Here is a 55411-nt window from a genome sequence, read left to right as displayed (position 1 = left end):
TCGTGCGCACCTTCACCCCGATCGTCGCCGGGGTGAGCAGGATGAACTACCGCACCTTCGTGGTCTTCAACCTCGTCGGCGGCGTGCTGTGGGGCGCCGGCGTCACCGTGCTCGGCTACTTCCTGGGCCAGATCCCGTTCGTCCGGGAGAACATCGAGGCGATCCTGGTCGGCATCGTGCTGGTCTCGGTGGTCCCGGTGGCGGTCGAACTGCTGCGGGCCCGCCGTTCCGGCGCGGCGTCCGCCGACCGCCACCGCGCCGGGTAGGCGTCCGCGGCCCCCTCCGGGGTACGCCGCGTACATGTGCGTCCGGCAGTTCGATCAGGCAAGGTGTAACCCGAGATCGAACGGTGGCCGACGGCCACCAGGGGCGGCAAGGAGCGGAAGTGCCTAAGCGGGGCCGACCGGGCGCAGGCAAGCGGGCGAGGGGAGGCCGGGCGGTCCGTCAGACCCGGCGGACGCCGCCGGTGCGGCCGGTGGACCCCGCCGAGGCGCCGCCCACCGAGGGCCTGCTGGGCCATCCGGCCCCGACCGTCGAGCCCGCCACCGTCGTCCCCTTCGTCCCGCCGATCACGGAGACCAGGGGCCTGCTGTCCCCGGAGCCGGAGCCGGAAAGGGCGCCGTCCCCCGAGCCCGGGGCGCCCGCCGGGTCCGGGCCGCACCCCGCGCTCGGGCCGCACCCCGCGCCCGGGCAGGCACCCGGCCCGGAGGACGCGCGCCCCACCCGCCGCCGATCGGTCGCCGAGGACACCCTCACCCCCGAGGAGTGGCGGGCCGCCGGCTACACCCCGCCGATGGGCATCCCGGTCGTCCCGGAGCTGACCGCCGGCGCCCCTGGCGAGGCGCCCTGGCCGGACCGGATGCGCACCCTGCTGCGCATGCCGATGTCCGAGCGCCCCGCCTTCGAGCGGACCGCCCGCGAGCTGCACCCCTCCGCGGGCGCGACCCGCAACGTCCCCCGCATCCTCGACCTGACGCTGCGCATCGGCGAGCTGCTGCTCGCCAGCGGCGAGGCCGCCGAGGACGTCGAGGCGGCGATGCTCGGCATCGCGCACGCCTACCGGCTGGACCGCTGCGAGCCGCAGGTGACCTTCACCCTGATCGGCATCTCGCACCAGCCCTCGCTGGTCGAGCCGCCGATCACCGCCGACCGGGTGGTGCGCCGCCGCACCTCCGACTACACCCGGCTGAACGCGGTCTACGAGCTGGTCGCGGACATCACCGCGGAGAAGGTCACGGTCAACGACGCCTACCGCCGGCTCGCCCTGATCCGCCGCAACCGGCACCCGTACCCGGGCTGGATGCTCGCGCTGACCACCGGTCTGCTGGCCGGCGCGGCCACCTTCCTGGTCGGTGGGCGGATCGACGACAAGGCCTGGCTGGTGTTCGCCAGCGCCTTCGTCGCGGCCGTCCTCGGCGACCGGCTGGCCTCCACGCTGGCCCGGCGCCGGCTGCCGGAGTTCTACCAGTTCGTGGCGGCCGCGATGCCGGCCGCCGCCTCCGGGATCATCCTGTCCTTCAACGACTGGGGCCTGCGCGGCTCGGTGGTGATCACCGGTGGCCTGTTCGCGCTGCTGCCCGGCCGGGCGCTGGTCGCCGCCGTCCAGGACGGCCTGACCGGCTTCTACATCACCGCCGCGGCCCGCCTGCTGGAGGTGATCTACCTGGTCGCGGGCATCGTGATCGGCGTGATGCTGATCCTCTACCTGGGGGTCGGCTTCGAGGCGAAGCTGCGGCCGGACGAGAGCCTGGCGGGCGTCACCTACCCGCCGGTCCAGATGATCGCCGCGATGCTGCTGACCCTGGCCTTCGCCACGCTGCTGCAGACCGACCGCCGCTCGCTCGCGCTGGTCACCCTGAACAGCGGCATCGGCTGGGCCAGCTACGGCGTGCTGGCGTACAACGCGGGCATCTCCCCGATCGTGGCGACGGGGGTGGCGGCCGGCCTGGTCGGCCTGTTCGGCCAGCTGATGGCGCGCTACCGCAACGGCTCCGCGCTGCCGTACGTGACCGCCGCGATCGGTCCGCTGATGCCCGGTTCGGCGCTCTACCTGGGGATGCTGTCCTTCGCCCAGGGCCACGCCAGTGCGGGCCTGGTGTCCGTCTCCCGGGCGGCGGCGATCGCGATGGCGCTGGCGATCGGGGTGAACCTCGGTGGTGAGATCGCCCGGATGTTCATGAAGCTGCCGGTCGGCGGCGAGCGCCCGTCGCTGTACCCGGTCGTGCCGCGCCGGGCGGCCAAACGCACCCGCGGGTTCTGACCGCGCGTTGGACCGGTGTTGGGCTCCGGGCCATGTCACGGCAGGCCGCACGCAGGACCAGGAACGAAGGTAAGACGCATGACCACACTGCTGGACGGCTACCGCGAGCACATCGTCGCCGCGCACAAACAGCCGTTGTTCCTGCTGCTGGTCGGCTTCATCACCTCCTTCGTGTGCATCCGGTTCAGCGTCCGGATGATCCGCGCCGAGGTGCGGTGGTGGTTCGGCAACGTCACTCCGGGTGGCCTGCACATCCATCACATGGTGTTCGGCCTGGGCTTCCTGCTGGTCGGCGGCGTCGGGGTGTTCGCCACGTACGGCGGGCACCCGTGGATCGACTGGTTCGGGCTGGTCTTCGGCATCGGCTGCGGCCTGGTGCTGGACGAGTTCGCGCTGATCCTGCACCTGGACGACGTGTACTGGAGCGAGCAGGGCCGCAAGTCGGTGGACGCGGTGATCTTCGGGATCCTGTTCACCGCCCTGCTGCTGGTCGGGTACGTGCCGCTCGGCGTGGTGCCCAGCCAGGAGACCAGGTGGGGCCTGATCACGGTGATCTCGGTGAACGCCCTGGCCTCGGTGATCACCCTGATCAAGGGCAAGATGTGGACCGGCCTGCTCGGCATCATGGTCCCCGGCCTGTCCTGGATCGGGGCGATCCGGCTGGCCCGCCCGAGCAGCCCGTGGGCCCGCTGGCGGTACGCCACGCGCCCGCGTCGCCGGGCGCGTGCGCTCCGGCGTGAGCGCCTGCTGCACCGGCGTGCGGACCGGGCCCGCACCTGGCTTTTCGACCTGATCGCCGGTGCCCCCGACAAGGTGCCGGCGAACCACCCCGCCGCCCACCGGGTGGCCGAGCGGATGTCGGCCCGGGCCACCGCCCACCTCGACGCGCACGCGGCCCGGGCGCTGGCCCGGCGTCAGGCGCGGCTGGCGGACCGCCGCTCGGCGGCCGCCGCCGCCGGGGCCGCCCCGGTGGCAGTGGGCGGGGCGTACGGCGCGGGCGGCAGCGTCGCGGGCCCGTCCCTCGGGGCGCAGCAGCGCCGTCGCGCGATCCGGGCGGGGCGCAATCGGACGTACGCGGTTCGTCCGACCGGGGTGGAGCACCGTTCCGGGCGACACCCCCACCTGCGGCCGCACACCCGCCGGATCCACCGGTAGTTCGCATACCCTGTGCACCTGGCTGAAGGTGACTGGCGGTCAGATCATCTGATGGTCACCCGCCCGGCGGAGTGCGTTCGAGGTGTGAAAAGCGCCGGAGTTGAGAACATGATCGGCGAGTGACCGTTCTGTCATGTGATGGGATGATTCGTCGGACCTGCTCCGCCCGGCCGCCCCGCCCGAGCGCCGCGGACAGTCCGCCGCCGTCCCCTCCGGACCCGTGAGAAGGGGATGTCTCGTGGCGCGCAGGCTCCTGCCGACCCTCCTGTTGTCCCTCACCGCCCTGCTCGGGCTGCTCCCCGCAGCCCAGGCCGCCCCGGCGGACCCCGAACCGGCCGCCGGCCCCGCCCGGACGGAGGACCCGTACCCCACCACCGGGGAGATCGACCGGGCCCGCGCCGAGGCCGACCGCACCGCCGCCTCCGTCACCGCCATCGAAGCCGGCCTCGCCGCCGCCCGGACCGAACTCGACCGGGCCGGCCGCAGCGCCGAACAGGCCGTCGAGGCCTACAACGGCGCCCAGCTCGCCCTCGTCCGGGCCCGAGCCGACGAGACCGCCGCCGCCCGGAGCGCCACCGCCGCCGAGGCCGACCGCACCGCGGCCGCCGAGGACGCCGCCCAGCTCGCCGCCGAAACGTACCGCCAGGGCGCGGGCGCCGCACTCTCCGCCCTCAACGCCCTGCTCGGCGCCCACGGCCCGCGCGAAGCCGGCGACCGCGCCGCCGTGATCGGCGTCGCCAGCGAGCGCACCCGGCAGATCCTCGACGCCGCCACCTCCACCGCCGCCGCCGCGACCCGCGCCTCCGCCGCCGCCCGCGCCGCCACCGAGACCGCCGAGAAGGCCGCCGCCGAGGTCGGTGCCGCCAGGGCCAGGGCCGAGGCCCGGCTCGCGGCCCAGCAGGAGGCGGTCACCGCCGCCGACCGCCGCCGCGAACAACTGCTCACCGACCTGGCCGCCGCCCGGCACACCACCGTCGACCTGGAACGCCGGCGCAGCGAGGCACTGGAGGCGATCGCCGTCCGCGAGGCGGAGGCCGCCGCCCGCGCCGCCGCCGAGAAGGCCGCCGCCGAAGCGGCCGCCGCGGCCGAGGCCGCCGCCGAGGCCACCCCGGCCGCACCCCCCGCCGCCGGCCGCCCGTGGTCCGCCGAGGGCGCCGCCGCCGCCATCGCCTTCGCCCGCTCCAAGATCGGCCTGCCCTACATCTGGGGCGGCGAAGGCCCGGCCGGCTACGACTGCTCCGGGCTCACCATGATGGCCTGGCGTGAGGGCGGCAAACAGCTCAACCACTTCGCCGCCGACCAGTACGCCGAGAGCACTCCGATCAGCTACCGCCAGCTGCGCCCCGGCGACCTCGTGTTCTGGACGGACACCGGCCGCGCCGTCGACATCCACCACGTCGGCCTCTACATCGGCGACGACCAGATGATCGAGGCCCCCCGCGTCGGCAGGCCGGTCAAACAGGCCAGCCTCTGGATCATGGGCACCCCCGACTTCTACGCCCGCCCCTAGGGCCCGGCCCTGTGCGCGCGCCCGCTCGCGCCGGGTTGTCGGCGGCGGCCGCTAGCGTGGCCGCGTCGATCACTCGGGAGGAGACGCGATGAGGCTGCGGGACGTCGAGGCGGGGGACGTCGGGGCGTACGTCCGGATGCGGTGCGACGCGGTGATGATGGCCGAGCTGGGCGGGCCGCTGCCGGAGGAGCGGGTGCGGGAGCGGCTGCGCAAGGACGTCGTGGAGGTCGCCGAGGACCGTTCGTGGATCAAGGTGATCGTCCCGGACGGCGCCGGGCCGGAGGTGGCGGCCGGCTCCGTCACGCTCTGGTCGCACGAGGAGGACGGCGCCGCCGTGGCCGAGATCGGCTGGATGGTGCTGCCCGAGTTCCAGGGGCGCGGCCTCGCCAAGGCGGCCGTCCGGGAGCTGCTGGACGCGGCCGCCCGGGACGGCCGGTGGGGCCCGGTGCACGCCTTCCCGGCGACGGCCAACGGCCCGTCCAACGGGATCTGCCGGGCGCTCGGCTTCCGGCTGCTCGGCGAGCTGGACGTCGACTTCGCCGACCGCGTCCTGCACTGCAACCACTGGGTGGTGATGCCCGGGGAGCACCTCGCATCGGGCACGAAATAAATGGGATGCCGCCCGAGAGCGACGCCCGTACGGTGGCCCGATGGGCAACACAACCGATGACGGGGCCGTCGACATCGTGAACGGCCTCCAGATCCGCGCGATCGCCGAGAGCGAGGTGGCCGCGTGGGACCGGGCGCTCGCTCTGGGCTTCCTGCGCTCGCACGCGGAGAGCACGGCCGACTTCTGCCGCCTGCTGTGGGAGCCGGGCCGGATGCTGGCCGGCTTCGACGGCGACCGCTGCATCGCCACCTTCCGCAGCTTCGACGTCGAGCTGACCGTCCCGGGCGGGGCCACCGTCCAGGCCGACGCCGTCACCGGCGTGACGGTCAGCGCCACCCACCGCCGCCGCGGCCTGCTCGGTACGTTGATGCGCCGCGACCTCGCGGCCGCCGCCGAGCGGGGTTCGGCGGTCGCCATCCTGATCGCCGCCGAGTACAACATCTACGGCCGCTACGGCTTCGGCCCGGCCACCCGCGGCCACGGCTGGAACATCGACCTGCACCGCACCCGCGGCCTGCGCGACGGCCTGCCCACCGTGCCCGGCGGGCGGATCGACTTCGTGACCATGGCGCAGGCCCGCGAGCTGGGCCCCGACCTGCACGAGCGCTGGCGGCGCACCCAGCCGGGCGCGATCGCCCGCGACGAGCTGTGGTGGAAGCGGAACACCGGCGAACTCAAGGTGCCGGGGAAGGAGTTCAAGGAGCCGTTCGCGGCCGTCCACCGGGACGCCGACGGTACGGTCACCGGCCTGGTGGCCTACCGGGTCGACGACACCTGGGACGGCAGCTACCCGAACTGCACCCTGACCGTGGCCGACTTCCTCGCCCTCGACCGGGCGACCGCCGCCGAGCTGTGGCGCTTCGTCCTCTCCGTCGACTGGGTGCGCAAGGTCGTCGCGGAGAACATCGGCCCGGACGACCCGCTGCCGCTGCTGCTCCAGGACCCGCGCGCCGCCACCCCGTACGTGGACAACGCCGACTTCACCTGGCTACGGGTGCTGGACGTGGCGGCCGCGTTCGACGCCCGGACGTACGGCGCGCCCGGCCGGGTCGTCCTGGAGGTCGAGGACCGGCTCGGCTACGCCTCCGGTCGCTGGGCGATCGAGGTCGCCGCGGACGGCACCGGCCGCTGCACCCGGACCACGGACGACGCCGACCTCGCCCTGGACGCCTCCGAGCTGGCATCGCTCTACCTGGGCGGCGAGACAGCGCCCCGGCTGCTCGCGGCCGGCCTGCTCACCGAACTGCGCCCCGGCGCGGCGGCCGCCGCCGACCTGCTGCTGCGCACGCCGCTGCAGCCCTGGAACCCGGACGGCTTCTGAGCGGCCGTCACGCCGGGGGCCGGACCGCACCACTGCGGTCCGGCCCCCGGCGCGTCCGAGCTTTCCTCGGGAGAGCTACTCGGGCTACTTGACGGCGGTCTTCCCGATGGTGGGCAGGATGAAGTCCTGAATGAGGCCCTTGGCATCGCGGACGATCGGTCGGAATACCCGATAACGCGAGAGGTTGATCACCCGGGCCGCCATGGGGGTGGACCGGCGGACGAATTCCCGCGTCCGCTCGGTGTCCTCGGTCCGGTCGAAGACCCAGTAGAGCACCACGACCATCAGGTGCAGCCAGAGCACGTCGGGCAGCAGCTCGCCCAGCTCGGCGTCCAGCTTGGGTGCCAGCTCCGAGCCCTGCAACACGTCGCGGAACAGTTCCACGGCGGTCGCTCGCGCCGGGTGGGACTCGTTGGAGAACGGGCTCAACGAGCTGGTGGGGTCGGCGGCCGTGCGGAAGAACTGCGCGGCGAACTCGTGGTACGGCGCGGCCGTGTCGAGCCAGGAGGTCAGCGCGATTTCCAGGCGCTCGGCGAAATTGCGCGTATTGGCCATGCGATTCCTGGCATCCGCCGCATGGTCGTACGTCATCCGGTCGTAGAACCCCTGAATCAGGAATTCCTTCGCCGAAAAGTAGTAGTAAGCATTGCCGACCGAGACGCCCGCCTCGGTGGCGATCGCGCGCATGGTGGTCTTCTCGTAGCCGCGCTCCTGGAAGAGCCGCATCGCGGTCTCCAGGATCAGTGCCCGGGTCTGCTCGCTCTTGTCGGTCTTCGGCTGCGCCCGGCCGCCGGGCATGGGCCCGCTGTCGGTGCCGGGTGCGGTCGCGGGGTCGGCCGCAGGTTCGGTCGGGGCGTCGGCCGGGGTCGCGGCCGCACCGCTCGTGCCGTCCGTTCGGTTCGTCGCTGCCAGGTCGTCCACGAGCACGAGCCTAACCGGAGACGAAGCTCCGACCCGTGTCGGTGGACGCGGCACCGGGCATCCCCTCCGCGCTCGGTGCCACATCCACCACCCCCACCATTTCGAACGCGTTCAAAATGATGTGAGCACTGTAGAGGCTTCGCTTGAACATGTTCAACTCCAATCTGTGGGAGGCTCGTCACATGATCAGTCCCGTGCAGACCACCATCCGGCGCGGCGCAGCGCAGGACGCCGCGGCCGTCGCCGACCTGCACGCCCACAGCTGGAGCACCGCCTACCGCGGGATCGTCCCCGCGGACGCACTCGGCGACGGGCTGCCCGCCCAGCGGCGCGAGCTGTGGGAGCTGCGGCTGACCGTCGACTACGGCGATCCGGCCGCCGAGCCCGAACTGCTGATCGCCGAACAGGCCGGGGAGACGGTCGGGTTCATCTACCTCGTCCCGCAGCCGGACGGCCGGGTACTGGTCGACAACCTGCACGTCCGCCCCGGGCGGACCGGTGGCGGCATCGGCCGCGCGCTGTTCGCCGCAGCCCGCGCCCACGTCGCCGAACGGCACCCCGGGGCCGAGCTGTACCTGGAGGTGCTGCGCGACAACCTCCGCGCGATCGCCTTCTACGAGCGCGAGGGCGGCGTGCGGACGCGGGTGCAGGAGGGCGTGTTCCCGGGCGGGTACGTGCTGCCCGAGTGCGTGTACAGCTGGCCCGCCCAGAGCCTCGCGGCGCGGGCGGTGCCGGCTCAGCCGACGTCGTAGACCGTCACCGGCACCCCCCGCTCCACCAGCCGCGCGGACACCAGCGGTTCGACCCGCTCCCAGCGCCCGCCGGCCAGCCCGCAGCCGATCCGCGGCATGTGGGCGGAGGCGCCGAGCTCCCGCGCGTGGTCGCCCAGCGCGGCCAGCGCGGTGTCGATCGCCTCGTACCGGACCGGTACCCCGGTGGAGCGCCCCGTCCGGATGCCGCGCTGGCCGACCAGGTTGGCCACCCAGACGTACGGCTCGACCTGCACCAGCTGTACGGCGCCGAGCCCGAAGTCGTTCCCCGCCCGCTCCCGCTCCCGGTGCCAGCGCCGGAACGCGGCCTCGGGCTCGGGCCAGCGTCTGGACAGCGCGAGCACGAAGCCCTTGCCCCAGCCGCCGAGGTCGTTGCAGACGTGCGCGATCACCTTCACGCCCTTGCCCTGCGGCGCGGTGGCATCGCCTCGGACATAGGTGATTTCCGCCATGCCCCGAACGCTAGACCGAGGTACTGACAGTTCGCTCGGCGTTATCCGCGGGGGCCCCGGCGGAGGGTGCCGTCCCGACCCCGTCGGCGCGCAGGTGCCGCCGCCCGGCCAGGGCGATCAGCAGGGCGAGCGCGGCGGCGCAGGCCGGCAGCGCGTAGCCGGTGCCGGGGGCGGCGTGCTCGGCGACCGCGCCGGCGAGCGCCGCGCCGCCCGAGATGCCGACCACGATGCCGGACACCGCGACCGCCATCCCCTCGTTGAACTGCCGCCCCGGCAGCAGTTCCTGGACCAGCGTCATCCCGGTCACCATGGTCGGCGCGGTGGCCGTGCCGGCCGCGAACAGCGCGACCCCGAGCAGGCCGAGCCCGGCCCCGCCCAGTCCGGCGGCGAGCGGCAGCAGTAGTACCCCGGCCATCGCCGCGGCCCCGGACAGGAAGCGCACCCCGGTCGACCGACGTGGCGTCAGCAGCCCGAACAGCAGCCCGGCCAGGCAGGATCCGCCCGCGACCAGGGCCAGCAGCGCGCCCGCCGCCGCCTTGTGCCCGAGCGCGTCGGCGTACGCCACGGTGGTGATCTCGGTCGAGCCGAAGACGACGCCGGTGGCGAGGAAGGCGAGCAGCAGCACCCGCAGCCCGGGCACCCGCAGTGGCGAGCCGTGGCGGTCGCCCTCCGAGCGGGCGGGCAACGGCGGTTCGGTGCGTCGCTGGGCCGCGAACAGCAGGGCGCCGGTGGTGCCGAGCGCCCCGGCGGCGAGCAGCCCGGCCTCCGGGGCGACCGCCGTGCAGAGCGTCATGGCGAGGACGGGCCCTGCCATGAAGCAGAGTTCGTCCAGGGACTGTTCGAGGGAGTTGGCCAGGTGCCGGGCGGCCGGGTCGGCCCGGTACAGGTGCGCCCAGCGGGCCCGGGCCATGCCGCCGAGGTTGGGCGCGGCCGCGCCGGCCGCCCAGCAGGCGTAGAGCGTCCAGCCGGGTGCGCCGAGCCGGAGGCAGAGCAGCAGGGCGACGAGCGGGGCGGCGTTGTAGAGCGCGGCCGGTACGGTCACCCGCGCCTGCCCGTACCGGTCCACCAGCCGCCCGAGCAGCGGCATCCCGATCGCGCCGGTGACCAGCCCGGCCGCCGAGACGGTGCCGGCCAGCGCGTAGGAGCCGCGCCGTTCGGCGAGCAGCACGACCAGCGAGACGCCGTTCATCGACAGCGCGAGCCGGCCGAGCAGCCCGGCGAGGGTGAAGGCGGCGGTGCCGGGGGCCGCGAACAGCCGCCGGTAGGAGGTGAGGAGGGCGCGCGAGGGCATCGGGCTCCAGGGGAGAGTGAGGGGGACGCCCAGCAGCCTCCCGTCGGTGCCCGGTGGCGGTCCAACACCTGTTCCGTCGCATTCACAGCAGGCTGTTGTTAATCTGCCGCCCATGCCCCGCGACCTGCACCCCCGTCTGCTCCGCGGCTTCGTCGCGACCGCCGAGAGCCTGCACTTCGGCCGGGCCGCCGGGCGGCTGCACATCGCCCAGCAGGCGCTCAGCCGGGACATCCGGACTCTGGAGGGACTGCTCGGCGACGCGCTGTTCACCCGTACCACCCGCAGCGTCGAACTCACCCCGGCCGGGCAGCGGTTGCTGCCCCGGGCGCGCCGGCTCCTCGCCCTGCACGACGAGATCCTGACGGGCGCCGCGGCCCGGCCGCTGCTGCTGGACCTCAACAGCGACGTCACCGGCCCGGACCTCACCGCCGACCGGGTGCTCGAACGCGCCCGCGCCGCCTGGCCGGAGGGCGAACTGCTGGCCCGCTTCCACGGCGGCCTCGCCGCGGCCGCCGCCGAACTGCTGGCCCACCGGCTGGACGTGTCCTTCGGCCGGTTCGCCGGACTGCCCGCCCCGCTGCGCGACCAACTCGCCCAGCGGCCGGTCCGGTTGGAGCGGATCTCGGTGATGATGGCGGACACCCACCCGCTGGCCGGCCGTCCGGTGCTGCGGGTCGCCGAGCTGACCGGGCACCCCGTCGACGTCTGCGCCGGGAACCCGGCCACCACCGAGTGGGCCGATCTCGGCGTCCGCCTGCTGCGCGAGCACGGCCTGACGCCGGCCGCGCCGTACGTGCCGCCGGTGGGCGTGGACGAGACGGCCCGCTACCTGGCCCGGCACGGCGATCCGATGCTGACCACCGTCGGCGGGCCGAGGATTCCGGGGGCGGTGAACGTGCCGCTGGTGGAGCCGGTGCCGCTGAGCCTGGTCAGCCTGGTGCACCGGCCCGGCGAGCGCCACCCGGGGCTGGCCGCCCTGGGCGCCGCGGCCGCCGGGCTCGGTGCGGCCGAGGGCTGGCTGCGGCGGCCGGCGGGCGGCTGGCTTCCGGGGGCGGACGCGGCGCTGCTCGGGTGACCGGGCCAGGTGCCGGGGCCGGGCGAGGGCCGGGTGCCGGGGCCGGGCGAGGGCCGGGTGCCGGGGCCGCCGGAAACCGTGGGGACGCGACAAACCGTGGGGACGCGACACCGCCCCTGCCGTCGGGGGGCCGGCAGGGGCGGTGGGTGGGCGGACCGGGCCGCGTGGCGGGTCCGGTGGCCCGGGTGGCAGTCGTGGACGGCCGGGTCAGGCCGCCTTGACGGCGGAGATGTCGAAGCTCAGCTTGACCTTCTCGCTGATCAGCACGCCGCCGGTCTCCAGGGCCGCGTTGTAGGTCAGGCCGAACTCGGTGCGGTCGAGGACGGCGCTGCCCTCGAAGCCGACCCGCTCGGCGCCGTAGGCGTCGGTGGCGCTGCCGGTGTACTCCAGGTCCAGGACCACCGGGCGGGTGGTGTCCTTGATGGTCAGCTCGCCGCTCATCCGGTACGTGTCGCCGCGCAGCCGCTCGGCCGAGGTGCTGCGGAAGCGGATCTCCGGGTAGGTGTCGGCAGCGAAGAAGTCGCCGGTGCGCAGGTGCTCGTCGCGCTGGGCCTGGTTGGTGTCGATGCTGGCGACCTTGATCACCAGGTCGGCGGAGGAGTTGCCCGGGGCGTTGCCGTCCAGGTGCAGCTTGCCGTCGTACTCGGTGAAGCGGCCCTTGACGTTCGTCACCATGGCGTGGCGCACCGAGAAGGCGACCTCGCTGTGCGTGGTGTCGATGGTCCAGTCGCCGGTCAGGTGGGCGAGGTCCGGGCCGGTCGGGGTCTCGGCGACGGCGGTGGGGGTGGCGGTCTTGGTGCGGTTGAACAGGCCCATGGCTCCTCCTCGGGTCCGAAGCCATTTGTTTAGGCTTCAACTTGTTGGCTTCAGCGTAGGCCGCTTTCGTTCAAATTTCAACCACAGTCCTCGGCGTTTCGCGAAAGACTTGGCGGAGCGGCACTGTCGGACCGCCCGGTTAGGCTGCGAAGGACGGTTCCGCCGACCGGAAGGCCTCCCGCATGTTCGTCCTGCACGCGCTCTGGCGGGCGGGCGGACGGCTGGCCCTGTGGGCCGAGGACGCCCGCGCCCATCCGGGCACCGCCGCGCCCCGCCCCGGCCGGGCGGCCCCGCGCGCCCACCCCTACGCCTGCCCGGCCGGCGAACTCGCCGCCGTCCTCGGCGGCATCGGGCCCGGCCTCGGCTGGCTCGCCGGCCAGGCCCCCGAGCGCTGGGCCACCCTGCTGCTGCCCACCACCGGCGCCCTGCCCGCGCCCTCGCCCGACCTGCCGGTCACCCCGGTCCGGGGCGCGGCGGTCCTGGCGCCCTGGCGCGTCCCCGCGCTGCTCTTCGACACCGGGGCGGCCGCCCAACTGCTCGGCGAGGTCTTCGACCCGCACTGGGCCGTCACCAGCACCGATCTGCCCGGCACCGGGCGCGTCGAGGTCGTCCAGGGCCCCTCGCTGCGCTGGCTGACCGGCGTGCACGACCTCGCCTGGCGAACGGTCGGCCGGGGCCGGGTGCTGCCGCTGCCCGTCCTGGCGGACGCCCGCCCGCAGGCCCGCTGGCGGCCCGACCCCACCCCGGCGGGCCGCCGGGAGGCCGCCGCACTGGCGGACGGCTGCCCGCCCGTCCTGCTGGGGGAGTGGCCGGGCGGCGGCGCCGGCACCGGCGAGGCCCTGCTGGACGCCGCGCTGGGCGCGCTGGTGGACGCCGAGGCCCGGGCCGCCCTGGCCGGCACGCCCCCGTTGGGCCCGGGCGGCGCCCGGACCGGCGACGCCCGAACCGGTGGCGCGCCGGCCGACACCACGCCGGCCGACACCACGCCGGCCCCCACCACGACGGCCGCCGCGGTGGGGGCCGCCGCCGAACGCTGGCTGCACGCCCTGACCACCCCGGACGGCGGCCTCACGGACGTCCGGTCCGAGGGCTTCGCCGAACTGCGCCGCCGACTCGCCGCCTGGTACGCCGCCGCCGAGCCCACCGCGCCCGCGCTCCGGCTCTGCTTCCGCCTGCTGGAGCCGCTCGGGCCCGACCCGGACGACCCCGAGGGCCGCCCCTCCGACGACGCCTGGCAGCTGGAGTTCCTGCTCCAGGCCGTCGACGAGCCCTCCCTGCTGGTCCGCGCCGCCGACCTGTACGAAGGCGGCGCCGCCCACGCCGCGCTGGCCCGCAAGGCGCCGGACCCGGCCGACGTCCTGGTCACCGAGCTCGCCCGCGCCGCCCACCGCTGGCCGGCCCTGGACGGTCTGCGGCACCGCTCCCGCCCGGCCGCCCTGCCGCTCGACCGGGCCGGCGCGCTGGACTTCCTGCGTACCGCCGCGCCCGCCCTCGCCGAGGGCGGCTTCGGTGTGCTGCTGCCCGCCTGGTGGCGCCGCCGGCCCCGGCTCGGGCTCGCCCTGCGGGCCACCACCCCGCCCGCGCCGGGTTCGCTCGCCGTCGCCTCCCAGGTGGACCGGGACGCCGTGGTCGCCTTCCGCTGGCAGGCCGCGCTCGGCCCGGAGGGGGCGCCGCTCACCGAGCAGGAACTGGCCGAACTCGCCGCCGCCAAACAGGGGTTGGTCCGGGTCCGCGGCACCTGGCTGGAGGCCGACCCGGAGCAGATCGCCGCCGCGCTCGCCTTCCTCGCCGACCGGCGCGACGGCGTACTGGCCACCGCCGACCTGCTGCGGCTGGCCCTCGACCCGGAGGCGACCGTCGCCGGGCTGCCCGTCACCGCCGTCCGCGCGGACGGCCCGCTCGGCGACCTGCTCGCCGGGCGCGCCGCCCCGGCCCCCGCCCCCGCGCTGCCGCCCGACTTCCGGGCCACCCTGCGCCCCTACCAGGAGCGCGGCCTGGCCTGGCTGCGGGCGATGGCCGGGCTCGGCCTCGGGGCCGTGCTGGCCGACGACATGGGCCTCGGCAAGACCGTCCAGACGCTCGCCCTGCTGGCCGCCGAGCAGGCCGAGGGGGCGGCCGGCCCCACCCTGCTGGTCTGCCCGATGTCCCTGGTCGGCAACTGGCAGCGTGAGGCCGAGCGCTTCGCCCCCGCGCTGCGGCGCCACGTCCACCACGGCTCCGGCCGCCTCGGCGCCGACCGACTCGCCGACGCCGTCAAGGGTGTGGACCTCGTCATCACCACCTACGGGCTGGTCCAGCGCGACCTCGCCGCGCTGCGGGCGATCCGCTGGCGCCGGGTGGTCGCCGACGAGGCGCAGTACGTCAAGAACGCCGGCACCGCCCAGTCCCGGGCCGTCCGCGCGCTGCCCGTCACCCGCCACCGGATCGCCCTGACCGGCACCCCGGTGGAGAACCGGCTCGCCGAACTGCACGCCGTCCTGGACTTCGCCAACCCCGGGCTGCTCGGCCCGGCCGAGCGCTTCAAGGAGCGCTACGCGATCCCGGTCGAACTGCACCGCAGCCCCGAGCGCACCGCCGAACTCCAGCGCCGTACCGCCCCGTTCGTGCTGCGCCGGCTCAAGTCCGACCCGGCGGTGGCCGCCGAGCTGCCGGCCAAGCAGGAGATGACCGTCTGGTGCAGCCTCACCGCCGAGCAGGCGGGCCTCTACCAGGCCGTGGTGGCCGACCTGCTGCAGCGGGTCGAGGGGATCCGGGGCGTGGAGCGGCGCGGTACCGTGCTGGCCGCGATCGGCAAGCTCAAGCAGGTGTGCAACCACCCGGCCCAACTGCTGCACGACGGCTCGGCGTTGGGTGAGCGATCGGGCAAGGTGGCCCGGCTGGCGGAGCTGCTGGAGGAGGCACTGGCCGAGGGCGACCGGACGCTGGTCTTCACCCAGTACGCCGAGTTCGGCACGATGCTGCGCCCGTACCTGGCCCGCCGGCTCGGCGAGGAGGTGCTCTACCTGCACGGCGGCGTCCCCCGGGCCCGCCGCGAGGAGATGGTCGAGCGCTTCCAGTCCCCGGACGGGCCGCGGGTGTTCCTGCTCTCGCTGCGGGCCGGCGGCACCGGTCTCAACCTGACCGCCGCCAATCAGGTGATCCACCTGGACCGCTGGTGGAACCCGGCGGTCGAGGAGCAGGCTACGGACCGCGCGTTCCGGATCGGCCAGCGCCGGGACGTCCAGGTCCGCCGGCTGGTCTGCGTCGGCACCGTCGAGGAGCGGATCGACGAACTCCTCGCCGCCAAGCGCTCGTTGGCCGCGGCGGTGGTGGGGGAGGGGGAGCGCTGGCTCACCGATCTGCCGGTCGAGGCGCTGCGCGAACTGGTCGCGCTCACCCGTGAGGACGCCGTCGCCGAGGAGGACGCATGACACCCGACCACTCCGCCCCCGCCCCACCCGGGAACGCCCCCGCCGTAGACGCCGAACCCGGGAACACCCCCGCCGGGAACGCCCGCGCCGTGAACGTCGCCGCCTACTGGGGCGGCGGCTTCACCCTGCGCCCGGCCCCGCCCGGGCCCGAGGAGGAGCCCGACGAGCCCTCGCTGCGCCGTCTCGGCCGCTCCGGCGTCACCGTGCGCGGCCGCGACCTCGCCACCCTGCTCGCCCCCGCGTACGAGGCGTTCCGCGGCTGACGAGGCCTCGGCCCGCCGCCGCCCGTGCGGTAGCGTCGGAGCGGTGACCGACACCCTCACCGACCCCGCCCTCGACGACTTCGAGCGGCACCGCCGGATGATCTTCGGTATCGCCTACCGGATGCTCGGCAGCGTCGCCGACGCCGAGGACCTCGTCCAGGACACCTGGCTGCGCTGGAGCGGGGTCACCGGCCCGGTCGCCAACCCGGGCGGCTACCTGGCCCGGACGGTCACCAACCTCGCGCTCAACCGGCTCGACTCGGCCGCCGTCCGCCGCGAGGCCTACGTCGGCCCCTGGCTGCCCGAGCCGCTGGTCGCCGAGCCGGACGCGACCGCCGACGTCGAGCGCGCCGAGACGGTCTCGTTCGCCCTGCTGGTGGTGCTGGAGAGCCTGTCCCCGCTGGAGCGGGCCGTCTTCGTCCTCAACGAGGCCTTCGGCTTCTCCTACCGGGAGATCGCCGAGGCGCTGGAGCGCACCGAGGCCGCCTGCCGACAGGTCGGCAGCCGGGCCAAGGCGCACGTCCGGGCCCGCCGGCCGCGCTACGACGCCCCGCCGGAGCTGCGCCGCCGCGCCACCGACGAGTTCCTCGCGGCCTGCGTCGGCGGCGACCTCAACCGGATGCTGGACCTGCTCGCCCCCGACGTCACCTCCTGGACCGACGGCGGCGGCGTGGTCCGCGCCGCGCTGCGCCCGGTCACCGGCGCCGACAACGTCGCCCGCTTCCTGCTCGGGGTGCTCGGCCAGTTGGGCGAGGGCGCCGAGCTCCGGCCGGTCCTGGTCAACGGCCAGCCGGGGCTGCTGGTCACCCAGGACGGCGCGATCGACGCCGTCTCGGTGTTCGACTTCGTCGAGGGGGCCGACGGCCGGCCCCGGATCGCCGAGCTGCGCATCGTCCGCAACCCGTCGAAGCTCGCCCACCTCGCCGGCCGGGCTTGACCCTCGACCTGGTCGAGCCCGCAGAGTCACCGGCATGGAGAGCGAGCTGCACAGCATCGGCGAGCTGGCCCGCGCCAGCGGCCTGGGCGTCGGCACCCTGCGCTACTACGACGGCGCCGAGGTGCTCACCCCCGCCTGGGTCGACCCGCAGACGGGCTACCGCTGGTACCGGCCCGGGCAACTCGCCGACGCCCGCCTGCTGGCCCGGCTGCGCCGGGTCGGTCTGCCGCTGGCCGGCATCCGCGCCGTGCTCGGCGCGGCGCCCGGCTCCGGCGCGGCCGCGCGGGTGCTCGACGCGCACCTGCGCCGGCTGGAGGACGGTCTCGCCGACGCCCGCCGCGAGCTCTCCCTGATCCGCGTGACGATCGACCAGAGGGAGCAACCGATGACCACCACCCCCGCCGAAGTCCGCTTCACCGTCCCCGCCGGGGAGCTGGCCGCCGCACTGGACGCGGTCCGCTTCGCCGTCGGCGGCGACCCCGAAACGCCGGCGCTCGCCGGAGTGCTGTTCGAACCGGACGGCCCGGTGCTGCGCCTGGTCGCCACCGACCGCTACCGGATGGCGCTCGCCGAGGTGCCCGCCACCACGGCACCCGACCGGTCGGACGGCGGCACGATCGTCCCCACCGCCCTGGTCGACGCCCTGCGCGCGCTGCTCGGCGCGGTCGCGGGCGCGGCCGAGGTCGCGGTGACCCTCGGCGGCGGCCTGGTCCGGGCCGAGACCGGCGGCCACCGGATCGAGGGCGCGGCCCTGGACTTCGACTACCCCGACCACCGGGTGCTGACCCGGCTCGAACCGGAGCACCGGATCGACCTGTCCGCCGCCGAACTGCGCGGCGCCGTCGAGACCGGCGCCACCCGCACCCTGCCCTCCGGCCCGAACGGCGCGGACTGCGCGGTCACCGTCCTCACCCTCACGGCGGACGGCCGCCTGGCGGTGGCCGGTGCCGAGCCCGGCCCCGAATCCGCGTCCGGAGACCTGAGGGTGGCGGTCAACCGCGACTTCCTGCTGGACGCCCTGCGGGTCGGCCGCCCCGAGCAGCTGGTGCTCGAACTCGGCGGCCCGATCGCCCCCTTGGCGATCCGCACGCCGGGCCGGGAGGGCACTTTCTCGCTCCTGATGCCGGTCCGCGTCCCCGACCTCGGCTGAGCCCGCCCGCCGTTTGCTGTTGTTAGCATCCTGCTTGCATCTGCAAGCAGGATGTTGCAGTCTGCTGGTATGGCCTCACTGAACGTCGGCTCGCTGGGCGAGTACATCCGCGAGCAGCGCCGGAACGCGCAGTACTCACTGCGCCAGCTGGCGGAGGCCGCAGGCGTGTCGAACCCGTACCTCAGCCAGATCGAGCGCGGGTTGCGCAAGCCGAGCGCGGAGATCCTGCAGCAGATCGCGAAGGCGCTGCGGATCTCGGCGGAGACGCTGTACGTCCAGGCCGGGATCCTGGAGGAGCGGCGAGGTGAGGGCCTGGAGCTGCGGGCCTCGATCCTGGCCGATCCGCTGATCAACGAGCAGCAGAAGCAGGCGTTGCTCGCGGTCTACGACGCCTTCCTGAAGGAGAACGCCGTCCAGCGGGGCGCGGTGGCCGAGCGGTCGCCCGCGGCCGGCACCGGCGTTCCACCAGCCTCCGGCCCGACGACCGACGGCTCAGCCACCCAGAACACCCACCGGGAGGACCGGTAAGCATGCCGATCACCGACGAGATCAAGAAGACCCTCAGCGACCCGACCCCGCTGTACGCCATCGCCGGCGCCGGGGATCTCGCGTACGAGAAGCTGCGCGAGGTGCCGGGCCGGGTGGAGGCGCTCACCGCGGACCGCAAGGGCGCGCAGGAGAAGGCCACCGCCCGGTTCCAGGAGGCGCAGACGAAGCTGGCCGAGGCGCAGGCCAAGGTCACCGAGACCGTCACGACGCTCCCCGTCGACCTGCGGACCTTGCAGGAGCGGGCGCAGGGCTTCGCCCTCCAGCAGGTCGGCCGCGCGGTCGAGCTGGCGGTGAAGGCCAAGGAGACGTACGACGAGCTGGCCGAGCGCGGCAAGGTCGTGGTGGACCGGGCCCGCCCGGGCGCGCCCGCCGAGCCGGGGCGGCCGGCCGGGGAACCGGAGCCCGCCTGGGCGTCCGAGCCGGTCGAGGCCGAGCTGGTCGAGGACGACACCGACACCCCGGCCACCGACACCCCGGCCACCGACACCCCGGCCACCGACACCCCGGCCACCGACACCCGGCCCGCTCCGAAGAAGGCCGCCCGCACCCGGAAGGCCGCCGACCGCACGGAGTGAGGGAAGGGCCGCCGGACGGGGCACATCCGGTGACCGCAGGACGTTGACAGGAGAGCGGACGGTCGACCGTGCCAGGATGGGCGGTGGCCGGAGCGCCGGAGGCGAGAGACAGAGGAGAGCGCGATGGGCGGAGTGGCCCAGATTCTGGACTTGGCCTACCTGAACCCGATCTGGTGGCTGTCCGTCGCCATCCTGGGCTTCAAGCTGTTCGCCCTGGGCGACGCGATCACCCGCCGTGAGGACGCCTACCGGGCGGCGGACAAGAAGACCAAGCCGTTCTGGCTGGCGATCCTGGCGATCGCCTTCGGCTGGGACCTGCTGTTCGGGGTGAACTTCTTCACCGGCATCGGGACGCTCGCCGGGCTGGTCGCGTCGATCGTCTACATGGTGGACGTGCGCCCGGCGATCCGGGAGCTGACCGGTGGTGGCGGCCGTGGCGGCCGCAGCAACACCGGTCCGTACGGCCCCTGGTAGGCCGAGCGATCGGGCGACGATCAGGCGACGGCGAGGCCCGGGCGGGTGAACTCCCCGCCCGGGCCTCGCCGTTGCCTGCCCGGCAGGCTCAGCCGAGAATCAGCTGCACCGGGTTGCGTTCCAGCAGCAGCACCGCGACGTCGTCCGTCAGCGCGCCGCCGTTCAGCTCCTCGACCTCGGCGATGGCGCTGTCGACGAGCCGGCCCCGGGTGAGCCCGGCGGACTGGTGGTCGCCGATGAGCTCGGCCAGCCCGTCCTGGCCGAGGCGGCGGGAGCCGGCCCCGACCCGGCCCTCGATCAGCCCGTCGGTGTAGAGCAACAACCGCCAGCCGGGCTGGAGTTCGAGCTGGTGGGCGGGCCACGCGGCCTGCCCGTCGTGGCACGGCAGCAGGCCGAGCGCCGGACCGGCGAGGTCGGCGGGCAGGGTGACCGGCTGGTGGTCGCGGCCGAGCAGCAGCGGCGCCGGGTGCCCGGCGAGGTACAGCCGGGCGGGCTCGCCGGCGCCGAGCGAGTCGAGGCCGCCGCTGGCGCCGTCCGGCTCGATGACGAGCATGCAGAGCGTCGCGAAGATCTCGTCGCTGCGCCGCTCGTGTTCCAGCACGTGCTGGAGGGTGGTCAGCAGGGCCTCGCCGGTGAGGCCCGCGAAGACGAGGGTGCGCCACGCTATCCGGAGGGCGACGCCGAGCGCGGCCTCGTCCGGGCCGTGGCCGCAGACGTCGCCGATCACGACGTGGACGGTGCCGTCGTCGGTGCGGACGGCGTCGTAGAAGTCGCCGCCGAGCAGGGCGCGGCGGCGGCCCGGGCGGTAGCGCCGGGTGAAGGAGAGGCCCGCGCCGTCGAGCAGCGGGGTGGGCAGCAGGTGGCGTTGGAGGCGGGCGTTCTCCTGGCCGCGCAGTTCGGCCTCGACGAGGCGGCGCTGCGACTCGTCGGCGCGCTTGCGCTCGACGGCGTAGCGCAGGGCGCGGCCCAGCAGCGGGCCGTCCGTCGCGTGCTTGATCAGGAAGTCCTGGGCGCCCGCGGCGACGGCGGCCGCGCCCAGTTCGGCGCCGGCCGCGTCGGTGAGCACCACGACCGCGGTGTGCGGGGCACGGCGGAGCAGTTCGTGCAGGCCCTCGAGGCCGTCGGAGTCGTCGGACGGGTGCGGCAGGTCGGCGGGGGCGGCGAGGTCGAGCAGCACGCAGCTGAAATCGCTGCCGCGGGAGCGCCCGCGCCGGGTGCCGGACGGGGACACGGCGAGCAGTTCGGTGGCCTGTTCCAGCCCGCGGGCCCAGTGGATCTCGATCGAGGTGCCGCTGTCGGCGACCGCCGCCTTGATCAGCTGGGCGTCGGAGGCGTCGTCCTCGATCACCAGCAGTTTGAGCGGCGCGGTGCTGCCGGCGGCGGGGGTCGTGGCGGGGGCCGGGGCGTGTCCGCTCTGGGGTCGGGGGTGCGGTATCGGGGGAGCGGCCGTCACCGGGCCGGCCGGCGTCGGGCCGGTCGGGGACGGGCGGTTGCGGGCATGGTCAACGGGGGCGCCGGCCTGGGCGCCCGACAGGCTCGTGGCACCAGGTGCCCGCCCGTCTCCCGTTGCGGGCATCGGTGGTTCCTCCCTTTCCCCGAGTGCGTAACGGTCAGCGCCCGTCCGCAGTGCCCGCCTGGCACCGTGCGCCGGGGAACTTCTCGCGACCATAACGTGATCTCCGGGGATTTCTCTGGCCGACCGGCGCTGTTGTGGTTTTTGCCACGCCGGTGGCGGTGCGGTGATCTGACTCGGACGACGGCTGGGATCCCCGCGTTGGCGGGGAAGGAAAGGGGACGGGCGAGGGTGACGCGGATCACCCTGGTCGAGGGTGACGTCGGGGGCCGCAGGTGGACGCCGTGGCGCCGGGCGGCGACGGCGCACGGGCGGGTCGTCCGGCGGCGTCCATGGTGACGTGATGGGGCGTCAACACGCCAGTGGTATTCGATAACTCGTTCGAGTGAATGCGGTGAGTCGCTCACCCGCACCGGGCCCCGGTCCGTTCCGGGCCGGCGGCCCCGGCCGCGCGACCCGCTACGGCGCGAGCGCGCTCCAGGGCACCGTGACCTCGCCCTGCCGCCACCGCCCGCGCGCGTCCACCAGCGGCCAGTCGCCCGCCAGCGCCGTGCAGGCCGCCACCCAGCGCTGCCGCGCCCCGAACGCCCCGTAGGGCGCGGCTGCCGCCCAGGCCCGGTCGAAGTCGGCCAGGAAGCCGTGCACCGGCCGACCCGGCACGTTGTGGTGGATCAGCGCCTTCGGCAGCCGTTCCGCCAGGTCGGAGGGCTGGCCGAGGCCGCCCAGCCGGGCCGCGAAGGTCACCGTCCGGGGCCCCTCCGGGCCGAGCGCGACCCAGACGTGCCGCCGCCCGATCTCGTCGCAGGTGCCCTCCACCAGCAGCCCGTCCGGGGCCAGCCGGGCGCAGAGCCGCTCCCAGACCCCGGCCACCGCCGACTCGTCGTACTGCCGCAGCACGTTGGCGGCCCGGATCAGCTGGGCCGGCGCGCCGCCGTCCAGCGGGACCTCGAAGCCGCCGCGCCGGAAGGTGAGCAGCGGCGGTTCGGCGTACGGCAGCGCGGCCGCGACCCGCTCCGGCTCGATCTCGATCCCGACCACCCGGACGTCCGGGCGCACCGTGCGCAGCCGCCCGGCCAGTTCGACGGCCGTCCACGGCGCGGCGCCGTAGCCGAGGTCGACCGCCACCGGCGGGCGTCCACCGGCGCGCAGTGTGCGGCCGAGGGTGTGGGCGATCCAGCGGTCCATCCGCCGCAGCCGATTGGTGTTGGTGGTGCCCCGGGTGACCGTCCCCACCGGCCGTCCGGTCCGCCCACGGGCGGGTGCGGTCGCGGAGTCGAAGGAGGCAGCCATGCCTGGAAGGGTAGTCGGGTCCGCGTCGGCACCGCTGTGACCTGGGACGTCACCCCGTCCGGCATCTCGTCCGCCGGACCGGGAATGCCGGACGCGGGCCGGGTGGTTGGCTGTCTGGTGGTGATGTGTGCCCGGGACGGGGCAGCGCACACCGGACAGCGGGCGGCCCGTGCGCGGGCCGCCGAGACGGGCCGCACAGAGGAGGCTTCAGCCAGGTGATCCAGCACCCCGTCCGTTCGGTACGCCGTGCCCAGCCCGCCGCGCCCGCGCGGGGCCGGCTCCAGTCGCTCGTCCCGGGCCGCCGCCGCCCGCGCCGGATAGCGATGCTGAGCGTCCACACCTCGCCGCTGCACCAGCCCGGCACGGGGGACGCCGGCGGGATGAACGTCTACATCGTCGAGCTGGCCAAGCGCCTGGCCGCGCTCAACATCGAGGTCGAGGTGTTCACCCGGGCGATCTGCTCGGACGACGCCCCCACCGTCGAGCTGGCCCCCGGCGTGCTGGTCCGGCACGTCACCGCCGGCCCGTACGAGGGCCTGCTGAAGGAGGACCTGCCCGCCCAGCTGTGCGCCTTCACCCACGGGGTGCTGCGGACGGAGGCCGGCCACCGCCCCGGCCACTACGACCTGGTGCACTCGCACTACTGGCTCTCCGGGCAGGTCGGCTGGCTGGCCGCGCAGCGCTGGGGGGTGCCGCTGGTGCACACCATGCACACCATGGCGAAGGTCAAGAACGCCGCGCTGGCCGAGGGCGACACGCCCGAGCCCGCGGCCCGGGTGATCGGCGAGACCCAGGTGGTCGAGGCGGCCGACCGGCTGATCGCCAACACGACCGAGGAGGCCGCCGAGCTGGCGCTGCACTACGCCGCCCGGCCGGACCAGCTGGCCGTCGTCCACCCCGGCGTCAACCTGGACGTCTTCCGCCCCGGCGGGGCGTCGGAGCGGGCCGCCGCCCGGGCCCGGCTGGGCCTGCCGCAGGACGCCGCGGTGCTGCTCTTCGCGGGCCGGATCCAGCCGCTGAAGGCCCCTGACGTGCTGCTGCGGGCGGTCGCCGAGCTGCTGGCGCGCCGCCCGGGGCTGCGCGAGCACCTGCTGGTGCCGGTGGTCGGCGGTCCGTCCGGCACCGGACTGGCCCGGCCGGAGAGCCTGCACAAGCTCGCCGCCCAGCTGGGTATCAGCGATGTCGTGCGGTTCCACCCGCCGGTCGGCCAGGCCGAGCTCGCGCAGTGGTACCACGCGGCGACGGCGCTGGTGATGCCCTCGTACAGCGAGTCCTTCGGGCTGGTCGCGCTGGAGGCGCAGGCCTGCGGCACCCCGGTCGTGGCGGCCTCGGTCGGCGGCCTGCCGGTCGCGGTGCGGGACGGCGAGACGGGCACGCTGGTGCACGGCCACGACCCGGCGGCCTGGGCGCACGCGCTGGAGCCGTACGTCACCGACCGGGGCCTGGTCGCCCGGCGCGGCGCGGCGGCGGCCCGGCACGCGGCCGGCTTCGGCTGGGACACCGCCGCGGCCGGCACCGCCGAGGTGTACGCCGGCAGCCTGGCCCGCCCGGCCGGTCGCCTGGCCGCCGCCCGGCGGCGGCTGGCCTGACCGCGGCCGGACTACGACCTGACCACGAGTCGGCCGCCGTCCGACTGCGGTCCGACTACGGCGGCCGGGGGCACGCACCGCTGGTGCGCGCCCCCGGTACCGCCGAGTAACGTCACCCCCATGGCAATCCGCACCAAGGACGAGGCCCTGACCCTCCTGCGCACCGCCCTGGACGACGCCGGAGCGGCCTGGGAACCCGCCGCCACCGACCCGTACACGCTGGTGGTGACGCTCCCGGGCACCCGCAAGCTGAGCACCGCCTGCGCGCTGCGGGTCGGCGACCACACCCTGTCGGTGAACGCCTTCGTGATCCGCCGACCGGACGAGAACCACGAGGCCGTCTACCGCTGGCTGCTGGAGCGCAACACCCGGCTGTACGGCGTCGCGTACGCGATCGACCCGCTCGGCGACGTCTACCTGGCCGGCCGCCTGCCCCTGGAGGCGCTCACCCCGGACGCCGTGGACCGGCTGCTCGGGACGGTGCTGGAGAACGCCGACGAGCCGTTCAACACCCTGCTGGAGCTGGGCTTCGCCTCGGCGATCCGACGCGAGTGGGAGTGGCGGACCAAGCGCGGGGAGTCCACCCGCAACCTGGCCGCCTTCGCCCACCTGGCCGCCCCGGCGGCCGACTGACCCGGCCGCGGGGCGGCGCGCTCAGATGCCCGCCGGAGCCTTCTTCTCCGCGGCGGGCTCCGGCACCTCGGTCGCCGTCACCTCCGCTACCGGCTCCTCGGCCACCGGCACCACCGGCACCTCCGTCACCGCGGCCTCCGGCACCGCCCCGGCGAGGCCCGCCGTCGCGTCCGTGCGCCGTCCGAGCACCACGTGCCCGGCCGCGGCGACCGTGCCGCAGACCCCGCACACGATCCAGAGCACCGCGGAGCCGGCGTGCTGCAGCAGCAGACCGCCGATCGCCGGGCCGAGGAACGAGGCGAGCGACCAGGAGAGCGAGTAGACGCCCTGGTAGCGGCCGCGTGCGTGGGTCGGCGCCAGTTCGGCGACCAGGCCCATGATGGTCGGCGCGTTCAGGACCTCGCCGACCGTCCAGACCGCCACCGAGAGGGCGAACAGCCACGCGGACGACCCGGCCAGCGCCGCCAGCCCGAAGCCCCAGCCCGTGATCAGGCAGCTGGCTATCAGCATGGCGGTCCGGGAGCGGGCCTCCATCCACCGGGTGAGCGGGATCTGGAGCACCACGATCAGCAGCCCGTTCAGGCCGATGACCAGCCCGTACTCGGTGGAGCTGATGCCCGCGGCGCCCATGTCGACGGCCAGGGTGGTGCTGCCCTGCTGGAGGATCAGGGCGAGTAGCAGGTTGAGCCCGACGACGGCCATGAACCGCCCGTCCCGGAACACCGCGCCGAGGCCGACCGCCGGCTCGTCCGTCCCCTTCCCATGCCGGGGCGAGTCCTGCGGCTTGGTCTCGGGGATCCGGATGAAGATCACCACCGCGCACACCAGGGTGGAGAGCGCGTCGAGCAGGAAGAGCGTGAGGTAGCCGTGGGTGGCGATCAGGCCGGCCACGGCGGCGGAGAGGCCGAAGCCGATGTTGATCGCCCAGTAGTTGAGCGAGTACGCGCGGACCCGGTCCTCGGCCGGGACGATGTCGGCGATGATCGCCGAGGTCGCGGGCCGGGTGGCGTTGTTGCAGAGGCCGACCAGGAAGGCCACCGTGGCGATCGCCACCTGGCCGTCCGTGAAGCCGAGCACGGCGGTGAACAGTGCGGTGCCGAGCTGCGCGGCGACCAGGGTCGGGCGCCGGCCGATCCGGTCGGTCAGCACGCCGGCGCCGATCGCGGCGACCGCCGAACCGAGGCCGTAGAGGGAGGCCACCAGGCCCGCGTAGGAGGCCGAGTAGCCCCGGTTGGTGGTCAGGTAGAGCGCGAGGAAGGTGAGCACGAAAGCGCCCAGCTTGTTCACCAGCGTGCTCACCCAGAGCCACCAGAACTGCCGTGGTAGCCCGCCCACCGTCTCCTGTATCAGCCTTCGTATCCGGGGGTTGGTGATCAGGGCGACGGGCATGTGGGGGGCTCCCGGGGCAGGCGTCCGCCGAGCGGCACGGGCAGGTCCGGTCAGCCGACGTATGTAAGTGTCAGATAGGCGGTGCACACATTACACATCTGCCGTAGGTCCGGACCAGCGCTTTCCCTGCCTCCACTAAGCTGGGGGCCATGGCTGACACGACGTACCGACTCATCCTGCTCCGCCACGGCGAGAGCCAGTGGAACCAGAAGAACCTGTTCACCGGTTGGGTCGACGTCGACCTCAACGAGAAGGGCGAGAAGGAGGCCGCGCGCGGTGGCGAGCTCCTGGCCGCCGAGGGCCTGTTCCCGGACGTGCTGCACACCTCGCTGCTCCGCCGCGCGATCCGCACCTCGCAGATCGCTCTGGACAAGGCCGACCGCCACTGGATCCCGGTCAGCCGCAGCTGGCGCCTGAACGAGCGACACTACGGTGCGCTGCAGGGCAAGGACAAGGCCCAGACCCTGGCCGAGTTCGGCGAGGAGCAGTTCCAGCTGTGGCGCCGCTCGTACGACACCCCGCCGCCGGTGCTGGCCGATGACGCCGAGTACTCGCAGGCCGGTGACGCCCGCTACGCGGACATCCCGAGCGAGCTGCGTCCGCGCACCGAGTGCCTGAAGGACGTCGTCGACCGGATGCTCCCGTACTGGTACGACGCCATCGTCCCGGACCTCGCCGCCGGCAAGACCGTCCTGGTCACCGCCCACGGCAACAGCCTGCGCGCGCTGGTCAAGCACCTCGACGGCATCTCCGACGAGGACATCGCGGGCCTGAACATCCCGACCGGCATTCCGCTCGTGTACGAGCTCGACGCCGACTTCAAGCCCGTCACCAAGGGCGGCCGCTACCTCGACGCCGACGCCGCCGCCGCGGCCATCGAGGCGGTCAAGAACCAGGGCAAGAAGTAGCCCCAACAGCCATATGGCCCCTCACCTGCGCTTTTGGCACTGGTGAGGGGCCATCGGCGTTCCCGGACCGTCTGTGGGCCGTCAGCCCTCGTGATCTTGGACTCCGAAGACACCTTCCATGGCCGTCCGGGCCCGGTGCCAGCTGTCCGGCATCAGGTGGGCGTACACCCGCAGCGTCAGCCCCGGATCGGCGTGGCCCAGGTACTCACTGACGGCCTTGATGCTGGCCGGGGATGTCGGCTACCTTGCTCGGCTCCCTCTCCTTGACGGCAAGGGGACCTTCCTCTACGTCGCGGGTATCCACGCGATCGGCGCGAACGGCGTCGTGCACTACCTGGAGAACCACTTGGGCGAGCTGTACCACGAGGTTCGGACGAAGCGGTTCTCCACGCTCATCTCCTGCCATTACGACCCGCAGACCCTGGAAGTTCTGGAGAGCAGCAGGGTTACCCCGATCTACCGACACGAGGGCTGACAGATGCGCGTCTCCATCGCCACCGCTCCGGGCGGCGCGAACCCCAACGAAGACTGGGTGGCAGCCACGCCCACGCTCGCCGTCGTCCTGGACGGCCTGAGCACGGCCGGGCTCGACACCGGCTGTCGGCACGGCGTCCCGTGGTACGTCGCCCAGCTGGGCGGCCACCTGGTGGCCGCGCTGGCGGAGCCCGGCCAGCCGCTGGATGACGGGCTGGAGCAGGCTCTCGACCAGGTCGCCGAGCTCCACCCCGGTTGCGATCTCGGCAACCCCGGTACGCCATCGGCCACGGTCTCGATCCTGCGGGCCGGAGTCGACCGGTTCGACTACCTGGTTCTCGCCGATTCGCCGATCGTCTTCGAGAGGGCCGACGACTACCAGGTGGTCACCGACCTTCGGGTGGACACCATGGTGCCCGAACTCCGCGCCGAAACGGAGCGGTTCGCCACCGGAACGCCCGAGCATGCAGAGGCCGTCCGCCGGATGGTCGAGGCCCAGCGGCTCACCCGGAACACCGTGGACGGCTACTGGGTGGCCGCCTCCAGCGGCCAAGCGGCGCACAACGCGCTCACAGGTTCAGTGCCGCTCGCTGGCGTCCGCTCGGCGGCCGTCCTGTCGGACGGGGTCTCCCGCCTTGTGACGGAGTACCGCACCGCATCCTGGGCGGACGCGTTCGCAACGCTCCGCCAGGCTGGCGCGGACGGCCTGATCTCGGAGGTTCGGAAGGTTGAGGCCACAGATCCGGACGGACGCCGTTGGCCGCGCTTCAAGTCGGGCGACGACGCAACCGTGGCGTTCTGCCAGCTGTCCTGACGGCACCTGGCTCAGGTGCGCGGATGCTGGATTGGGCAGCGGCCCGTGCGGCGGCTGCGGGGAAGCCCAGGCTTCGGCTCGACGGGTGGAAGACGAACCCGGGGCTGCATCGGTACTACCCGGGGCAGGGCTTCATCCTGGTGCGGACCGTGGACCTACCTAACAGGCAGTCGGGTGCGCTTTTCGAGCGGACGGCAGGGAGAGCCCTGGCCATTCGGTCCGAGATGGCCGGAAGCTAGGCTCCTCCCTCGATTGGCCGGATGTCGGCTGGCGGAGTAACAGGAGGGGACCATGCGCAGGCGGATGGGAGTCGTCAGAGTTCTCGCGGCAGCGGCGGTAGCTGCAGGGCTGCTGACTGGGGTGGGGGCCACACCGGCGAGCGCCCTGCAGGCGCACCCACTGCGGAACCACAACAGTGGGAAGTGCCTTGAGATCGCCGATTGGCGCATGGACCTTGGCGCCCCTGCCCGGCAATGGGATTGCACCGGTGGAGACAACCAGCTGTGGTTGGCCGTCCAGGGCTCCAACGGGACGCAGTTCGTCAACCTGCACAGCGGTCAGTGCCTGGAAATTGCGGACTGGCGCACCGACGCCGGCGCCCCTGCCCGTCAGTGGTACTGCACTGGCGGCGCGAACCAGGCATGGAGCTACCGCGAGGTCGGCCCTGGGATTCCGTCCGACCCGAACATCGCCGAGTACCTGGTGAACCAGAATAGTGCGAAGTTTCTGGAGGTTGCGGACTGGCGTACCGACAACGGAGCTCCCGTTCGTCAGTGGCCCGCTGGGGGTCGGCAGGCGAACATGGAGTGGGACTACTGCTACCCCTGGATCAGCTGCGCTGGGTAGCCGCGCGCCATAAGCCAGTCGGGCCGTCTGCGGGCCGTCCGGCGTCGATCAAGGGTGGCCAACGATGACAACTGTCGACGGCTCAGCCCCAGGTCAGGGCCCCTTGATCAGGTCCGCAAAACCGACAGGCCAGACCCAGGGCAAGAGGTAAGCCACTTGCCGAAACGGCCCCGCCTCCCCTTGGGTTCTAACGGTCCTCGCAACACCTGCGAGCTGTGGGAGTTGCGAGGACCGTGGGCGTTGGGCGTAGTGATCTTGCCGGGTTGCGGGAGCGTTTCCTTGAGCGGCTGGATGTCGTAGGCAGCGTGACCGTGGCGGCGCGTGAGTTGGGGCTGAACCGGAACACCGCCTTCACCTGGGCCCGGAAGGCCGGACGGAGATCGGTGGGCCCGCCGCGTCGGCATTCCGGGCGGGACGAGTACGAGCGGCTCCGGGCCGCCGGTATAGCCCGCCGGGTGGCAGCCCGGCAGGTCGGCGTGAACGAGCGCACGGCCAGGGACTGGGACCGGGGCGTCAAGAAGTCCCGCCATGCGCGCACCTATCCCGGAGGGCGCCGCGTCGACTACCGGGCGGGAACCGTCACCATGGCCGGTGTGACAACAGCACCGGTCGGCTTGAGGGCCCTGGAAAAGCAGCTCCACCCGCGGTTCCTGACACTGGCCGAGCGCGAACAGATCCGCGATCTTCGCGAGGCGGGTCAGTCGCTGCGGGCGATCGGACGGGCCCTGGGGCGGCCCGCGAGCACGGTCAAGCGGGAGATCGACGCGAACTCGGGCAGCGAGGGCTACCGGCCCTACCAAGCCCACCGGGCGGCGGCAGCGCGCCGGCCCCGGCCCAAGGACCGCAAGCTGCTGCGCGAGGGACGACTGCGCCGCTTCGTCGCGGACAGGCTGCGCAGGCGGTGGTCACCGGAACAGATCTGCCACGCTCTGCGGAGGGAACATCCCGGCGACGAGAGCATGCGGGTGAGTGTGGAAACGATCTACCAGGCGCTGTATTTCCAGGCCCGCGGCGGCCTGAAGCGGGAAGTGCAGGCAGCCGTCCGCCCCGGGCGGACCCGCCGCAAGCCACGTCGCAACCCTGAGCGGCGCACTTCCCGGTTCATCGACCCGATGGTGATGATCAGCGACCGCCCCGCCGGCATCGAGGACCGGGCCGTGCCCGGTCACTGGGAAGGCGACCTGATCCTCGGTGCGGGCGGGCGCTCCGCGATCGCCACCCTGGTCGAGCGAAGCACCCGTTACACCATGCTGGTTCACCTGCCGGGCGGAGCCCACGACGCCGGGACCGTCCGCGACGGGCTCGTCCGCACCGTTCAGACCCTGCCCGCTCACCTGCGTGGTTCTCTCACCTGGGACCAGGGCGCCGAGATGGCAGGTCACAAGCAGTTCAGCATGGCCACCGACATGCCCGTCTACTTCTGCGACCCGGCCTCGCCCTGGCAACGCGGCTCGAACGAGAACACGAACGGGCTGCTGCGGCAGTACTTCCCGAAAGACACCGACCTGAGCCTGCACGGTCCCGAAGACCTCGAGCACGTCGCCCAGGAGCTCAACGGCCGCCCACGCAAGACGCTCGGCTGGGATACCCCAGCCGAGCGTCTACGTGATCTACTCACCGTCTGAAATCAAGCGGTGTTGCGAGGACCCCTTGAACCCAAGCACGGTTCGCCGGGGGCGGGGCCTTCGTCGTTCAACCGGCCTGTGCGGAGGTCGAGTTGATGTCGGTGTCGGCGGCCGGATCCGGGCTCGTCCCAATAGTGGTTCAGACCATTGACGGGTGGCGGAGTCCGCTCCTACGGTGAGGGCGCCGGACTGCCGCAGGCATGCCAAGGATCTCCCCGTCCCGGCCGCCGCGCCCCCACGCGCGCGCGTCTGCGTCCCGGCGCACTCTCCATCCACCCCCACGGAGGAGCATCATGCGCACACGTCACATCGTCGGGGCGGTGGTCGCCGCCCTCGCGGTGCCGCTCAGCCTCGCCGTCCCGGCGCAGTCCCACGGGTACATCTCGACGCCGCCCAGCAGGGCCGCGCTCTGCGGAGCGGGCGGGGTGTCGTGGGACTGCGGCGACATCCAGTGGGAGCCGCAGAGCGTCGAGGGCCCCAAGGGCTTCCCGGACGCCGGGCCCGCCGACGGCACCATCTGCGCCGGCGGCAACTCCCGCTTCGCCGAGCTGGACGACCCGCACGGCGGCGCCTGGCCGACCACCGCGGTGACGGCGGGGCAGCAGCTCACCTTCACCTGGACGTTCACCGCCCGGCACGCGACCACCGACTTCCGGTACTACCTGACCAAGCCGGGCTACGACGCGAGCCAGCCGGTCACCCGGGACAGTCTGGACCTGACGCCCTTCCTGATCGCCCCGTACGGCGGGAAGCAGGTGCCCAGCACGCTCAGCCACACCGCGACCGTCCCGAGCGGGCGCACCGGCCACCAGGTCGTGGTCTCGGTCTGGACGATCGCCGACACCGGGAACGCCTTCTACTCCTGCACCGACGTCCAGTTCTGACGCCCGGGGCGGCACGGCGGACGCCGGGCCGCGGACGCGCGGCACACCAGGACGCGCAACGAGGTGCACGGCCGACGGACGGCCGTGCACCTCGGGAACTCCTCGGCGGCGGACCGGCTCAGTGGCCGCCGCAGCAGCCGCCGTCCGCGCCGCCGCACTGGCAGGGCGCGCCGGACTGGCAGCCGCAGCCGCAGCCGGGGCCGCAGCCGCAGCCGGCCGCGAGGACGGGCAGGAGCTTCGGGGCGGGCGGCTCGACGGTTTCGTGGGCGCGTGCCGGTCGGGTGGGGTTGGCCTTCATCGAGCTGTTCCCTCCTAGTGACGGGCACAGTCCTGTGCCCCCAACGTCGAGTGAAGCCGCCGATCGGAGGGAGCGTCAACAGGCGTGCAGTGGTGGGATGTACGGGCGTCGTGCGCCCCCACCACCCCTGTCGCAGGTTTACTCACCACGCGGGGGGAACGGCCGCCTCTCGAAGCCCCGAGCCCGAGCTCCGAACCCCGAGCTCCGAGCTCCGAACCCCGAGCCCCGAGGCGGCCGCACCCCACCCACCCGAGGTCACTCCGCCGCCGCGGCCTCCGAGGCGGCCACGAACTCGGCCACGTGCTCGCCCGTCACCAGGTACACCACGCGCTTGGCGACCGACACCGCGTGGTCCGCGAAGCGCTCGTAGTAGCGGCCGACCAGGGTGATGTCGACGGCGGTCTCGATGCCGTGGTGCCAGCGGTCGTCGATCAGGTGCGACAGCAGCTCGCGGTGCAGGGAGTCGATCGCGTCGTCGTCCTGCTCCAGCTCCAGGGCCTTGTCGACGTCCTTGGTGGCGATCACCAGGCCGGTCTTGGCCACCAGGCGCTGGGCGAGCTGGCCCATCTCCAGGACGGTGGAGTGCAGGTCGCCGGGCACGGCGGAGTCGGGGTAGCGCATCCGCGCGACCTTGGCGACGTGCCGGGCGAGGTCGCCGCAGCGCTCCAGGTCGGAGCTCATCCGCAGCGAGGTGACGACGATGCGCAGGTCGGTGGCGACCGGCTGCTGGCGGGCGAGCAGGTCGATCGCGCGGTTCTCCAGCTCGTGGTGGAGGTCGTTGATCTTCTCGTCGGCGGCGATCACGCTCTCCGCCAGCGCCAGGTCCGCGTCCAGGAGTGCGGTGGTGGCCCGGCCCAGGGCCGAGCCGACCAGTCGGGCCATCTCGACCAGGCTGTCGCCGATCGCATCGAGTTCCTCGTGGTACGCGTCGCGCATGCTCTCTCCTCAGTAGCTGTGTCGGTGGCGGTGCCGACCGGCCGGCCCGTCCGACGATCGTCTTGTCGTCCGGGTGACCGCTGCTGGTGGCGCGAATCGTACGCGCACACCTGAGACGGCGGCCGGTGGTTCTGCCCGCCGCCCACTCCCACACGGGCTGCATGGCCAACTCTGGGCCGTCCGGGCGACGATGCACGGCCGGTGTGGTGAATCAGCGGCCACGTGGAGGTGAATTCTCGGCAACGCGTGGCCGATGCCTTGATCGGGCCCTTGGGGAGTGGCCTGGCCGTGCGCTTACGCTGGCCACATGGACGTGAACGTGGCCGCCGCCGCTGCCTGCGCCATAGCCGGGCTCGGCGTCGGCCTCACGGCCTCCATCGCCTTCCGTTGGAGCGAGCGCGAGCAGGCCAGGGGCAGGTACGGCGGCAGCAGCAGCAGACACCACGGTCGGCACCAGGGCCTGGGCACCGGAACCCCGGAGCCCCCGCTGCCGCCGGGGGTGGACACCGTCCTCTCCGTCCTCCGCTCCTGCGCGATCGTGCTGGGCGAGGGCGACGAGGTGGTCAAGGCCAGCTCCGCGGCGTACGCGATGGGACTGGTGCGCGGCGGCGCGGTCGCCGTGGACCAGATGCTCTCGCTGGCGCGCGCCACCCGCCGGGACGGCGAGATCCGCCAGGTCGAACTGGAGGTGCCCCGCCCCGGCGTGGCCCGTGCGGGCGAGCCGCTCGCGGTCTCCGTCCGGGTCGCCCCGCTGGGCTCCCGGCTGGTGCTGGTGCTGGTCGAGGACCAGACCGAGCGCCGCCGGGTGGAGGCGGTCCGCCGGGACTTCGTGGCCAACGTCAGCCACGAGCTGAAGACCCCGGTGGGCGCCCTGTCGCTGCTCTCCGAGGCGGTCGCCGACGCGTCCGACGACCCGGAGGCGGTGCAGCGCTTCGCCGGCCGGATGCAGATCGAGGCGACCAGGCTGGCCAGCCTGGTCCAGGAGATCATCGACCTCTCCCGGGTGCAGGACGACCGGCTGATGGTGGATCCGGAGCCCGTCGCGGTGGACGAGCTGATCGCCGAGGCGATCGACCGCTGCCGCCAGCAGGCCGCCGCCAAGCAGATCCTGATCACGGCCGGCGGCATCGCCGGGCTCTACCTGCACGGCAACCGCGGCCAGCTCGCCGCGGCGCTCGGCAACCTGGTCGAGAACGCCGTCAACTACAGTCCTCCCCGTACCCGGGTGGCGATCGCCACCCGCCGGATCTCCAGCGCCGCGGCGCTCGGGGAGGCGGACGGCGAACTGATCGAGATCTCGGTCACCGACCAGGGCATCGGCATCTCGGAGAAGGACCGCGAGCGCGTCTTCGAGCGCTTCTACCGGGTCGATCCGGCCCGCTCCCGGGCGACCGGCGGGACCGGCCTCGGCCTGTCCATCGTCAAGCACGTCGCCGCCTCGCACGGCGGCACGGTCTCGGTGTGGAGCGTCGAGGGCCAGGGTTCGACCTTCACCATCCGCCTGCCCGCCGGGCAGGCGCCCGAGGCCGAGGACGGCGACGACCTCGACGACACCGGCGCCCGTGGTGCCACCGGCGGCCGTGGCGCCGCCGCAGCGCCCACCAGAACCCTCACCACGGACCGGACGGCCAGCACAGGCCGCACGGACCGTCCGCTCCCCACGGGGGAGCGGGAACACCCCCTGTCAGACGCAACCCCCCAGCTTGCCCCGGAGGCCTGATCGTGACCCGAGTACTGGTGGTCGAGGACGAGGAGTCGTTCAGCGACGCCCTGTCGTACATGCTCCGCAAGGAGGGCTTCGAGGTGGCCGTCGCCGCCACCGGCCCCGACGCCCTGGAGCAGTTCGAGCGCAACGGCGCCGACCTCGTCCTGCTCGACCTGATGCTGCCGGGCCTGCCGGGCACCGAGGTCTGCCGTCAGCTGCGGGTGCGCTCCAACGTGCCGGTGATCATGGTCACCGCCAAGGACAGCGAGATCGACAAGGTGGTCGGTCTGGAAATAGGTGCGGACGACTACGTCACCAAGCCCTACTCCACCCGTGAGCTGGTCGCCCGGATCCGGGCGGTGCTGCGTCGTCGCGGTGAGGACGGCGGTGCCGGCGAGAACGGCGGCGGCCCGGGTGCCCTGGAGGCGGGCCCGGTCCGGATGGACGTCGACCGGCACGTGGTGACCGTGGACGGCGCCAAGGTCGACCTCCCGCTGAAGGAGTTCGACCTGCTGGAGATGCTGCTGCGCAACGCGGGCCGGGTGCTCACCCGCATGCAGCTGATCGACCGGGTCTGGGGCGCGGACTACGTCGGCGACACCAAGACCCTGGACGTCCACGTGAAGCGCCTTCGGGCCAAGATCGAGCCGGACCCGGGCGCCCCGCGCTACCTGGTCACGGTCCGCGGCCTGGGCTACAAGTTCGAGCCGTAAACCGCGGGCGCGGACAGACGCGGAAGGCCCCCGCCGGCATTCGCCGGAGGGGGCCTTCGCGTTGGTGTCCGGCAGGCCCGGGAGGGCCCGCCGGACGCCGGGTGGTGCGTCAGTGGGCGCCGGCGGACTGGGTGGCGCCCGGGGTGGTGGAACCGGACGGCGCGGGCGCACCGGTGGTGGCCGGGGCACCGGGGGTGGTGCCGGCGGCCGGGGTGGTCGCGGCGGTGGCGCCCTTGGTGGGCACGGCCGCCGGGGACGACGTCGGGCCGAAGCCCTTGTAGAGGCCCGTGTTCGGGCTCACGCCGGCCTGGGCGTCGACCTTCTGGCCGTCCTTGAAGGTGAACGAGATGGGGGTGAAGCCGCCGACCTGGACGCCGACCGAGGCGACCTTGGCGGACGGGTTGCCGTTGCCACCGATCGCCACGGCGCCGCCGGCCGGGACGACGATGCTGGACAGCGGGGCGCCCGCGGCGTCGGAGAACGCGGCGGTGGCACCGTTGCCGACGGTGATGGACTGCAGCTCCGCCGGGGTGCTGCCCGTGTTGGCGATGTTGACGGTCACGTTGGCGGGACCGTTGTGCTCGCCCGAGGACTCGTCCCCGGTGACGACCACGATGTTGTTCAGCCGAAGGTTCGTTCCGAGGGTTGCCGCCGCGTTGTCGGGCTTGACCTGCAGCGTGTCCGGCGTGTTGCCGGCGGCGCAGGACGACAGCGAGGCGATGGCGATGGCGGCGATGGCGGCGATGCTGCCGCGTCGAAGGCTCCGGCTCACGGCGGCGGCTTCTCCTAAGTCAACGTGTCGATAGGTCAGGTCTCAGATTATCGACCTCACTTATGCGCTCCTCACGGGGTGGTCCCCGTGTCGCACTCCCGGGGTGCGCGGGGCGGCCGTCCGGCCGCACTTGTGGCGTGTCCGGGTCACTCTCGGGACAAGCTTCGACCAAGATCGAATAACGATGTGGATACGGCCGGATAAACGGTGAAAACCCAAGATCCAATCATGGTTTCCAGGGTGTTGCGCAGGGTTTCACCGAACGCCGGAACGGCCTCCGACCTGCGGGAAGCCTCCCTCGAACACCGGTCGCAGCACGTCATGGGGGTCCTTGTCAAGCCCCGAGACCGGCCCTGACCTGCGAAAACGCCCTTCGGGTGCGCTGAAAAGCGTGTTATTCTGGAAAGCCACGGAAGGGGTCCTGTCACATGACGTTCAAGGTTGGCGACACGGTGGTCTACCCCCATCACGGGGCCGCGCTGATCGAGGCCATCGAAATTCGCCAGATCAAAGGTGTGGACAAGACCTACCTGGTGCTCAAGGTGCAGCAGGGAGACCTGACGCTCCGCGTGCCCGCTGAGAACGCGGAGTTCGTCGGCGTGCGCGATGTAGTCGGCCAGGAGGGTCTGGACCGGGTCTTCGAGGTGCTGCGCGCACCGTACACCGAAGAGCCGACCAACTGGTCCCGTCGCTACAAGGCGAACCTGGAGAAGCTCGCCTCGGGCGACGTTATCAAGGTCGCCGAGGTTGTGCGCGACCTCTGGCGCCGTGAGCGCGAGCGCGGTCTCTCGGCCGGCGAGAAGCGGATGCTCGCGAAGGCGCGCCAGATCCTCGTCAGCGAGCTCGCGCTGGCGGAGAACACCAACGAGGACAAGGCGGAGACGCTGCTCGACGAGGTGCTGGCCTCGTAGCGCAGTCGGGCTGCCGCCCACCGCTCACAGCGCCCGGTGTCGGCGCGCCGCTCCCAGGACGAAGCGTCCGGGGGTGGTGCAGTGGCACTTCGGGCGCTGAGGCGTGTCCGGACGACGCCCCCGCCCTGAGCCGGTCCAGGCCCGGCAAGACCGTTTTCCGTCCTGCAAGACCGATTCTGCGGGATTGTGCGGCGGACGGTTGGACCGTAATTCTTCGGAAGGGGCCCGTAGCGCCCGCCGGGCACGCCAAGGCCATACCCACTTCTCCGAAGGAGTGAAACCTGAACGCCTCAGCAGCAGTCGCAGCAGCAGTGGTGCCCGCAGCCGGACGCGGTGAGCGGCTGGGGCCCGGGGCCCCGAAGGCCCTGCGGGAACTGGGCGGCGTGCCCCTCCTGGTGCACGCCGTGCGGGCGCTGGCCCGCAGCCGGGCGGTCGGCCTGGTCGTGGTCGCCGCGCCCGCCGACGGGGTGGCCGAGGTGGTCGCCCTGCTGGACAGCCACGGGCTGGACGGCAAGGACATCCGGGTGGTCGCCGGTGGCGCCACCCGCCAGGAGTCGGTCCGGCTCGGCCTGGCCGCGATCCCGGCCGAGGTGGAGATCGTCCTGGTGCACGACGCGGCCCGCCCGCTCGTCCCGGTCGAGGTGGTGGACGCGGTGGCGGCCGCCGTCCGGGCCGGGGCCGGTGCGGTGGTGCCCGCGGTGCCGCTGGCCGACACGGTGAAGCGGGTCGAGCCGAGCCCGGGCCGCCCCGAGCCGGTGCTCGACACGCCCGACCGGGCCACCCTGCGCGCGGTCCAGACCCCGCAGGGCTTCGACCGGGCCACCCTGGTCGGGGTGCACGCCAAGGCGCTGGCCGAGGAGGCCGCGGGCGCCGTCGACGCGCCGCCGGTCACCGACGACGCGGGCTTGGTGGAGCGCTACGGCGGCCAGGTCGTCGTGGTGCCCGGCCACGAGGAGGCGTTCAAGGTCACCCGTCCACTGGACCTCGTGCTCGCCGAGGCCGTACTCGCCCGCCGGAGGGCCGCCGATGCCTACTGACCCGCTGACGCCCGCCGACCGGGCGCCGGCCCCCGTGCTGCCGCGCGTGGGCATCGGCACCGACGTGCACGCCTTCGAGGCCGGCCGCCCGCTCTGGGTGGCCGGACTGGAGTGGCCGGACGCCGGGGTCGGGCTCTCCGGGCACTCGGACGCCGACGTGGCCGCGCACGCGGCCTGCGACGCGCTGTTCTCGGCCGCCGGGATCGGCGACCTGGGCGCGCACTTCGGCACCGACCGGCCGGAGTGGGCCGGCGCCTCCGGGGTGAAGCTGCTCGGTGAGGCGGCCCGGCTGGTGCGCGCGGAGGGCTTCGAGATCGGCAACATCGCGGTCCAGGTGGTCGGCGTCCGGCCGAAGATCGGCAAGCGGCGGGCCGAGGCGCAGGCCGCGCTGTCGGCCGCGGCCGGTGCGCCGGTGTCGGTGTCCGGCACCACCACGGACGGCCTGGGCCTGACCGGTCGGGCCGAGGGACTGGCCGCGATCGCCACGGCCCTGGTGTACGAACGGCGTTGAGCCGGGCGCGGTCGGCAGGGCCGGAATAGGCGGGCCCTGACGAGTGTTCACCCGGCGTGGCGGCTGATCGGTCGGTAGTGTGCGGTTTCGGGCCCGGGCGGGGCTTCCCCTCGGGCCGTACCGCCGACGATGAGAAGAGGTTCTCGATGGGCGTCGAACTCTCTGGCCCCGCCAAGGAATTGCTCGACCGCAAGAGTTTCGCCGTGGTGTCCACGATCCAGCCCGACGGCAGCCCCCAGTCCTCGGTCGTCTGGGTCACGCGGGACGGCGACGACATCCTGTTCTCCACCGTCCAGGGCCGCCGCAAGCACCTCAACCTGGTGCGGGACCCGCGCATCTCGCTCGTGGTCAACCCGCCGGAGAACCCGTACGAGTACGTCGAGGTGCGCGGCTCGGCGACGATGACCACCGAGGGCGGCCGGGAGCTGATCGACGAACTGTCCCGCAAGTACCGCGGCGAGGAGTACGGGTTCGACGGCCCGGACGACGTCCGGGTGGTCGTGCGGCTCAGCCCGCGCAAGGTGGTCGGCAACATCTGACCGGCCCGCGCGGCCCGTGGTTCCCCGGGGGTGCTGCATATCATTCCCGGGGAATGTCGCGGGGCACCCCCTCCTGCCCACTACGCTTGACGCTGTGAGCATTCGCCTGTACGACACCAGCACCCGCCAGGTACGCGACTTCGTCCCGCTTGTACCGGGTTGTGTCTCGATCTACCTGTGCGGCGCTACCGTCCAGTCGGCGCCTCATATCGGGCACATCCGGTCCGGTCTCAACTTCGACATCATGCAGCGGTGGTTCGCCTACCGCGGCTACCAGGTCACCTTCGCCCGGAACGTCACCGACATCGACGACAAGGTGATCGCCAAGGAGCGCGAGTTCGGCATCCCGTGGTGGCAGATCGCCTACGAGAACGAGCGGGCGTTCAACGACGGTTACACCGCGCTCGGCTGCCTGCCGCCGACCGTCGAGCCGCGGGCCACCGGGCACATCCCCGAGATGGTCGAGATGATGCGGGGGCTCATCGAGAAGGGCCACGCCTACGCGGCCGACGGCAACGTCTACTTCGACGTGAAGTCGTACCCGGACTACCTCGCGCTCTCCAACCAGAAGCTGGCCGACCTGCGCCAGCCCGAGGGCGAGGGCGAGACCGGCAAGCGGGACCAGCGCGACTTCGCGATGTGGAAGGCCGCCAAGCCGGGCGAGCCGAGCTGGGAGACCCCGTGGGGCCGCGGCCGGCCGGGCTGGCACCTGGAGTGCTCGGCGATGGTCCACAAGTACCTCGGCCCGGCCTTCGACATCCACGGCGGCGGGCTGGACCTGATCTTCCCGCACCACGAGAACGAGATCGCCCAGTCCAAGGCCTACGGCGACGCCTTCGCCAGCTTCTGGGTGCACAACGCCTGGGTCACCATGGCCGGCGAGAAGATGAGCAAGTCGCTGGGCAACTCGGTGCTGGTCTCCGAGATGGTCCAGCGCTGGCGTCCGATCGTGCTCCGCTACTACCTGGGCACCCCGCACTACCGCTCGATGATCGAGTACAGCGAGGACGCCCTGCGCGAGGCCGAGGCCGGGTTCGGCCGGATCGAGGGCTTCATCCAGCGCACCGTCGAGCGCTGCGGGGAGGTCGACGCCGCCCCCGAGGTGCCGCCGGCCTTCGCCGAGGCGATGGACGACGACCTGGGCGTTCCGCAGGCGCTCGCCGTCGTGCACACCGCCGTCCGGCAGGGCAACAGCGCCCTGAACGCGGACGACAAGGAGAACGCGGTGGCGCGTCTGGCCGAGGTCCGTGCGATGCTCGGAGTGCTGGGTCTCGACCCGCTCGACCCGCAGTGGGCCGGGTCGGAGCGCGGCGAGCCTGGGACAATGAAGAGCATGCACGGTGTGGTCGACTCGCTGGTCCGCCTGGTCCTGGACCAGCGGCAGGCGGCGCGTCAGCGCAAGGACTTCGCCACCGCGGACGCGATCCGCGACCAGCTCGGCCTGGCCGGGCTGGTGATCGAGGACACCCCGTCCGGCCCGCGCTGGACGATCAACAGCCAGTAACCCCATCTGACGATCGGGGTGAGGGTGGGCCGTACCGGACCGGTGCGGCCCTCCCGCATGACGTAGCGCATGCAGTCGGCCGCCGCCGGACAGAACGGGGCGGCCGGGCATGCCGGACAGACAGGAAGTACAGCCATGGCCGGCAACAGCCAGCGCAGGAACCGCCGCAACCCCGGATCGAAGAAGGGCGCGTCTGTCGGTACCGGCGGCCACAGCCGGAAGGCGCTCCAGGGCAAGGGCCCGACCCCGCCCGGAGCGGAGCGCAAGGGTCACCCGAAGCAGCGCGCCGCCAACGCCGCGGTCAAGCGCGAGCGGGACGCCAAGGCCCGCGCCGGCATGCGCCGCGCCGGCGGCGCCGGTCGCGGCGGGCGGGGCGGCGCGGGCAGCGCCGAGCTCGTCTTCGGCCGCAACTCGGTCGTCGAGGCCCTTCAGGGCGGCGTCCCGGCCACCGCGCTGTACGTCCAGCAGTTCGTCGACACCGACGACCGCGTCCGCGAGGCCTTCCAGGCCGCCAACGACCGCGGCATCCCGCTGATGGAGGCCCCGCGCCCGCAGCTGGACCAGATGACCGGCGGGCTCAACCACCAGGGCCTCGTGCTCCAGGTGCCGCCGTACGAGTACGCGCACCCCGACGACCTGCTGGTCGAGGCCTCCGACTCGGGCCAGGACGCGCTGATCATCGCGCTGGACGGCGTCACCGACTCGCGCAACCTCGGCGCCGTGGTCCGCTCCGCCGCCGCCTTCGGCGCGCACGGCGTGGTCATCCCCGAGCGCCGCGCGGCCGGCATGACCGCCGGTGCCTGGAAGACCTCCTCCGGCGCCGCCGCCCGTCTGCCCGTCGCCCGGGCCACCAACCTCACCCGCACCCTGGAGGCCTACCAGAAGGCCGGCCTCATGGTGGTCGGTCTGGCCGCCGACGGCGAGGCCGAGCTGGGCGACCTGGAGCTGCTGACCGGCCCGGTGGTGATCGTCGCGGGCAGCGAGGGCAAGGGCCTGTCCCGGCTGGTCTCGGAGACCTGCGACATGCGGGTGCGGATCCCGATGTCCGGGCTGACCGAGTCGCTGAACGCCGGTGTCGCGGCGGGCATCGTGCTCTACGAGGCCGCGCGGCTGCGCGCCAAGCGCTGATCACAGCCGGTGTGCGGGGCGCAGGGGAACTTCTGAATTCTCCGCAATCCGAGTGAAAAGCGATCGGGCCCGACCAGGCCCGATCGCTTTTCTCATGATCATTTCAAGTATGCGCCGGACATCCACTCGGGAGAGTGTCCTAAGCGGTGGTCACCCGGTTAGACGGGCGTGGACACCAGAACACCTCGGCGCCCCCTGTTCGGCGGCGGCAGCACCGGGATAGACGCGGGCCCCGGCCTTGACACGGTCAAGGTGCCGTCCGACCCCGCGCGCCTCAGCATCACCCAGGCGAGCTTCCGGCTCCGGCTCGGCGCCCCGGTGGCGCCGCTGATCGAGGCCCCGGCCGGACTGCTGTCCACCGGCGCCGCGTTCGGCGACCCGTACGCCAACCAGGGCCTGATCCGCCGTCCGCTGGTCACCCCGCAGGTCGTCGTGCCCGCCTCCGCCGTCCCGGCGCTCGCGGGGGCCGCCGGGGGCGGCGCTCCGCGCCGCAAGGGCCGGGTCACCGCCGTCACCTGGACCGGGCAGGCGCCCCCCGGGGACCTCGCGGCCACCCAGCTGCTGGACGCCGTCCGGCTCACCGGCCCCGGACCCGACGACGGCGGCCCGGGCATGTCGGACACCCGGGTGATCCCGTCCTACTCGGGCGCCCGGACCGTCCCGCGCCAGCCCCGGGAGGGCGCCGGCACCGCCACCGACGCGGGCATCGGCCCGGTCGGCGCACCGCAGGGCTGGACCCCGAGCGGCGAACTCCCCGAGGTCTCCGCGACGGCCGCCGAGGGCAAGCAGCCCTGGTACCCCGGCCGCCGGGTCGACCTCGGACTGGTCCTGCTGCCGCTGCGCGCCGTCCTCGGCTCGCTGTCCGTCTACGCCGGGTTCAGCAAGCTCTGCGACCCGGTCTACTTCGACGGCGGCGAGCGCGGCTCGATGATGCGCTGGCTCGCCTCGCTGCACCCCTGGAAGGTCGCCGAACCGCTGCTGGCCTTCGCCATGGCGCACCCGGTCGGTGCCGGCCTGGTGGTGTCGTTCACCCAGGTCGTGGTCGGCGTGCTGACCGTCCTCGGCCTCTGGCAGCGGCTCGCGGCCGGCGCGGCGATGCTCCTCTCCGCCGCGCTGCTGTTCACCGTCAGCTGGCGGGCCGTACCGGTCTACGACACCCCCGACCTGATCTTCCTGGCGGCCTGGAGCCCGCTGCTGATCGCCGGAGCGCCGTTCGCCTCCCTGGACGGGCGGCTCAACCTGGAGGCCTGGCGGCACTACGGCGCCGACGCGCCCGCCGCGCTGCGCCGCCGGGTGCTGCGCCGCGGCACGGTGGTCACCACGGTCGTGGTCGGGGCGACCCTGCTGCTCGGCTCGATGCTCGGCGCGGCGGTGCGCACCGGGGCCCGGACGCACCAGGCGCCGGCCCGTCCGGCCACCGACTACGGCACGCCGGTCTGGCCCAGCGGCGCCCCGACCGGTACCCCGGGCGGCCAGGGCTCGTCCACCTCGCCCTCGCCCGCCCCGCGCCCGGCCACCCCCGCACCGGGCCCGACCAGCGCGCCCTCCTCCGCCCCGGCCACCCGCCCGGGCAGTCCGGCGCCGAGCGGCAAGGGGCACTCCGCCAAGGCGGAGACCGGGGCCGGCACGACCCCGGCCCCCGCCGCACCGTCCGCCGCCGCGCCGTCGGCCGGCTCCTCGCCCGCCCAGCGCAGCACCCCGCCCCCCGCCGGCTCGGGGGCGGCGTCCAAGCCCAGCCCGAGCTCCGGGGCGAGCCCCGGGCTGCTCGGCGGGGTGCTGGGCAGCGGTCCGCTCGCCGAGCTGTCCGGTGGTGCCCGCTCCTCCCGTCCGGGGGCGCCCACGTCCACCTGACGGCCCGCGGACGCGATCGGCCGGGTGCTCCGAGGCGGAGCACCCGGCCGATCGTCGTGCGCCGGGGGCTGAGGTGCTGGGGCGCCGGAGGGGGGCGGCGGCTACCGCGGTGTGCGGCCGGCCCCGGAGGCGAGCTCCTTGGCCGCCTCGGTGAGGTCCTTCGCGGTGTCGATGGCGCGCCAGTACACGCCCTGCGGCAGCTGGTAGCCCGCCAGCCGCTTGCTGCGCGCCAGCTGCGGGAACGTGGTGCGCTCGTGGTCGCCCACGTCCGGCAGCAGCTCGGCGAACTCCGGGCTGAACACGTACAACCCGGCGTTGATCAGGAACGGCGAGGGCGGCGCCTCGATGAAGTCCAGCACGTTGCCGAACTGGTCGGTCTCCACCGCCCCCCACGGGATCCGCGGCCGGGCCAGCGCAAGCGTCGCGACAGCGTCCCGCTCGTGGTGGAAGGCGGCCATGTCGCGCAGGCTGAACCGGGTCCAGATGTCGCCGTTGGTGGCGTACCAGGGCTCGTCCGGGCGGGGCAGCGCCTTGGCCGCGTACTTGAGGCCGCCGCCGCGCCCGAGCGGCTCCTCCTCGACCACCGTGCGCACGCGCAGCGGCAGATCCGCCTTGTCGAGCCACTCCTCCAGCACGGCGGCGAGATGCCCGCAGGAGACCACCGCGTCGGTGACGCCCTCGGAAGCCAGCCAGGCCAGCTGGTGGCCGAGGATCGGCGTGCCCGTCCCGGGGATCTCGACCAGCGGCTTCGGGCGGTCGTCCGTGTAGGGCCGCAGCCGCGAGCCCTGGCCGCCGGCCAGGATCACGGCCTGGGTGACGGGCGTCGTGGTCGGCCGGGACGGGTGGGTCGGCGGGGACGCGGGGTCGGCGGTGGGGCCGGAGTCAGCGGTCATGCCTGAACAATAGGGCGCCCGACGGGGCCGGGAGCCCGACGGCCGCAGGCCTCGTCGGCCTGCGGCCGTCGGGCCGGCCTACGGATCGGCGTGCCGGGACAGCTGCCAGGTCAGCCGGCGATGCCCGCCGCGAACGACCCGTCGCAGACCGGGCGGGCGAAGGACCGGGCCCGCTGGACGTCGCCCTGGTACTTGCGCACCGCCGCCCTGCCCAGCTCACCGGCGAGCGAGGTGCAGTACGGCGTCAGCGACGGCTGCTCGCGCATCGAGCGCTCCAGCAGGTCCAGCGCGGCGGACGGGTTCTTGGCCCGCAGCTCGTCCAGCAGCACCACCCGCAGCGACTCCTGCGGGGCGAGCCCGTCCGGGGACGAGCCCGCGGCGGCGGTGGCGGAACGCCCGATCCCGGTGCCGTCACCACTGGACGCCGCCACGACCTGCTGGTCGAGGTTGGTCGGCGGGGCCCATGGCACCCGGGTCACGGCGAGGGTGCCGGTGGTCACCAGGACGACCGGCAGGGTCAGGGCGACGGTCTGGCCGATACGGCGTACAAGCTGCTTCACCCTCAGGAGAGTAGCGGTGGGTGCGGGCCGGATCGCCCTCCGTGACACCATCGAGTGACACCGTGTCCGGGTTCGTCCCCCACCGTGTTGACGTGGGGGTGTACGGACGGAGCCCGTCGGACCAGGAACGGTCCGACGGGCTCCGTCGTGCCGGCCTGCCCCGCCGGTCGACCGACCGGCAGGGCGCGCCGTGCTCAGCTGCTCAGACGGGCGCCCGAGCTGGTCGAGAACACGTGGGTCTCGTTGGCGATCGGCACGACGTGGATCGTCTCGCCACGGGCCGGGATCTGCCGGCCGTGCACGCGGACGACCAGCTCCTTGTCCTCGCCGCCGATCTTGGTGGTGCCGTACACGAAGCCGTCGGAGCCGAGCTCCTCGACGACGTTCACCGTCACCGCGACACCCTCGATGCCGCCCGCCGGGACGATCTCGAAGTGCTCCGGGCGGATGCCGACCGTCACCGACTTGTCGGTGCCGGCGCCGGCCAGGTCGTCGCGCGAGACGTTGACCACCGAGCCGCCGAACTTCACGCCGCCGTCCACCAGCGGCACCTCGACCAGGTTCATCGCGGGCGAGCCGATGAAGCCGGCCACGAACAGGTTGGAGGGCTTGTCGTACATGTTGCGCGGGGTGTCGACCTGCTGGAGCACGCCGCCCTTGAGCACCGCGACCCGGTCGCCCATGGTGAGCGCCTCGGTCTGGTCGTGGGTGACGTACACCGTCGTGATGCCCAGGCGGCGCTGGAGACCGGCGATCTGGGTACGGGTCGAGACGCGCAGCTTCGCGTCCAGGTTCGACAGCGGCTCGTCCATCAGGAAGACCTGCGGCTGGCGCACGATCGCGCGGCCCATCGCGACACGCTGCCGCTGACCACCCGACAGCGCCTTCGGCTTGCGGTCCAGGTACTCCGTCAGGTCGAGGATCTTCGCGGCCTCCTCGACCTTGGTACGGATCTCCGCCTTGTTCACGCCGGCGATCTTGAGCGCGAAGCCCATGTTCTCGGCGACGGTCATGTGCGGGTACAGCGCGTAGTTCTGGAACACCATGGCGATGTCCCGGTCCTTCGGCGGCAGGTGCGTGACGTCCCGGTCACCGATCCGGATGGAACCGCTGTTGACGTCCTCCAGACCGGCCAGCATGCGCAGGCTGGTCGACTTGCCGCAGCCCGAGGGGCCGACCAGCACGAGGAACTCGCCGTCCGCGATCTCCAGGTCCAGCGCGTCCACCGAGGGCTTGTCCGCCCCGGGGTAGACGCGGGTCGCCTGCTCGTACGTGACAGAAGCCATGGTTGTTCTCTCCTTCACCGGCAGGAACGTGCCGGACGATCCGAGTAAAGGGGCGTTCGTTCGTCTCCGTCAGCCCGCCCAGTGGTCTGAACCACCTCACGAACCGACTCCGGGCGACGCTACCTGCGCCTCCGCCGCTTGTCAGCCCCCAGCCCGCCCGATTTCGGCATCGGTTCCATCACGCCCACCCCACCCGCCAACCCCCGGATATCCCCCCACCCCACCTGCCGGGCCCGGTAGACTGCCCCCGGTGCCGCCGTGATCCCTCGCGGACGGCCACCGTGCCTCCTTAGCTCAGCTGGCCAGAGCACCGCTCTTGTAAAGCGGGGGTCGTCGGTTCGAACCCGACAGGGGGCTCTGTTCGCCATCTCGGATGAGCTGAAGGTTTGGCCTTCTGGGAGCTTCGTCAGCGGCCTCGGACTTCCCGTCCGAGGCCGTTCGCGTGAGCGGATGGCCCGGTGGGCTGGGGGTTCGCGGTGGACTGGGCAGCCTTGCACGGCCTGTCCGCCCGGGGGACAAGTCCACCGAGCACCTCCTGACCAAGCAAGGGGTCGAGGGCCAGTCATCCGGTGATCGCGGAGAGCCGCCTTCGCAGGGGCTCCTCCAGGTCGAGGTTGTCGCCTCGAGTAGTGGTCTGCAGCAGTTCAGTGATGACGACAAGTTCGGCAAACTGCCCGGCTGGCGTGTCGAGGATGCGAGCGAGTCGGTGCCGGACCTGGGCGGCGGTGTCCGGCACGAGGAGGCTGTACGAGTACAGCAGCGCCGCGTCGTACCCGGCAGGCGCGACGCCCCAGCCTTCCCAGTCGAGGACCGTGAGGGTTGGGCCCGTGAGGTTGGCCCAGTGCAGGTCACCGTGGGCCGTCGTCCAGGCAGGCACCCTGGTGTCGATCGGGATGCCCAAGTACTGGGGCATGGCGCGGTCCAGGTATTCCTGCCGGACCGCCACCCGGTCGCTGGGGACGGTGGCAATGGCGTCGAGGGCGGTGCTGAGCCCGTCCCACCAGGTGTGGTCCAGGTCAGGTGGTTCCCGGAGGATCGGCTCGTGGGTGGCGATGGTGGAGGCGGTGATCTTGTCGTACAGCTCCGCCAGGTAGCCGTGTTGGCCCTCGGTCCAGGCACGCCGCTCCCGCAGGCGTGGCCTGGGTACCGCAGGAGGCATGAGCCGTTCCGCCTCCTGCGGTCCCTCCCAGAGCTTTCCGCCGGCCTTGTCAGCAGGGGCCGACACCAGGCGGAGCCAGCCCTCGCCGGACGCCGTGGCGACCGGGCGGCTGAGGGTACGACCGCGCCAGCCCCACGCTTCGCGGGAGCCGATCGGCCTCGCGTTGAAAACGGTTGCTGCTACGGCGTGCATCCCGCGCATCCGTCTGGCGGTGTCCGGCTCAGGTTCCGAGTACATCAACGACCCTTCGGAGTACTTCCGGAGACAACGGCGGTCGGCCGACAGCTTCGGCGGCCCCCACCCAGTGTTCCGGGTTCCCCGTCGACAGGAGCACACGCTTCACCCCGGGGGCTGAAGCAACGACGGCGAGGGCGGTCTCGGCACTGGTCTTGCCTGGGGCGATCAGCTCGGACAGTTCAGGGGTGACCAGGCCAGGGATCTCCCCGCCGTGGAGCGGGGCGGAGGCGAACACCTCCAGTCCCGCATCCACGGCATCGGCCAATGGCCCGTGTCCGTCGAGAGCCTGGGCGATGGGCGCGAGGTGGACGAGGGAGACCGGGAGCTGGATGGCCCACAGGTGATGATTCGGCCCGCCCGCCTTGGTCGCGAGTTCGATCAGCGTGGGTACGTCGAAGAGCCCATTGCTGAAGCCGCGCCAGGTCGCCACACCATAGGCGCTGATGATCTGTTGGCCGCACGCCTCCTCCAGCGCCAGGAAGGCGTTGTAGAGCCGGCCGGTGATCTCGCCGTCCGGGCAGGCGTGCTCGGGGTTGTGGACGAACACCAGGTCGGGTACCCGGCTGAGCATGAGCTTGGAGCGCGCGAGCTGCCAGGCGATGTAGTCCGGGGTGAGGCAGTGCCCGCGCTGGGCGTCCGCCGCGGACAGGGCACCGGCTTGTACCCCGATGTGCCTGGTGCCGGCCGGGACGAAGCCCACCTTCGTGGAGACGCACAGATCCGGGTAGGCAGCCAGAGCCCCTGCGAGTGACGCCTCCGCCCGGCCGCCTGCGTAGTTGGGCGCCGTGTCCACCCAGTCGGCACCTCGGGAGGCGGCCATCAGCGCGGCCTCGGCCACATCGAGGCAGCGATAGGTGCCGAGGCCGAGCCGGGCCGTCATCGCTCACCTCCGATCGCGGCGGCCTGGCCGTCGACCAGCTCCGTCACGACACCGGCCGCCTGCCCGAGAGTGATGCCTGCGGCCTGTGCGAGATCGGCCAGCCGGTGAGGTTTCCCGTCGGCGAGGAGCGCGAGCATCGGCTCGGCCTTGGCGGCGAACGTCCACTCCTCGCCGCCGGCGGTCAGCCGGACGGTGCCGTCGGACACGGCGGTGAGCGCGGGCCGCGTGGTGACCAGGCACACCTGGAGGTCGGCGTCCGGCGGAGCCGCCGTGATGTGGGGCAGCGACGGCGCCAGCCGGGCTCGCTCGGTGGCGTCACGAGCGGAGGAGAAGCGGGCGATCAGGTCGTCGCTCTCCAACTCGGCCGTGATGAGCTTGCCGATCGTGCCGAGGAAGGCGCGCTGCTCCCCGGCAGTCCCGAAGCGCGGGAGGTCCGCCCGGACCGCCTCGTGGGCGCGCAACGTCTCCGACAGCCAGGTGATCAGATCGGCGCCCGTCGTACTCTGCAGCCCGCACGTGACGTGCAGTGAGTGCTCACCCTCGGACGCGGCGACGGCATGCCACCAGCCCCGGGGCAGATAGAGCACATCTCCGGCGGTGAGAACCAGATCGGCGACAGGCTCCTCCGGCGGCGGCTCGGGCGTCTCGACGTCACGGTGCATCGGCACCATGCGGGTGGGGCCGTAGATACGCCAGCGCTTCGCGCCGTCGAGCTGGACGACAACCACGTCGTGATCGTCCCAGTGGACACCGAAGCCTTCTATGCCGGTCCAGGAGCCGTACAGGTTGACCTGCACGCCGGTTCGCAGCCAGCGCTCCAGCTGGCCGGCCAGAGCACCGATTCCGGGGTGCAACTCGTCAACGGCGTCCAGCACCAGCGTGGCACCCTCAGCCAGACGCTGGTGCAACTCGGAGGGCTGGAGCTGGTGCCAGACGGTGCTCCGCCGGGTGACGATCGGCCGGGAGTACGTGTGCGCGGGCAGTTGCTCCCCGTCGGTGGCGAGTCGGAAGCGAGGGGGTTCGAACCGGTGGTGGGTCAGGATGGCGTTGAGGTCATCCCAGCTCATGATTCCGGCGAATGACGCGGATTCACCGCGTGCGACCTTGAAGCTGCGGCCGAGCGTCTGGGCGAGGAAGTCATCCCCGCCCAGACGCTCAACCACCGAGAAGTGCTCGGCGGTCATCGTGACGCAGCCGTCAGTCGTTGGTGTCGGTTCGGCCGGTGGAGCCGCCGTCCGACGACTGCTCGCCGCGCGATCGGGCCGCGGCGACCTTCGCGCGGGCGACCAGCAGGCCGTCGCCCTCCAACTCGGTGCTGGTCGTCAGGTTCTCGGGCATGAAGCACTCCTTCGGAGTCATGGGGCGGGCCGACTGCCCGGCCCCGTCGTGGGTGGAGCGATGGATCCGTTGCCGGGGCAAGCCGCCGGCGAGGAACCGCAGGTGTTTACGCCGCGCGGCTGTTGACCAGCGCGGGCACCTGTATCCCCCCAAGCCCGCGTCGGGGCGGGAGGAAGTCTTGTCAGACGCTGGTCGGCACGACATCCCGTGCCCTCGGGACAGCGGCCCTCACCAGCGCGGTGAGTGCTTGCCGTCCGAAACGGCAGCGGTGGTGCCGACCTCGAACCAGATCCGTTTGCCGGTGGGATCCGGCTCGGCGCCCCAGTCCGTCGCGAGCGCTGCCACTAGGAACAGCCCTCGCCCGTCGGTGGCATCGAGATCGATCCCGCCTGCAGCCGGCAGTTCGTGGCCGACATCCGTCACCTCGACGCGCAGCCGCTCACCGTCCCAGGACACGTGTACGACGCACGGGGCGTGGGTGTGGGACACAGCGTTGGTGATCAGCTCGCTGGACAGCAACTCGACATCGCGGAGCGCGTCCTCCGCCAGCGGCAAGCCCCAACCGCGCACGGCCCGTATCACCCGCCGCCGGGCGTCCGGCACGGCCTCGGCACTGGGCAGCACGCGAAAGCCGAACGGGGCGGGGGCAGTGGCTTGGCGGGTGGCGACGGACATGAGCGCGGACCTTTCACCGGGACGAGGTCGGCAGCGGGCCGATTCGCGCCGGGATTCACCCGGCAGGTATCTACAGAACCGCCTCCAACGCCGGTGAGCCAGAGCAGAATTGATGCGGCAATGAGGCATCCGTGCTGCAAACCCGGGCATGACCTGGCCTGTTATGGCTACGGACGAACTGACGTACCTCTGGAGGACGCGGGATGGCATCCAGGAGGTCCCGGCTGATCCAGCGCAGGGAGGCTGTCGGCCACACCCAGGAATCCCTGGCTGAAGCCCTCGATGTGGACCGTACGACTGTGGGCCGATGGGAGAGCGGTAGGGGTGCCCCGCAGCCCTGGATGCGGCTGAAGCTCGCCCGCGCCCTGGGAATCTCGGCTGACCAGTTGGCCGCCTTGCTGGCAGTACCCTCTGTAGCCGGCGAAGCAGCGCCGCAGTCCAGCAGCGTCGACGATGCCTCGCCTCCTGTGCCTGCCCGGCGCCCGGACTACGACAGCGATCTCGTAGTGGCCGTGGCAGCCGACTCGGCAGAGTCCGCGCTCTTCCTCCGTTTCGCGAGCGCGTCCAACGTGGACGACACTCTGCTCGAACAGATCGACGCGGACATTGCGAGGCTGGCAGGGGACTACGTGAGCAAGCCGGTGCCCGAGCTCTTCCACGACATCGGAACCCTCCGGCGAGGAGTGTTCGACTTACTCCAAGGTCGCCAACACCCTTACCAGGCAAGCCATCTCTACCTGCAAGCCGGGCGCCTGTGTGGCCTGGCCACCCATGTCGCCCTCGACCTCGGCCAATACACAGCTGCGGCTACGCATTCGCGAACGGCCTGGCGCTGCGCGGAGTCAGCCGACCACAACGGTCTCCGGGCGTGGATCCGATCCGTCCAGTCCCTGATCGCCTACTGGCAGCAGGACCACCGCCAGGCCGCCGAGCTAGCCAGGGCCGGACTGCCGTACGCGGACAGCGGGACGATCGCAGCTCGTCTGCTCAGCCTCGAAGCACGGGCCACTGCCGGGCTCGGCGACAGTGTGAGCGCGCTACGAGCCGTGGCAGCGGCCGAGTCGGCGCGGAGCACAGTAGCTGCCGTGGATCTTCCCGGCGTATTCACGTTTCCCGAGGCCAAGCAGTGGACCTACGCCGGCACCGCCCTCCTGGCCTTGGGCAGCCGGTCGCATGTGAACCGCGCCATCGAGGCGTCCTCCAGGGCCATCGCCCTGTACGAGTCCGCACCACAGCAAGAACAGTCCTCCGGTGACCTGCTGGCCGCCCGCCTCGACCTCGCCAATGCCCACCTCGCCCACGGCGACCTCGACGGCGTGCGGGAGAAGCTCTCGATGGTGCTGGACGCCGCACCGGACCGGCGAACAGCGAGTATCTCCAGCCGCCTTCGGGCGCTGAGCACGCGTCTCGCCGAGCCCGGCTACGCAGGCTCCCCGCTCGTTCTGAGTCTCCGTGAGAATGTCAGAGAAGCCTGCTCTCGACCCGCACTCACGAACCCTCCGGAGCTGCCACAGTGACGAGCAACACCGCACAGCAGGACGCTGCAGTAGCCGACAAGTCCATCCTCGCGAACAGCGCCTACGCCGACGGACGCCACCTGGCCGCCCGCCAGTCGATCTACCGGTGGCAGCAGCCGCAGTACGACCTGCCGGGGATCGTCGTTGAAGAACTGGCCGGCACAAGCGGGATCGTCCTCGACGTCGGCTGCGGCAACGGCAAGTTCGTCAGCCGCCTGCACAAGGACCGTCCGGACCTTCAGGTCGTCGGGATGGACATCTCGGCGGGCATCCTCGCCGACGTCGAGAAGCCGGTCCTGGTGGCCGACGCCCAGGCTCTGCCCTTCGCCGACGACAGCGCCGACGCCGTACTGGCCCTGCACATGCTGTACCACGTAGGCGACATCGAGGCCACGATCAAGGAGCTGGCCCGTGTCCTCCGGCCTGGCGGCGTGCTCATTGCCTCGACCAACAGCGACACCGACAAGCGAGAGTTGGACCAGCTCTGGGCCCGGGCGGCAGGCGACGTCCTCGGGATTCCCGAGGGGCCGGCACGGGTCTCCCTAAGCTCCCGCTTCTCCCTGGAGAAGGCCCGCAGCTACCTCGGGACGGCGTTCAAGGACATCCGGGTCCGGCAACTGCCCGGCACCATCGAGATCAACGACCCCGCGCCGATAGTCGCCCACCTTGCCTCCTACGAGGCGTGGGCCGACCAATGCGGTGTCCCGTTCCACGAGACCGTCAATCGGGCGGCTGAGATCGTCGCTGCCACGATCGCGACCGAGGGGCTGTTCAAGATCACATGCCTCGGCGGATTCCTAGTGTGCCGGCTATAGATCACAAGAACCGTCAAGCTCGATTCGCTCGTCTCCTCCATGCGCCTGGCGCGCGTACAAGGGCAGTGCGGGCGTTCCTCCGCTTGAGCGAGGCATCCACTGAGATCCCAGAAGTTCCGATAGGACCCAGCTGAGGTCGAGCGTCGGGTGGGGCCCACGGATGCCGAGGCCCCACCCGGTGAGAGGTCACCACATGTGCTGAAGGACCGACTCCGTCATTGCACTGACGACCGCCCCTACCACTGCAAGAGTCACCGCCAGAACGATCTCCCTGCGGAACCGCACGTTCTTCCCCTATCCCTGTGTTCCCGTTGGGTTGCTAACAGTCTTAGGGGGACGAAACCGCCGAGGACCTTTCTGGACGGGACCTGAACCGGCTGGGAGGAAGTTGACGAAACTGGACGCCTGGGCCGCGAGCGACCCTCGTCACCAGTAGTCATGAGTTGACACCCCGTTGCGGGAGTTGTAACCCTTCCCCCTGATCGTGCCGTGGATGTTGGGGGAGGTCGCCACGATGGCGAAGGCGATGCCGAGCGAGGACGACGTACCCCCGGGCGCGGAGCGGGATCTTCTCTTGGCGCTTCACGAGCTCTACGACAAGGCAGGGCGGCCGGGGGTCAAGCGGATCAGCGAAGCGGTCAAGTCCGATGACTCGTTCTCCGACGTGGTTTCGCACGAGACGGTCTCGAAGTTGTTGGACGGCCGGGCAGTTCCGGGTTGGCACAAGCTCCGATGCGTCGTCACCGTGCTGGTCCGGGACGCAGTCGTCCGGCCAGACTTGCAGACGGTCCTTGACCAGTTCCACGGCCTCTGGCTCGCGGCTCAACCGGTTCACGAGAAGACCGAAGCGGGCTCTGACTCCCAGAAGTTGTTCGACTCTGCTGGGGGCCTCTCAGGGCGGGCGCGGTGGCACATTGTCGATGCGCCGCACGGCCGCACCTTCTTCGACGTCGAACCCCCTGAGTCGGTCGAGGAGCCTCTCGGGGTGGTAGTGAACATGGGCAATCTGCTGGGGAGGCAGGTATATGACCTGCTGCTGGCTGACACGTACGCAACTCCAGAACTGCTCGCGCGGCAGCTCGGACAAGCGCGTGGACTTCTGATGTTGCTCCTCTACTCATGGGCCAAGCTGGAAGACGAGATGCCCGAGAGAGCACGAGCTCGAATGGCGCGACTCCGAGAAGACTGGGGATACATGGGCAATGAGGTCATTCAAGACCTCATTGCTCCAGAGGAAGCAGACGAGGACGTGGACTGACGATCTGGCTACTCTGGTCAACGGCGCGGGGGCGCTGCCCTTGGAGGACTCCGCATGACTGCCCCCGCAAATCAGCCACCTCAGCCTGGTACCGAGCCGCCGGCGTCTTCGCAGCCGACTGCGGACCCGGGCAGCTCCCTCATCACGCAGGACACGCTGTCGCGTCTCCTCGCGCGGGAGAAGTCATAGGGGGCGGTCTGCCGCCAAGAAGCTGGCCGGGAGCCTCGGCTTCACCGATGTTCTGTCGCTGACCACGTGGGTGGAGGCCCAGCGGACGGCCGAGCAGGCTGCCCTCTCCGAGGTCGAACGTCGGGAGTAGGCGGCGCTGGCGTGGCTCGGTGCGGTCGGGGACAACCTGTCGGACGCCGAGCGGCTTCTCGACGTTGCGGACGACGCGGACGAGCAGGTCGGGCCTCATTCAGTAGAACCGACCTGCGTGAGCGATGCGTGAGCGGACGGGGTGGCAGGGGCCGTCCGGTACTGGACCACGAAACTGTCCGCGTGGCGCTGACCTGCGGGTTCAGCGCCACGCGGCATCAGGCGTCACATGCCGTCATGATCCGGGTTCGACTTGTAAAGCGGGGGTCGTCGGTTCGAATCCGACAGGGGGCTCAGCGGCGGAAGTGCCAGAAGGGCCAGCTCGCCGGGGATCCGGTGGGGCTGGCCCTTCGTCGTTGCGGGTGGCGTGCCGGAGGCTGTGGGGTGGTGTGGGGTGGTTGGTCAGCTGGGTTCGGGTGCGGGTTCGGGTTCGGTGGGTTCGTTCGGGTCGTCGGATTCTTCCGATTCCGCCGGGTCGTTCGGGGGGCCGGAAAGGGCGGTCTCGCCGCTTTTCCGCCAGGTCGCCGTCACCTTCAGGCTGGCCTTTCCGTCGACTCCCGTCACGGCGCTCACGAGGACTCCCGTCTTGACGGAGAGCTCGATTCCGAATTCGAGCGTGAATTCGTCGGGGGCGGCCGCCCGCAGGCCGGATCGCACGTTGCCGACCACGGTCTGGAGGGTGCTCGCGAGGTCGTCCAGCTGGTAGCTGGGGCGGCGCAGGGCGACGTCCCTGGGCCCGCGCTGCTCCTCGATGCGGGCCCAGAAGGTCCCCTCGGGCGTCACTACTTGGACAAGCTCCGACATTTCTCCTCCGAGGGGTGCCGTTGCCGGGGTCGAATTGCCAAAACCGGTGACCGGTCCGGGCCGTGGGCCTATCCTTCTTCTTCGCGAGGGGAACTGTATCGGGCGCCGAAGGGTGGCAGGCCATGGATATGGGACAGCGGGCGGCGGGCACCGAACGCATCTACCTCTCCGATGTGGAGCCGCACGCGGCGGCGCCGATCGA

Annotated in this window: 54 protein-coding genes, 1 tRNA gene and 1 pseudogene (2 of these 56 running past the window's edge); 36 read left to right on the top strand and 20 right to left on the bottom strand. The window is 72.7% G+C overall.

Features of this window, described 5'->3' with window-relative positions; genetic code table 11:
• From ACIQVZ_RS10510 to ACIQVZ_RS10485, 6 genes are all read left to right on the top strand, one after another.
• Positions 1-266 carry the 3' portion of a VTT domain-containing protein gene (locus tag ACIQVZ_RS10510; RefSeq protein WP_350878332.1) on the top strand. It extends 388 nt beyond the left edge of the window, so only the last 266 of its 654 coding nucleotides appear in the window; its start codon lies off the left edge, out of view; its stop codon occupies positions 264-266.
• A gap of 209 nt (positions 267-475) precedes the next feature.
• Positions 476-2260, top strand: coding sequence for a threonine/serine exporter family protein (locus ACIQVZ_RS10505; protein WP_350878333.1), 1785 nt, complete (start codon positions 476-478; stop codon positions 2258-2260).
• A 78-nt stretch (positions 2261-2338) separates the two neighbouring features.
• Complete coding sequence (locus tag ACIQVZ_RS10500; RefSeq protein ID WP_402448676.1) at positions 2339-3415, top strand: hypothetical protein; 1077 nt, start codon at positions 2339-2341, stop codon at positions 3413-3415.
• 238 nt (positions 3416-3653) lie between these two features.
• On the top strand, positions 3654-4925 hold the full coding sequence (locus tag ACIQVZ_RS10495) for a C40 family peptidase (RefSeq protein ID WP_350878335.1): 1272 nt from the start codon (positions 3654-3656) through the stop codon (positions 4923-4925).
• A gap of 88 nt (positions 4926-5013) precedes the next feature.
• Positions 5014-5535: a GNAT family N-acetyltransferase gene (locus ACIQVZ_RS10490; protein ID WP_402448674.1), complete on the top strand. Its 522-nt coding sequence runs from the start codon at positions 5014-5016 to the stop codon at positions 5533-5535.
• 40 nt (positions 5536-5575) lie between these two features.
• Positions 5576-6856, top strand: coding sequence for a GNAT family N-acetyltransferase (locus ACIQVZ_RS10485; protein WP_402448672.1), 1281 nt, complete (start codon positions 5576-5578; stop codon positions 6854-6856).
• Between the two features lie 84 nt (positions 6857-6940).
• Here ACIQVZ_RS10485 and ACIQVZ_RS10480 read toward each other — a convergent pair whose 3' ends face one another.
• On the bottom strand, positions 6941-7777 hold the full coding sequence (locus ACIQVZ_RS10480; protein ID WP_402448671.1) for a TetR family transcriptional regulator: 837 nt from the start codon (positions 7775-7777) through the stop codon (positions 6941-6943).
• Between the two features lie 194 nt (positions 7778-7971).
• On the opposite strand from ACIQVZ_RS10480, the gene ACIQVZ_RS10475 reads away from it, so the two are divergent.
• A complete protein-coding gene (locus tag ACIQVZ_RS10475) occupies positions 7972-8529 on the top strand; it encodes a GNAT family N-acetyltransferase (RefSeq protein WP_402448669.1) in 558 nt (185 codons plus the stop codon).
• Here ACIQVZ_RS10475 and ACIQVZ_RS10470 read toward each other — a convergent pair.
• Positions 8514-8999: a macro domain-containing protein gene (locus tag ACIQVZ_RS10470; protein WP_402448666.1), complete on the bottom strand. Its 486-nt coding sequence runs from the start codon at positions 8997-8999 to the stop codon at positions 8514-8516. The two genes, ACIQVZ_RS10475 and ACIQVZ_RS10470, sit on opposite strands and share 16 nt — an antisense overlap.
• Positions 9000-9009: 10 nt before the next feature.
• Positions 9010-10290 carry an MFS transporter gene (locus ACIQVZ_RS10465; RefSeq protein WP_402448664.1) on the bottom strand — a complete coding sequence of 427 codons (1281 nt, stop codon included), beginning with the start codon at positions 10288-10290 and terminating at the stop codon, positions 9010-9012.
• 112 nt (positions 10291-10402) lie between these two features.
• On the opposite strand from ACIQVZ_RS10465, the gene ACIQVZ_RS10460 reads away from it, so the two are divergent.
• Positions 10403-11365 (top strand): LysR family transcriptional regulator, encoded by a 963-nt coding sequence (locus ACIQVZ_RS10460; protein WP_402448661.1) that lies wholly within the window; start codon positions 10403-10405, stop codon positions 11363-11365.
• 207 nt (positions 11366-11572) lie between these two features.
• On the opposite strand, the gene ACIQVZ_RS10455 is transcribed toward ACIQVZ_RS10460, so the two are convergent.
• Entirely contained in the window at positions 11573-12181 is a 609-nt protein-coding gene (locus ACIQVZ_RS10455; RefSeq protein ID WP_350878344.1) for a YceI family protein, read from the bottom strand.
• Positions 12182-12363: 182 nt separating this feature from the next.
• Between ACIQVZ_RS10455 and ACIQVZ_RS10450 the strand changes: the two genes are divergently transcribed.
• The 7 genes from ACIQVZ_RS10450 (at position 12364) to ACIQVZ_RS10420 (ending at position 19539) form a co-directional block, all read left to right on the top strand.
• Positions 12364-15591, top strand: coding sequence for an SNF2-related protein (locus tag ACIQVZ_RS10450; protein ID WP_402448659.1), 3228 nt, complete (start codon positions 12364-12366; stop codon positions 15589-15591).
• Positions 15588-15854 (top strand): hypothetical protein, encoded by a 267-nt coding sequence (locus tag ACIQVZ_RS10445; protein WP_402448657.1) that lies wholly within the window; start codon positions 15588-15590, stop codon positions 15852-15854. The genes ACIQVZ_RS10450 and ACIQVZ_RS10445 overlap by 4 nt, the downstream gene beginning before the upstream one ends.
• Positions 15855-15951: 97 nt before the next feature.
• Positions 15952-16791: an RNA polymerase sigma-70 factor gene (locus tag ACIQVZ_RS10440; RefSeq protein WP_402448758.1), complete on the top strand. Its 840-nt coding sequence runs from the start codon at positions 15952-15954 to the stop codon at positions 16789-16791.
• Positions 16792-16825: 34 nt separating this feature from the next.
• Positions 16826-17941, top strand: coding sequence for a MerR family transcriptional regulator (locus tag ACIQVZ_RS10435; RefSeq protein ID WP_402448655.1), 1116 nt, complete (start codon positions 16826-16828; stop codon positions 17939-17941).
• 69 nt (positions 17942-18010) lie between these two features.
• On the top strand, positions 18011-18469 hold the full coding sequence (locus ACIQVZ_RS10430; RefSeq protein WP_350878349.1) for a helix-turn-helix transcriptional regulator: 459 nt from the start codon (positions 18011-18013) through the stop codon (positions 18467-18469).
• A 2-nt stretch (positions 18470-18471) separates the two neighbouring features.
• A complete protein-coding gene (locus tag ACIQVZ_RS10425) occupies positions 18472-19065 on the top strand; it encodes a hypothetical protein (protein WP_402448653.1) in 594 nt (197 codons plus the stop codon).
• A gap of 123 nt (positions 19066-19188) precedes the next feature.
• Complete coding sequence (locus ACIQVZ_RS10420) at positions 19189-19539, top strand: DUF2516 family protein (protein WP_350878351.1); 351 nt, start codon at positions 19189-19191, stop codon at positions 19537-19539.
• 88 nt (positions 19540-19627) lie between these two features.
• Here ACIQVZ_RS10420 and ACIQVZ_RS10415 read toward each other — a convergent pair whose 3' ends face one another.
• Both ACIQVZ_RS10415 and ACIQVZ_RS10410 read right to left on the bottom strand, forming a co-directional pair.
• Positions 19628-21115: a PP2C family protein-serine/threonine phosphatase gene (locus ACIQVZ_RS10415; RefSeq protein ID WP_402448650.1), complete on the bottom strand. Its 1488-nt coding sequence runs from the start codon at positions 21113-21115 to the stop codon at positions 19628-19630.
• A gap of 456 nt (positions 21116-21571) precedes the next feature.
• Positions 21572-22402: a class I SAM-dependent methyltransferase gene (locus ACIQVZ_RS10410; RefSeq protein ID WP_402448648.1), complete on the bottom strand. Its 831-nt coding sequence runs from the start codon at positions 22400-22402 to the stop codon at positions 21572-21574.
• Between the two features lie 218 nt (positions 22403-22620).
• Here ACIQVZ_RS10410 and mshA point away from each other — a divergent pair, with 218 nt between their 5' ends.
• Complete coding sequence (gene mshA, locus ACIQVZ_RS10405) at positions 22621-23991, top strand: D-inositol-3-phosphate glycosyltransferase (protein ID WP_402448756.1); 1371 nt, start codon at positions 22621-22623, stop codon at positions 23989-23991.
• Between the two features lie 120 nt (positions 23992-24111).
• Positions 24112-24624 carry a YbjN domain-containing protein gene (locus ACIQVZ_RS10400; protein WP_363582360.1) on the top strand — a complete coding sequence of 171 codons (513 nt, stop codon included), beginning with the start codon at positions 24112-24114 and terminating at the stop codon, positions 24622-24624.
• 21 nt (positions 24625-24645) lie between these two features.
• Here the strand turns inward: ACIQVZ_RS10400 and ACIQVZ_RS10395 are convergent, their stop codons facing one another.
• Positions 24646-26013: an MFS transporter gene (locus ACIQVZ_RS10395; RefSeq protein WP_350878357.1), complete on the bottom strand. Its 1368-nt coding sequence runs from the start codon at positions 26011-26013 to the stop codon at positions 24646-24648.
• A 149-nt stretch (positions 26014-26162) separates the two neighbouring features.
• On the opposite strand from ACIQVZ_RS10395, the gene ACIQVZ_RS10390 reads away from it, so the two are divergent.
• Positions 26163-26921, top strand: a complete 759-nt coding sequence (locus ACIQVZ_RS10390; protein ID WP_350878358.1) for a phosphoglyceromutase — start codon at positions 26163-26165, stop codon at positions 26919-26921.
• Positions 26922-27002: 81 nt separating this feature from the next.
• Here the strand turns inward: ACIQVZ_RS10390 and ACIQVZ_RS10385 are convergent.
• Positions 27003-27146, bottom strand: a pseudogene (locus tag ACIQVZ_RS10385) (site-specific integrase); the annotation flags it as partial.
• A 253-nt stretch (positions 27147-27399) separates the two neighbouring features.
• Between ACIQVZ_RS10385 and ACIQVZ_RS10380 the strand changes: the two are divergent.
• The 4 genes from ACIQVZ_RS10380 (at position 27400) to ACIQVZ_RS10365 (ending at position 31564) form a co-directional block, all read left to right on the top strand.
• Positions 27400-28209, top strand: coding sequence for a hypothetical protein (locus ACIQVZ_RS10380; RefSeq protein ID WP_402448644.1), 810 nt, complete (start codon positions 27400-27402; stop codon positions 28207-28209).
• 291 nt (positions 28210-28500) lie between these two features.
• Entirely contained in the window at positions 28501-29055 is a 555-nt protein-coding gene (locus ACIQVZ_RS10375) for an RICIN domain-containing protein (protein WP_402448641.1), read from the top strand.
• Positions 29056-29498: 443 nt separating this feature from the next.
• On the top strand, positions 29499-30680 hold the full coding sequence (locus ACIQVZ_RS10370) for an IS30 family transposase (protein ID WP_402448753.1): 1182 nt from the start codon (positions 29499-29501) through the stop codon (positions 30678-30680).
• Positions 30681-30973: 293 nt separating this feature from the next.
• Complete coding sequence (locus tag ACIQVZ_RS10365; protein ID WP_350878361.1) at positions 30974-31564, top strand: lytic polysaccharide monooxygenase; 591 nt, start codon at positions 30974-30976, stop codon at positions 31562-31564.
• A 118-nt stretch (positions 31565-31682) separates the two neighbouring features.
• Here ACIQVZ_RS10365 and ACIQVZ_RS10360 read toward each other — a convergent pair whose 3' ends face one another.
• Positions 31683-31862 carry a hypothetical protein gene (locus ACIQVZ_RS10360; RefSeq protein WP_402448639.1) on the bottom strand — a complete coding sequence of 60 codons (180 nt, stop codon included), beginning with the start codon at positions 31860-31862 and terminating at the stop codon, positions 31683-31685.
• A 255-nt stretch (positions 31863-32117) separates the two neighbouring features.
• Positions 32118-32798, bottom strand: a complete 681-nt coding sequence (phoU, locus tag ACIQVZ_RS10355) for a phosphate signaling complex protein PhoU (protein ID WP_350878362.1) — start codon at positions 32796-32798, stop codon at positions 32118-32120.
• A gap of 307 nt (positions 32799-33105) precedes the next feature.
• Here phoU and ACIQVZ_RS10350 point away from each other — a divergent pair, with 307 nt between their 5' ends.
• Both ACIQVZ_RS10350 and ACIQVZ_RS10345 read left to right on the top strand, forming a co-directional pair.
• On the top strand, positions 33106-34518 hold the full coding sequence (locus ACIQVZ_RS10350) for an ATP-binding protein (RefSeq protein ID WP_350878363.1): 1413 nt from the start codon (positions 33106-33108) through the stop codon (positions 34516-34518).
• A gap of 2 nt (positions 34519-34520) precedes the next feature.
• Positions 34521-35216, top strand: a complete 696-nt coding sequence (locus tag ACIQVZ_RS10345; protein WP_030061050.1) for a response regulator transcription factor — start codon at positions 34521-34523, stop codon at positions 35214-35216.
• A gap of 109 nt (positions 35217-35325) precedes the next feature.
• Here ACIQVZ_RS10345 and ACIQVZ_RS10340 read toward each other — a convergent pair whose 3' ends face one another.
• Positions 35326-35988 (bottom strand): DUF461 domain-containing protein, encoded by a 663-nt coding sequence (locus tag ACIQVZ_RS10340; protein WP_350878364.1) that lies wholly within the window; start codon positions 35986-35988, stop codon positions 35326-35328.
• A gap of 428 nt (positions 35989-36416) precedes the next feature.
• On the opposite strand from ACIQVZ_RS10340, the gene ACIQVZ_RS10335 reads away from it, so the two are divergent.
• From ACIQVZ_RS10335 to ACIQVZ_RS10305, 7 genes are all read left to right on the top strand, one after another.
• Complete coding sequence (locus tag ACIQVZ_RS10335; protein ID WP_030244332.1) at positions 36417-36899, top strand: CarD family transcriptional regulator; 483 nt, start codon at positions 36417-36419, stop codon at positions 36897-36899.
• A 311-nt stretch (positions 36900-37210) separates the two neighbouring features.
• Positions 37211-37936, top strand: coding sequence for a 2-C-methyl-D-erythritol 4-phosphate cytidylyltransferase (gene ispD, locus ACIQVZ_RS10330; protein ID WP_402448637.1), 726 nt, complete (start codon positions 37211-37213; stop codon positions 37934-37936).
• Positions 37926-38447, top strand: a complete 522-nt coding sequence (gene ispF, locus ACIQVZ_RS10325; protein WP_350878367.1) for a 2-C-methyl-D-erythritol 2,4-cyclodiphosphate synthase — start codon at positions 37926-37928, stop codon at positions 38445-38447. The genes ispD and ispF overlap by 11 nt, the downstream gene beginning before the upstream one ends.
• 146 nt (positions 38448-38593) lie before the next feature.
• On the top strand, positions 38594-38986 hold the full coding sequence (locus ACIQVZ_RS10320) for a PPOX class F420-dependent oxidoreductase (protein WP_350878368.1): 393 nt from the start codon (positions 38594-38596) through the stop codon (positions 38984-38986).
• 94 nt (positions 38987-39080) lie between these two features.
• On the top strand, positions 39081-40490 hold the full coding sequence (cysS, locus tag ACIQVZ_RS10315; protein ID WP_350878369.1) for a cysteine--tRNA ligase: 1410 nt from the start codon (positions 39081-39083) through the stop codon (positions 40488-40490).
• Positions 40491-40625: 135 nt separating this feature from the next.
• Positions 40626-41618 (top strand): 23S rRNA (guanosine(2251)-2'-O)-methyltransferase RlmB, encoded by a 993-nt coding sequence (rlmB, locus tag ACIQVZ_RS10310; protein WP_350878370.1) that lies wholly within the window; start codon positions 40626-40628, stop codon positions 41616-41618.
• Between the two features lie 252 nt (positions 41619-41870).
• On the top strand, positions 41871-43469 hold the full coding sequence (locus ACIQVZ_RS10305) for a DoxX family membrane protein (RefSeq protein WP_350878371.1): 1599 nt from the start codon (positions 41871-41873) through the stop codon (positions 43467-43469).
• Between the two features lie 101 nt (positions 43470-43570).
• Here ACIQVZ_RS10305 and ACIQVZ_RS10300 read toward each other — a convergent pair whose 3' ends face one another.
• The 3 genes from ACIQVZ_RS10300 to ACIQVZ_RS10290 all read right to left on the bottom strand — a co-directional run bounded on the left by ACIQVZ_RS10300 (position 43571) and on the right by ACIQVZ_RS10290 (position 46208).
• Positions 43571-44362, bottom strand: a complete 792-nt coding sequence (locus tag ACIQVZ_RS10300) for an NDP-sugar synthase (RefSeq protein ID WP_402448634.1) — start codon at positions 44360-44362, stop codon at positions 43571-43573.
• A 110-nt stretch (positions 44363-44472) separates the two neighbouring features.
• Positions 44473-44922: a hypothetical protein gene (locus ACIQVZ_RS10295; RefSeq protein WP_350878373.1), complete on the bottom strand. Its 450-nt coding sequence runs from the start codon at positions 44920-44922 to the stop codon at positions 44473-44475.
• 194 nt (positions 44923-45116) lie between these two features.
• Positions 45117-46208 (bottom strand): sn-glycerol-3-phosphate ABC transporter ATP-binding protein UgpC, encoded by a 1092-nt coding sequence (locus ACIQVZ_RS10290; RefSeq protein ID WP_350878374.1) that lies wholly within the window; start codon positions 46206-46208, stop codon positions 45117-45119.
• A gap of 283 nt (positions 46209-46491) precedes the next feature.
• On the opposite strand from ACIQVZ_RS10290, the gene ACIQVZ_RS10285 reads away from it, so the two are divergent.
• A tRNA-Thr gene (locus ACIQVZ_RS10285) sits at positions 46492-46565 on the top strand.
• 205 nt (positions 46566-46770) lie between these two features.
• On the opposite strand, the gene ACIQVZ_RS10280 is transcribed toward ACIQVZ_RS10285, so the two are convergent.
• From ACIQVZ_RS10280 to ACIQVZ_RS10260, 5 genes are all read right to left on the bottom strand, one after another.
• Positions 46771-47367, bottom strand: a complete 597-nt coding sequence (locus ACIQVZ_RS10280) for a hypothetical protein (RefSeq protein WP_402448632.1) — start codon at positions 47365-47367, stop codon at positions 46771-46773.
• 220 nt (positions 47368-47587) lie between these two features.
• On the bottom strand, positions 47588-48484 hold the full coding sequence (locus ACIQVZ_RS10275) for an aldo/keto reductase (protein WP_402448629.1): 897 nt from the start codon (positions 48482-48484) through the stop codon (positions 47588-47590).
• Positions 48481-49668, bottom strand: coding sequence for a cupin domain-containing protein (locus tag ACIQVZ_RS10270; protein WP_402448627.1), 1188 nt, complete (start codon positions 49666-49668; stop codon positions 48481-48483). The genes ACIQVZ_RS10275 and ACIQVZ_RS10270 overlap by 4 nt, the downstream gene beginning before the upstream one ends.
• Positions 49669-49681: 13 nt before the next feature.
• Positions 49682-49822 (bottom strand): hypothetical protein, encoded by a 141-nt coding sequence (locus ACIQVZ_RS10265; RefSeq protein ID WP_402448626.1) that lies wholly within the window; start codon positions 49820-49822, stop codon positions 49682-49684.
• 228 nt (positions 49823-50050) lie between these two features.
• On the bottom strand, positions 50051-50497 hold the full coding sequence (locus ACIQVZ_RS10260) for an ATP-binding protein (RefSeq protein WP_402448624.1): 447 nt from the start codon (positions 50495-50497) through the stop codon (positions 50051-50053).
• 203 nt (positions 50498-50700) lie between these two features.
• On the opposite strand from ACIQVZ_RS10260, the gene ACIQVZ_RS10255 reads away from it, so the two are divergent.
• The 3 genes from ACIQVZ_RS10255 (at position 50701) to ACIQVZ_RS10245 (ending at position 54087) form a co-directional block, all read left to right on the top strand.
• Entirely contained in the window at positions 50701-52014 is a 1314-nt protein-coding gene (locus ACIQVZ_RS10255) for a helix-turn-helix transcriptional regulator (protein ID WP_402448622.1), read from the top strand.
• A complete protein-coding gene (locus tag ACIQVZ_RS10250) occupies positions 52011-52829 on the top strand; it encodes a class I SAM-dependent methyltransferase (protein WP_402448620.1) in 819 nt (272 codons plus the stop codon). The genes ACIQVZ_RS10255 and ACIQVZ_RS10250 overlap by 4 nt, the downstream gene beginning before the upstream one ends.
• A gap of 493 nt (positions 52830-53322) precedes the next feature.
• The gene (locus ACIQVZ_RS10245) at positions 53323-54087 is read left to right on the top strand and encodes a hypothetical protein (RefSeq protein WP_402448617.1); all 765 of its coding nucleotides are present in this window, start codon (positions 53323-53325) and stop codon (positions 54085-54087) included.
• 720 nt (positions 54088-54807) lie between these two features.
• Here the strand turns inward: ACIQVZ_RS10245 and ACIQVZ_RS10240 are convergent.
• Positions 54808-55209 (bottom strand): CU044_2847 family protein, encoded by a 402-nt coding sequence (locus ACIQVZ_RS10240; protein ID WP_402448615.1) that lies wholly within the window; start codon positions 55207-55209, stop codon positions 54808-54810.
• A 122-nt stretch (positions 55210-55331) separates the two neighbouring features.
• Between ACIQVZ_RS10240 and ACIQVZ_RS10235 the strand changes: the two genes are divergently transcribed.
• Positions 55332-55411, top strand: partial view of a hypothetical protein gene (locus ACIQVZ_RS10235; RefSeq protein WP_402448613.1) — the start only. 1144 nt of this gene lie beyond the right edge of the window; only the first 80 of its 1224 coding nucleotides appear in the window; the start codon lies at positions 55332-55334; its stop codon lies beyond the right edge, outside the window.

It is taken from the genome of Kitasatospora sp. NPDC098663, assembly GCF_044760075.1.
Classification (GTDB): domain Bacteria; phylum Actinomycetota; class Actinomycetes; order Streptomycetales; family Streptomycetaceae; genus Kitasatospora.
The sequence above is the reverse complement of the archived record's forward strand: the minus strand, read 5'-3'. Positions and strand labels throughout refer to the sequence as shown.

Excerpts from the sequence above, each read along its gene's own strand:
- ACIQVZ_RS10500 (WP_402448676.1), top strand. The coding sequence starts at position 2,339 with ATGACCACACTGCTGGACGGCTACCGCGAGCACATCGTCGCCGCGCAC.
- ACIQVZ_RS10490 (WP_402448674.1), top strand. The coding sequence starts at position 5,014 with ATGAGGCTGCGGGACGTCGAGGCGGGGGACGTCGGGGCGTACGTCCGG.
- ACIQVZ_RS10485 (WP_402448672.1), top strand. The coding sequence starts at position 5,576 with ATGGGCAACACAACCGATGACGGGGCCGTCGACATCGTGAACGGCCTC.
- ACIQVZ_RS10470 (WP_402448666.1), bottom strand. The coding sequence starts at position 8,999 with ATGGCGGAAATCACCTATGTCCGAGGCGATGCCACCGCGCCGCAGGGC.
- ACIQVZ_RS10465 (WP_402448664.1), bottom strand. The coding sequence starts at position 10,290 with ATGCCCTCGCGCGCCCTCCTCACCTCCTACCGGCGGCTGTTCGCGGCC.
- ACIQVZ_RS10460 (WP_402448661.1), top strand. The coding sequence starts at position 10,403 with ATGCCCCGCGACCTGCACCCCCGTCTGCTCCGCGGCTTCGTCGCGACC.
- ACIQVZ_RS10455 (WP_350878344.1), bottom strand. The coding sequence starts at position 12,181 with ATGGGCCTGTTCAACCGCACCAAGACCGCCACCCCCACCGCCGTCGCC.
- ACIQVZ_RS10450 (WP_402448659.1), top strand. The coding sequence starts at position 12,364 with ATGTTCGTCCTGCACGCGCTCTGGCGGGCGGGCGGACGGCTGGCCCTG.
- ACIQVZ_RS10445 (WP_402448657.1), top strand. The coding sequence starts at position 15,588 with ATGACACCCGACCACTCCGCCCCCGCCCCACCCGGGAACGCCCCCGCC.
- ACIQVZ_RS10440 (WP_402448758.1), top strand. The coding sequence starts at position 15,952 with ATGATCTTCGGTATCGCCTACCGGATGCTCGGCAGCGTCGCCGACGCC.
- ACIQVZ_RS10435 (WP_402448655.1), top strand. The coding sequence starts at position 16,826 with ATGGAGAGCGAGCTGCACAGCATCGGCGAGCTGGCCCGCGCCAGCGGC.
- ACIQVZ_RS10430 (WP_350878349.1), top strand. The coding sequence starts at position 18,011 with ATGGCCTCACTGAACGTCGGCTCGCTGGGCGAGTACATCCGCGAGCAG.
- ACIQVZ_RS10425 (WP_402448653.1), top strand. The coding sequence starts at position 18,472 with ATGCCGATCACCGACGAGATCAAGAAGACCCTCAGCGACCCGACCCCG.
- ACIQVZ_RS10420 (WP_350878351.1), top strand. The coding sequence starts at position 19,189 with ATGGGCGGAGTGGCCCAGATTCTGGACTTGGCCTACCTGAACCCGATC.
- ACIQVZ_RS10415 (WP_402448650.1), bottom strand. The coding sequence starts at position 21,115 with ATGCCCGCAACGGGAGACGGGCGGGCACCTGGTGCCACGAGCCTGTCG.
- ACIQVZ_RS10410 (WP_402448648.1), bottom strand. The coding sequence starts at position 22,402 with ATGGCTGCCTCCTTCGACTCCGCGACCGCACCCGCCCGTGGGCGGACC.
- ACIQVZ_RS10400 (WP_363582360.1), top strand. The coding sequence starts at position 24,112 with ATGGCAATCCGCACCAAGGACGAGGCCCTGACCCTCCTGCGCACCGCC.
- ACIQVZ_RS10395 (WP_350878357.1), bottom strand. The coding sequence starts at position 26,013 with ATGCCCGTCGCCCTGATCACCAACCCCCGGATACGAAGGCTGATACAG.
- ACIQVZ_RS10390 (WP_350878358.1), top strand. The coding sequence starts at position 26,163 with ATGGCTGACACGACGTACCGACTCATCCTGCTCCGCCACGGCGAGAGC.
- ACIQVZ_RS10380 (WP_402448644.1), top strand. The coding sequence starts at position 27,400 with ATGCGCGTCTCCATCGCCACCGCTCCGGGCGGCGCGAACCCCAACGAA.
- ACIQVZ_RS10375 (WP_402448641.1), top strand. The coding sequence starts at position 28,501 with ATGCGCAGGCGGATGGGAGTCGTCAGAGTTCTCGCGGCAGCGGCGGTA.
- ACIQVZ_RS10365 (WP_350878361.1), top strand. The coding sequence starts at position 30,974 with ATGCGCACACGTCACATCGTCGGGGCGGTGGTCGCCGCCCTCGCGGTG.
- ACIQVZ_RS10360 (WP_402448639.1), bottom strand. The coding sequence starts at position 31,862 with ATGAAGGCCAACCCCACCCGACCGGCACGCGCCCACGAAACCGTCGAG.
- phoU (WP_350878362.1), bottom strand. The coding sequence starts at position 32,798 with ATGCGCGACGCGTACCACGAGGAACTCGATGCGATCGGCGACAGCCTG.
- ACIQVZ_RS10350 (WP_350878363.1), top strand. The coding sequence starts at position 33,106 with ATGGACGTGAACGTGGCCGCCGCCGCTGCCTGCGCCATAGCCGGGCTC.
- ACIQVZ_RS10335 (WP_030244332.1), top strand. The coding sequence starts at position 36,417 with ATGACGTTCAAGGTTGGCGACACGGTGGTCTACCCCCATCACGGGGCC.
- ispF (WP_350878367.1), top strand. The coding sequence starts at position 37,926 with ATGCCTACTGACCCGCTGACGCCCGCCGACCGGGCGCCGGCCCCCGTG.
- ACIQVZ_RS10320 (WP_350878368.1), top strand. The coding sequence starts at position 38,594 with ATGGGCGTCGAACTCTCTGGCCCCGCCAAGGAATTGCTCGACCGCAAG.
- rlmB (WP_350878370.1), top strand. The coding sequence starts at position 40,626 with ATGGCCGGCAACAGCCAGCGCAGGAACCGCCGCAACCCCGGATCGAAG.
- ACIQVZ_RS10300 (WP_402448634.1), bottom strand. The coding sequence starts at position 44,362 with ATGACCGCTGACTCCGGCCCCACCGCCGACCCCGCGTCCCCGCCGACC.
- ACIQVZ_RS10290 (WP_350878374.1), bottom strand. The coding sequence starts at position 46,208 with ATGGCTTCTGTCACGTACGAGCAGGCGACCCGCGTCTACCCCGGGGCG.
- ACIQVZ_RS10280 (WP_402448632.1), bottom strand. The coding sequence starts at position 47,367 with ATGCCTCCTGCGGTACCCAGGCCACGCCTGCGGGAGCGGCGTGCCTGG.
- ACIQVZ_RS10275 (WP_402448629.1), bottom strand. The coding sequence starts at position 48,484 with ATGACGGCCCGGCTCGGCCTCGGCACCTATCGCTGCCTCGATGTGGCC.
- ACIQVZ_RS10270 (WP_402448627.1), bottom strand. The coding sequence starts at position 49,668 with ATGACCGCCGAGCACTTCTCGGTGGTTGAGCGTCTGGGCGGGGATGAC.
- ACIQVZ_RS10265 (WP_402448626.1), bottom strand. The coding sequence starts at position 49,822 with ATGCCCGAGAACCTGACGACCAGCACCGAGTTGGAGGGCGACGGCCTG.
- ACIQVZ_RS10260 (WP_402448624.1), bottom strand. The coding sequence starts at position 50,497 with ATGTCCGTCGCCACCCGCCAAGCCACTGCCCCCGCCCCGTTCGGCTTT.
- ACIQVZ_RS10255 (WP_402448622.1), top strand. The coding sequence starts at position 50,701 with ATGGCATCCAGGAGGTCCCGGCTGATCCAGCGCAGGGAGGCTGTCGGC.
- ACIQVZ_RS10245 (WP_402448617.1), top strand. The coding sequence starts at position 53,323 with ATGTTGGGGGAGGTCGCCACGATGGCGAAGGCGATGCCGAGCGAGGAC.
- ACIQVZ_RS10240 (WP_402448615.1), bottom strand. The coding sequence starts at position 55,209 with ATGTCGGAGCTTGTCCAAGTAGTGACGCCCGAGGGGACCTTCTGGGCC.